We start from the raw sequence: 55,546 nt of genomic DNA on the forward strand, positions 1-55,546 counted from the left end.
TGAAGACGTTGGCACGGACGATGTCCTTGACCGAACGGGACGCGCGGTCGGGGACGTCATTGGTCTGCCCGCGGGCGACTCGTTCGGCGACCTGTTCGGTGGCCAGCCCGTGCTCGAGATATGCGGGGTCGTCGGTGAGCGTGTCACTCGTCTCGACTACCGCGGTGGGCTCTTCTCCTGCCATAACCAATGAGCGTATTCCACCGGGCGGCGCCCCTGTTCCCCCGGAGGCTGCGTCAGCCGAGTGGGATCCACCACGGGTCGCGCGCGACGGGGCGGAGAGCGTCGATCCGCTGGCCGGGCATCGGCACGGCAGTCGCGACGCCCACCTCCTGCGCAGCCGGGAGCAGGCGCGCGATCGGCTCGGACCACGAGTGCAGGGCGAGGTTGAACGTCCCCCAGTGCACGGGGACGAGCAGGCTGTCGCGACGCTCGGTGCCGCCGAGGTCGAGGTGCGTGCGCACGGCTTCTTCGGGGTCCATGTGGACGTCGGGCCAGCGCCGGTCGTACGCGCCGACGGGCAGCAATGTCAGGTCGAACGGCCCGTACTTGTCGCCGAGGTCCGCGAAGCGCCGCGTGTAACCGGTGTCGCCGCCGAAGAACGCGCGGCGGGTCGGACCCGCGATCACCCAGGACGACCACAGAGTGATGTCGCGCTGCAGACCGCGGCCGGAGAAGTGCCGGGCCTCGGTGCACGTGATGCGCAGACCGTCGATCTCGACGTGCTGATCCCAGTCGAGTTCGACGATCCGGTTCTCGGCGACCTTCCACCGTCGCAGGTGGGCACCGATCCCCAGGGGCACGACGAACCGGGCCTCGGGCTGCAGGGCGGCGAGGGCTTCGACCGTGACCCGATCGAGGTGGTCGTAGTGGTCGTGCGAGATGACGATCGCGTCGGCGGCGGGCAGCGCCTGCAGTTCGACGGGCACGGGATGCATCCGCTTCGGGCCGACGGTCGGCGACGGGGAGACCCGGTCGCTCCACACCGGATCGCAGAGCACCCGGTAGCCGTCGATCTCGAGGAGGGCACTGGAATGCCCGAACCAGGTGACGGCGAGTTCGGCGGCGTCAACCGGCGCGAGCGACGGTGCGAGGGGCACGTCGCTGCGCGGGGTTCCACGGGAACCGCGGGTGAGCATGTCCTTCAGGAGTCCGCCGCTGTCGTCGGGATCGAGCACGGACGCGGGATCGGTGTTGTGGAACCGCCCGTTGCGATAGTGCGGCGATCCTGCGGCGTAAGGCCGGATGTCGGAGACGGAAGCCCCGATCGAACTCGGCAGGCCCCGTGCAGCACGAGCGAACCAGAGCGCACCTGCGCCGGCGAGCGCGGACGACGCGGCCTGCCGGGCCCTCATCGGCCGCGGAAGATCGGGTCGCGGCCGCCCGCGCGGGCCAGCCTGGCTTCCTGGGCGTCCTCGCTGAGCCACGCAGCAGCCAGTGCTGCCGTCTGCTCGGGTGTGCTGTCGTCGCGGGTGCCGTCGTCGTTGAGGAACAGCTTCTGTGCTTGCAGCGACAGCGGCGCGAGCTTCGCGATCTCCTGCGCCCATGCCTGCGCGGCGGCGAGGTCGCCGATCCTGTTGGCGAGGCCGCGAGCCAGCGCTTCCTCGGCGTCGATGGGTTCGGCGGCGAGCAGGACGGTCCGGGCCGGACCACCGCCGACGAGTGACGCCAGCCGACGCACCGTCCATCGGTCCACCGAGATCCCGAGACGCGCTGCGGGCACCGCGAACCTCGCGCCCGGGGCCACCACTCGCAGGTCCGAGGCCAGCGCGAGCTGGGTGCCCGCTCCGATGGCGGGTCCGTTGATCGCCGCGATCACGGGAACCGGTGCGCTTTCGATCGTCTGCAGCATGTCGCCGAGGTTGTCGAGGAACCCGGCGGCATAGACGTCGCCGGACAGGTCGGCGCCGGCGCAGAAGCTCGTTCCGCGGCCCGTGATCACGACTACCCGGGCATCGTCGCCGACTGCCTGTTCGACCGCATCGCGGATCTCGATGCACAACTGCGAATTGAGCGCGTTCCGGCGTTCTTCGCGCTGCAATTCCAGCGTGACGACGTCACCGTCGCGGTTGATCCCGATCATGTATCTGGCACCCTTCCGTCACTGCCCAACGATCATTCCATTGTGTCGCCCGTACCGCGCGACTCCTGAGCGCGGGGTCGTCCGGGACCACGCATCCTGCCCGCGTCGCGCGGTGCCCGCCCGGCCTCGGCCAGCGCGCGGCGCAGGAGGAATTCGATCTGGGCGTTGGTGCTGCGCAACTCGTCGGCGGCCCAGCGCGCGAGCGCGTCGTGGACCGCCGGGTCGAGCCGCAACAAGACCTTCTTGCGTTCGGGCATGCCGAATTCCCTACTGGTACAGCGATCCCGTGTTGAGAACGGGCTGGGCACTCTGATCGCCACACAGTACGACGAGCAGGTTGGAGACCATCGCGGCCTTGCGGTCCTCGTCGAGCATGACGGTGTGCTCGGCCTCGAGGCGCTCGAGGGCGGTACCGACCATGGAGACGGCGCCGTGCACGATCTGTTCCCGGGCGGCGATCACGGCGCCGGCCTGCTGACGGCGCAGCATCGCCTGTGCGATCTCCGGGGCGTAGGCGAGTTGGTTGATGCGGGTCTCGATCACGCGCACGCCGGCCGACCGGACGCGAGCATGCACCTCGGACGACAGCTTCGTGGTGATCTCGTCGGCGTTCTGCCGCAGCGACATCGCCTCGGGCGCACCGTCATACGGGTAACTCCCGGCGATGTGACGCACCGCGGCCTCGGTCTGGACGGCGACGAACTCCTCGAAGTCGTCCACGTCGAAGACCGCCCGCGCGGTGTCCTCGACCTGCCACACGATCACCGCCGAGATGTCGATGGGGTTGCCGTCCGCATCGTTGACCTTCGCCCTTGCCGTCTCGTGGTTTCGGATGCGCGTGGAGATCTTGCGACGGGAGTTGAGCGGATTCATCCACCGCAGGCCCGGTTCGCGGAGAGTGCCTGCGTACGAGCCCCCGAGCAATTGGAGCACGCGGGCTTCGTTGGGCTCGACGAGAATCAGGCCGGCGAGCGCGACGAGAGCGATGACCGCGATGACGGATCCCACCACGATCAGCGGAACGTTGATCTCGACCGCGGCCCACACGATCAGTGCGGACGCCAGTGCGGCGGCGACGAGTGCGGCGGCAAGTACGGGCCAGCCGTTGGACGAGCGTCCCGGGCGTTCCGACGAGGTGGTGGACTCTGCTGTTTCCATGGGGATCCTTCCGGGCACGAATGCGATGTCAAAGTGATATCACATTTTTGGATCATCGCCGGTGCCGGGTTCACAGGGCACGCCTCCCGATGTCACGGCATGATGGAGGGCAACCATCTGCGGAGAGGCCGGTGATGACGTCCGAAGGCAACACGGAGAACACGACGCCCGTCGACGTCGTCGTGATCGGTGCCGGGCAGGCAGGCCTGTCGGCCGCGTATTACCTGCGGCGGTTCGGGCTCGAACCCGAAACGGGGTTCGTGGTGTTCGACCGGTCGTTCGGCCCCGGCGGCGCGTGGCAGCACCGGTGGCCTTCCCTCACGTTGAACACCGTCAACGGCCTGCACGACCTGCCCGGGTCCGCGTTCTCCGACGCGGTCGACACCGGCTCCGGTGAAGTGCCCGCGTCGTCGGCGGTGCCCGCGTACTACGGCGCCTACGAGAAGGAGTTCGACCTTCCCGTACACCGCCCCGTTCAGGTCACGGTGGTGTGCAACCGGGGCGAACGCCTGCGGGTGGAGACCGATACCGGCGTGTACTCGGCGCGGGGACTCATCAACGCGACCGGCACCTGGGAACACCCGTTCGTCCCGTGGTATCCGGGTGCGGCGCGGTTCCGGGGGCAGCAACTCCACACGAAGGACTACCGCGACGCCGAGCAGTTCCGCGGACGGCACGTGCTCGTCGTGGGCGGGGGAATCTCCGCGGTGCAGTTGCTCGACGAGATCTCGTTCGTCACCACCACCACGTGGGTGACTCGACGCGAACCCGTCTGGCGCGACGAGGAATTCACGCCCGAATTCGGACGGACGGTAATCGCGGCCGTGGAGGACCGGGTGCGCCACGGATTACCTCCCGGTTCGGTCGTCTCCGTGACCGGGCTTCCCGTCACACCCATGATCCGGGCGGCACGCGAACGCGGAGTGCTCGACCGGTTGCCGATGTTCGCCGAAATTACCGAGACCGGTGTCCGCTGGCCCGACGGAACAACCCTCGATGTCGACGTAATCCTGTGGTGCACCGGTTTTCGAAGCTCACTCGACCATCTGGCGCCGCTCGGCCTGCGCAATCCCGGCGGGGGAATCACGATGACGGGACGGCTCGCGACGCAGGTCGCCGCCGACCCCCGAATCCACCTCGTCGGCTACGGCCCGTCCGCGTCCACCATCGGCGCCAACCGCGCCGGGCGGGCTGCGGCACGTGAACTCGTCGACCATCTGACCACCGGAGCTGCGGCGTTGTGAGACGGCGCGGGGGGTCGGTCCTGGTGGTCGCGTTCGCAGCCGCGACCAGCCTTCTCGCCTCCGCGCCCGAAGCCGTCGAGATCGCGCTCCCTCCCCCGCCGCCACCGATCCCGGCGCCGCCGCCCACGCCACTGGCGCCCGACGAACTCGCCGCCCGTACCGTGCCGGTCGTCGTGACCATCGACGCGAGCCGCGGATGGACGGGAACGTCCGGAACGGGAATCGTTCTCACACCCGACGGCACGGTGCTGACCAATCATCACGTGGTCAGCGGAGCGACCGACATCACCGCGGTGAGCGCGGCGACGGGACTGATCTACGACGTCGACGTCATCGGGTACGACAGTGCACGCGACATCGCCGTACTCCAGCTCGGCACCGCGAACGGTCTCCCCGCGGCACCGGTCGCCGACGCTCTGCCACCCGCGGGGACTCCCGTGACCGCATTCGGGAACGCGGACGGCGGCGGCGTCGTGATCGCAGCGCCGGGCACCGTCATCGCGGCCGACCGCAGCGTGATGGTCCGCGACTCCACCGAGGGCTCCCGCAAGCGACTCACCGGAATGCTGCAGACCGACACCCCGATCCGCCCCGGAGACTCGGGCGGTCCGCTCGTCGACCATTACGGCGCGGTGGTCGGAGTCAACACCGCCGGCGCGATCGAACGTGAGCAGCAAGAACCGTCCGAGTCCGCACCGGAGGCGTATGCCGTCCCGATAGCGGAGGCTCTCGCCGTCGTCGAGCAGGTCCGGACCGGGGTCGGCACCGACACCGTGCACGTCGGCCCCACACCACGACTCGGTCTCGGCGTCACCACCGCCCGAGCGGACGGCGCCGACCGCGGGGCCGAAGTGCTGTGGGTGTCGTTCGATACCCCCGCGTATCGCGCCGGCCTCGAAGCCGGCGACGTGGTCGTCTCTTTCGGAGGCGCCACGGTGTCGTCGACGACCGACCTCGAGCAACGGCTACGAACCCGGAAACCGGGCGACACCGTCCGGATCGAATGGCTCGACGGGGACGGCCGTTCTCGTACGGCCGACGTGGTTCTCGAAGACGGCCCCGCCCGCTGATCCGCAGAACGCCGTAGCGTGGGGCGACACCGCACCGGAACCCGGAGGGCACATGCCTCGACTTCTGCACCTCGATTCGTCCGCCGACCTCGATGCCTCGGTCTCGCGCGAACTGACACGGTTGTTCGTCGATACCTGGCGCGCAACCGGTTCCGACCACACGGTGATCGAGCGGGATCTGCACCGATCGCCGCTCCCCCACCTTCCGGACGCCGCGCTGCACTACGCGGCGCGGCTGCGCACCGGTACGGAGTGGCCCGACCCGGCGGCCGAGGGTCTGCAAGCCGAATTGATCGCTGAGCTGACGGGCGCGGACGCGGTGGTGATCGGTGCGCCGATGTACAACTGGTCGATGCCGTCCTCGCTCAAAGCCTGGATCGACTACATCCACGTACTCGGCACCACAGTGCCGTTCGATACTTCGGACGCACCCCTGGCGGGCAAGCCGGCGGTGATCGTGTCGAGCCGAGGAAACACGTACGCTCCCGGAACTCCGGGCGATGGAACCGATTTCGTCATACCTCCCCTCATGCAGGTCCTCGGCACCTCGCTCGGCATGTCGGTATCGGTGGTGACGGCGGAACTCACGCTCGCAGATCGCCTGACACCGCTTGCCCCGTTCGCCGACCTCGCGGCGGAGAGCCTTGCCGCCGCCCGGGACGCAGTGCGCACTCTCGCGACGAGCCTGGCCCGGTGAGGACGAGCAGGACGCCTGGCCCGCACCGGTGAAGTTCCTGGTGGGATGCTCCTACCTCGGCGTGCTCTGCGCACTGTCGATCGGGGTGTGGGTGATTCCTCGACTGGTAGCGACGGGATACCCGCCTGGCACACGTCGAGGGGCATGAGCAGATTCGACGCGCGGTCACGGTGTCGGGGGACACGTCGGCTTCGCCGGATCGCAGATCGACGACGAAGTGTGCGCTCGGCCGTGACCACATCCGGGCCTGTACAGACCCGTGGCGGAAGACGGAATCGTCGCAGCGGGATACTCGACACGTGAGCGCAACACTACGTATCAGCGGCCTGTCCACCTCGAGAGGCGAACGCACGCTGTTCGAAGGCCTCGACCTCACCGTCGCACCGGGTGACGTGATCGGGCTGGTGGGCGCGAACGGCGCCGGCAAATCGACGCTGCTCACGACACTGGCCGGGCTGGGGAACGCGGACGTCACCGGATCGATCGTGCTCAGTCCGCCCGACGCGACCGTCGGATACCTCGCCCAGGAACCCGAGCGCGTCCCCGGTGAGACGATCCTGGATTTCCTCGGCCGTCGCACGGGCGTGACGGACGCCGAGAACATCATGAACGCGGCTGCCGAGGCGCTCGGCGAGTCGGATGTCGACGATTACACCCCGGCACTCGAGCGGTGGCTCGCGCTCGGCGGTGCCGATCTCGCAGAGCGCGCCGAGAAGGTCGTGTCGGATCTGGGGCTCGGGGTCGGGCTCGACGCGCCGATGACCGGACTGTCCGGCGGGCAGGCGGCGCGCGTCGGACTCGCGGCGCTGCTTCTGTCGCGCTACGACGTGCTGCTTCTCGACGAACCCACCAACGATCTCGACCTCGCGGGGCTGGAGCAACTCGAGCGTTTCGTCGCGGAGACACGCACCGCTCTCGTGGTGGTGAGCCACGACCGCGAATTCCTCGCGCGGACCGTGACGGGCATCGTCGAACTCGATCCCGTCCAGCAGCAGATCTCGGTGTACGACGGCGGTTACGAGGCGTACCTCGTCGAGCGCGAGGTGGCACGGCGGCACGCCCGCGAAGAGTACGAGGAATTCGCCGACACCAAGTCGCAACTCGAGGACCGCGCGCAGATGCAGCGCAACTGGCTCGAACACGGAACACGGAATGCTCGGCGGAAGTCGAAGGACAACGACAAGATCGGGAAGAAATTCCGCGCGGAGGCCACCGAGAAGCAGGCCGCAAAAGCGCGTCAGACGCAGCGGCGCATCGAACGCCTCGACGTCGTCGAGGAACCCCGCAAGGAATGGGAACTGCGGATGGAGATCGCGGCGGCACCGCGCAGCGGCACGGTCGTCGCAACGCTCGACGACGCGACGGTGCGACGCGGTGATTTCACCTTCGGTCCGGTGACCACCCAGGTGCAGTGGGGGGACCGGATCATCGTCACGGGCCCGAACGGGGCGGGGAAAACCACACTGCTGCGATTGCTGCTCGGCACCCTCACCCCGGATTCCGGGCGCGCGAGCCTCGGTTCCGGAGTCCAGGTCGGCGAGATCGATCAGGCGCGCGGCCTGTTCGAAGGCGACGAGCCTCTGGTCGAAGCTTTCGGCCGGCAGGTCCCGGAGTGGCCGGACGCCGACGTACGTACCCTGCTCGCCAAGTTCGGGCTCAAGGGGCACCATGTCCTGCGACCTGCGGCGTCGTTGTCGCCGGGCGAGCGGACACGGGCGGGGCTGGCGCTGCTGCAGGCGCGCGGTGTGAACCTGCTCGTGCTCGACGAGCCGACCAACCACCTCGATCTCCCGGCGATCGAGCAACTCGAGCAGGCGGTCGAGAGCTTCGACGGCACTCTCCTGCTGGTGACGCACGATCGCAGAATGCTGGACACGACGCGCAGCACGCGGCGGTGGCGGCTCGAGGACGGACGGCTGAGCGAGGAGTTGCTGTAGATGAGCGGAAGCGTTCGGGTGGACAGCTGGACGTGGTCGGTGCGGCTGTTCAAGACGCGGTCGGCGGCGGCATCGGCGTGCCGCGCCGGGCACGTGAAGGTCGACGGCGTGACAGCGAAGCCGTCGACACCGGTGACGATCGGCACCGAGGTCCGCGTGCGGGCGCACGGGGTCGAAAAGATCGTCGAGGTCACGCAACTCGTCAACAAGCGGGTGGGTGCGCCGATCGCCGCCACCGCCTACATCGATCACAGCCCACCACCGCCGCCGAAGGAGATCCTCGCGGCAATCCCGATCCGTGATCGCGGCGCGGGCCGGCCCACGAAGAAGGATCGCCGCGAACTCGACCGGATCCGCGGTTTCCAGGACGACTGACGGGATCGCCTCGAATGGGGCCGTGGGCTCCGTGCCGGTCATCGGACGGTACTCGACTCCCCCGAAAACCCGGTCCCGTCGTACTCGGGTCGCTACGATCACGGGCAATTCGGCTGCCGGGGGCCGGCGAATCTCGGGTGGCCTCCCCGACAGCCCACGGGGGGGAGGCGGTTTCATCATGGCGTGTCGAATCAGCGAGTTGGTGCTCGACTGCAGGGAACCCGAGGTGCTGGCGCGGTTCTGGTGCGAGGTCCTGGACTTCGTCGTGCTCGATCGTGACGAAGACGGACTGGAGATCGGACCACGCGAAGGATTCGGCGGCGCACAACCGACCATCATCCTGAGTCGGACGGATAAACCCGAGCCCGCAAAACCGCGCCTGCACATCGATGTCAACGCCACCGACCGTGATCAGGACGCAGAACTCGAACGACTGCTCAGCCTCGGTGCACGCCCGGCCGACATCGGACAGACGGGCGACGAGTCGTGGCACGTGCTCGCCGATCCCGAGGGCAACGAGTTCTGCCTTCTGAAGACTCGCCTCGAGCCCCTCTGATGCACGTGCTGACGCCACGACCGCCGGGGCCGTGGCGGGAGGGCGAGTTCCCGGTATTGACAAATCGTTGGGTTTTTACAACACTTTGTTCCATGAGTCCGGTACGCCGTGGGGAAACGCTCCCCATCTTCAACCGCATCCGCGTTCTCCGTGCGGAACGCGGCATGAGCCGAGCCCAACTTGCCGAGCTCATCGACGTGAACCCCCAAACGGTGGGCGCGCTCGAGCGCGGAGACCACTATCCGAGCCTGGATCTCGCTTTCCGGATCTGCGACGTCTTCGGCCTCCCGGTCGAAGCGGTCTTCTCGCGCACCGAGTTCACCCCCTTGTCGACCGAGCTCTACAGAGCCCACACCAAGGAGGCCTGACATGTCCACCGCGTCGCTCATCGACCGGTACGAGGACTACCGCACCCGCCGGTTCCTCACGCACGAGGCCACATTCGCGAAATGGCTGCCGGCATGGCGCACCCGGCACCGTCGCCGCATCCTCGCCGGTGCCGTCGTCGCCCTGATCTCGGCGATGTTCGTCATCTCCGTGGCAACCTACTTCTTCCCTGTCGTCGCCATCGTGTGGCTGGCCGTCGTGTTGGTATTCCTGCCCACGTGGACGTGCCTGCAGATCGTCTCGGGGCGGCAATCCGACGCACCACGGCATGCCCTCGACGAGCGTGAGATCGCCGAACGCAACAGCGCTCGCTCGATCGGCCTCTCGGTGGCGCAGAGCCTGCTCCTGATACCGATCTTCGCGCTCCTGTGGAGCCCGCCGTTCGACTTCATCGATCACAAAGCACTGTGCTACTCGGCGGGTGGATTCGCTCTCGCCGCAATACTTTTCAGTGGATGCCTCCCGGCAGTGCTGCTGGCGTGGACCCGACCCGACGACGACCCGGAGGACCAACTATGACCCTCACCATCGACAATCTCTCGAAACGTTACGGCTCCACGGTCGCCCTCGACGGGGTGAGCTTCGAGGTGCAGCCCGGTGAACTGTTCGGGTTCGTCGGCAGCAACGGTGCCGGCAAGACCACCACCATGCGCATCGCGCTGGGAGTGCTCGCCGCAGACGGCGGAGAAGTCCGGCTTTCGGGCAAGCCCGTCGATCTCGACGTCCGCCGCACAATCGGGTACATGCCCGAGGAACGCGGGCTCTATCCGAAGATGAAGGTCGGTAACCAACTGATCTATCTTGCTCGATTGCACGGGCTTTCGAAGCGCGATGCCACGGCGGCGATGCAGCGCTGGACCGAAAGGCTGGGCATCGCCGAGCGGATCGGTGACACGGTCGATTCACTGTCTCTCGGCAATCAGCAGCGCGTTCAGCTCGCCGCAGCGCTCATACACGATCCCGCCGTCCTCGTTCTCGACGAACCGTTCTCGGGTCTCGATCCGGTCGCCGTCGATGTCATGAGCGAGGTTCTCGTCGAGAAGGCGAACACCGGTGTCCCGGTGATCTTCTCGAGCCACCAGCTCGATCTGGTACAGCGACTGTGCGAGCGCGTCGGCATCATCGTCCATGGACGCATGCGCGTCGTCGGTGCCGTCGACGACTTGCGCGCCGAGGGTGCTTCCCGTCTGGTCGTGCACGCTCCCGACGCCCCCGCCGGCTGGGCCGACGGCCTGCCGGGTGTCTCCGGCTCGGAATACACAGAGGGTCGCACCGTGCTCACCATCGAGCCGGGCACCGACGACCAGCAGATCCTCAAAACTGCGCTGTCCACCGGACCGGTACACGAGTTCTCCTTGCAGCAACCGTCCCTGACCGACCTGTTCCGAGAGGTGGTAGCCGCATGAGCGCCCCACTGAGCAACTCGCACGCGATCGGCCTGGTGGCGCGCCGCGAATTCGTCACCCAGGTACAGAAGAAGAGCTTCGTCATCAGCAACGCGATCGTGCTCGCTGCGATCGTCGTCGGCATCGTCGCGATGTCGATCTTTTCCGGCGGCGAGGACGACCGCCCCACCGTGGGTGTCGTCTCCGGCTACACCCTCGGCACGACGCTCGGTTCCATCGGCGACGCCGTGGGCACGCCGATCGAAGTCTCTACCGTGCCCGACGCCGACGCCGCTCGCGAGCAGGTAGGTGCGGGCAGCCTCGACGTCGCCCTCGTTCCCGGCGGTGACGGTACCGTCACCGCGATCACCGAGTCCGATATCGACGCCGATCTCAAAGCACTCATCGATACCGCGGTCGTGCAGGAAGCCCAATCCGCGGCGCTGTCCACCCGCGGAGTCGACCCCGCGGAGATCGCTGCGGCCGCTGCTCGCGCAACAGTAGTCGTCGAGGCCATCGAACCTCCCGACCCCGAACAGGGCCAGCGGATCATCCTGGCGACCGTTTCGGTGCTCCTGCTGTACTTGCAGATCCTGCTGTTCGGAACGTATGTCGCGATGGGCGTGGTCGAGGAGAAGTCCTCGCGTGTCGTCGAACTCCTGCTCTCCACCCTCCGGCCGCTGCAGCTGCTGTGGGGCAAGATTCTCGGTATCGGTGCCGTCGGCCTGCTCCAGCTCACCGCGTACGGCGTCGTGGGTGTCGGCGCGTCTGTCGCCACCGGGACGCTCACCATCACCGGCACCGCGATCGGTGTGCTGGCCGGCACGCTCGGCTGGTTCATCCTCGGCTTCGCGTTCTTCGCCGTGCTCTACGCCGCAGCGGGGTCGATGGTCTCGCGGCAGGAAGACGTGAACTCCACGTCCGGCCCGTTGATGATCGTCATCATCGCGATGTTTTTCGCGGCGTTCTCTTCGATCGACGATCCGGAAGCCTCGTGGAGCACGACCCTGAGCTGGATCCCGCCGTTCTCGGCAATCCTCATGCCGCTCCGCATCGCGGCAGGTGTCGCGACTCCGGTACAAATCGTCGGCACCGTACTGCTCATGGTCGCCGCAACGGCACTGCTCAGCCTCGTAGCGGCGAAGATCTACCAACGTTCGATCCTGCGTATCGGCCGCACGGTGACGTGGAAGGAAGCACTCGGCCGCTGAGCGCACGGCGGTACACCGAAGCTGGACGAGCGCCCGCCTCGTATAGGTTTGTTCCACAGCATGATCGACAGGTGGAGGCGACGTGGCGGGCACCAAGATCTCGGCGCAGGATTTCATCGACAACGTGGTCGACCCGGGAAGTTTCACCTCGTGGGATACCACCCCGGTAAAGGTCCACGCCGACGAGAAATATCAGGCGGACCTCCGTCGCGCCGCCGAGAAGTCCGGTACCGACGAATCGGTTCTCACCGGAACGGGCACAGTGCACGGTCGCCGCGTGGCGCTGATCGCATGCGAGTTCTCCTTCCTCGCAGGGTCGATCGGCGTCGCGGCGGCCGAGCGGATCGTGACCGCGATCGAACGCGCCACCGCCGAGCGTCTCCCCCTGCTCGCCTCCCCCACCTCGGGAGGCACCCGAATGCAGGAGGGGACGCTCGCGTTCGTACAGATGGTGAAGATTGCCGCTGCCGTCGCAGAGCACAAGGCATCGCACCTGGGTTACCTTGTCTATCTGCGTAATCCGACCACCGGAGGAGTCTTCGCGTCGTGGGGGTCGCTCGGGCACGTCACCGTGGCCGAACCCGGGGCGCTCGTCGGTTTTCTCGGACCCCGCGTCTACCAGGCGCTCTACAACGAACCTTTCCCGGAGGGCGTGCAGACCGCGGAAAATCTCTACCGCAAGGGCGTGATCGACGGAGTCGTTCCGCTCCGCGGCGTCCGGCAACTGGTGCACCGGCTTCTGCGCGTGCTCGTCGAACCGGATCGGCCCGACACCAGCACTTCTCGCGCCGTCACCACCGTCGACGACGTGCCCGGCATCCCGGCCTGGCAGTCGGTCATGCTCAGCCGCAGGCCCGAACGCCCGGGGATCCGTGAATTGCTCCGGCACGCCGCGTCGGCTCAGGTACGACTGTCCGGTACCGGGGAAGGCGAGTCCGATAAGACGGTGTTGTTGTCGCTGGCGCGTTTTCGCGGGGTGTCGTGTGTGATGTTCGGGCAGGACCGCACCGGCCAGTCCGCGTCGAGCACGATGGGACCCGGCGCGCTGCGGGAAGCACGTCGCGCAATGCGGCTCGCCGAAGAACTCCGACTCCCCCTCGTTCTCGTCATCGACACCCTCGGCGCGTCGTTGTCGAAGGAGGCCGAGGAACGCGGACTCGCGCCCGAAATCGCCCGCTGCATATCCGATCTCGTGACCTTGTCGACGCCGACCGTGTCGGTGCTGCTCGGCCAGGGCACAGGCGGGGGTGCGCTCGCGTTGCTGCCCGCCGACCGTGTGCTGTGCGCGCAACACGGGTGGCTCGCTCCGCTGCCACCCGAGGGAGCCAGCGCCATCGTGCACCGCGACACCACCCATGCCCCGCGCATGGCAGAAGCACAGGGAATCCGCGCGCGGGACCTGCTGCGTGACGGGATCGTGGACGGGGTGATTCCCGAACGACCCGACGCGAGCGAGGAACCGGTGGAATTCGTGAAGCGAGTCGGTGCCGCCGTCGCACGCGAGCTCACCGAACTGGCCGGGGAGCCCGCCGACCGGCGGTACAGCCGCCGAATCGGCCGGTATCGCCGGTTGGGTCTTCCGGCGGAGTGAGCCTCGCCGGGCGGATCAGGGACGCACACCCACCCCCGTCGCGACCTCCTCCACACGGCCACGCAGGCTGTCGGCCACCAAAGGCGGGGTCGGCGCTCCGGCACCTTCCCGCAGCCCGGAGACGAACTCCGCGAGCACATCCAGCGGCTCGGCGGACGGCGACCAGCCGAGTTCGGTCCGAGCGCGCGTGCAATCCATCAGTGGTAGCCGAAGGACGGTATCGAGAAGCCCCGGATCGGCCGGCGCGAGATGGGTATGCCAGGCCGCGGCGACGGCAGAGCGAATGATCCCGCGCTTGACCGGCACCACCCGCGCGCCCAGCACTTCCGCGAACGAGTGGGCGTCGACCGGCGGATCCGCCGCGATGTTGAACGCACCCCGGACGGGCCGCAGGACGGCACGCACGTAGGCATCCGCCGCGTCGTCGGAATGCAGGATCTGCATCCGCAGCCCCGGCATGTCCGGAACGACCGGAATCGCAGGCAGCAGCGAGCCCGGTACGAACGGCCCCGCAAAGATCCGTCGCTGCGCTGTGGCAGAGCGTCGCTGGAAGATGAACCCGGGCCGCATCCGGACGAGACGGATCTCCGGATGCTCGAGTTCGAAGGCGTCGTACCACCGCTCGAGATAGGCCTTCTCCCTCGGATACGCCGCGCCCGGCCATCCGTGGGTGGGCCACGTTTCGTCGACGCGCGGTTCCTCGACTCCGGGCTCCGAAGTGGGGCCTGGCGAATAGGCCCCGACAGACGACGCCACCACGATCACGGGCACCTGCGCCTCCGCTGCGGCGGTGAGTGTCCGGATCGTGCCCAGCACGTTGTTCTCCCACGTCGTCTCCGGTTTGTGCGTGGGTTGGAACAGCCAGGCCAGGTGGACGAGCGCGTCGGCGCCGCGCAGCGTCTCCGCGAGATCGTCCGACGCGACATCGACAGGCGCGAAGGTCGATTTGGGGACCGCCCAGTCGGTCGGGCGACGGGCAATGCCCAGGACCGATTCCACGGCGGGTTCCGCCCCGAGGGCGCGAACCACTGCGGTGCCGACGTTGCCGGTCGCGCCGGTGACCACCACGTGCATGCCGGAAGAGCTAGCTTTCGAGTGTTCGGTCATGCTTCCGAGTACCCGGCGGGTGCGACGTAAACCTGCGGCTACCACGCACCGGTGTCACGATTCCGGCGAATGCTCGGACGCATCGCGGATCGGTTCAGCGGTGGCTGCGCCGTAGTTCTTTCAGTCGGCCCCGGACCGGCGTACTGGCCATCCCTCGGAGATTGAGCGGCGGATCGATGGTTGCCAGGACCTCGCCCTCCAGTTGTCCGAGGGTGTCCGGATCTTCCGAGATGATCGCCACGACCCTCAAATGGCGCGTCATCCATTCGGTCAACGCGTGTTCGTCGATGACATCCCTTCCCTGCGCGTGGGCGAGGATCGAGCCGAGGGTGCGCCGGAACGTTGAGAATTCGTGGTTTCCACCGAGGTGCATGCCGACGATGCGCAGCCACAGGGTGTTGGTGGACCGCCTACCGCTCGGCCATCGCGTCGCACCCGCCAGCCCTGCATAGATCAACCCCGGCGCGAGGGGCATGCCGAGGCCGGCGGTGAGGTCTTCGGCCCCTGACCCGTCGACCCACCAGCTGTACAAGCCGGGATTCCTCCATCGCTTCGGATCCTCGGCCAGAAAATCGGCCGGTTTCATGGCCCGAGAGGAATCGAGCAACCCGGTGACAAACGCGGCGGTTTCCGCATGACCATGATCGGGATCCGCGGCCGTCGGGACACCCTCGGCCGTATCGATCTCATCCGAGCGGCGGGCGTACCAACTCAGTCGCCGGCCCATACTCAGTCCCTCCAGCGGGGTGCGCACGGTGACGCCTTTGGCAAGCAGATGCGGTGAAAGTGCTTCGACGTAGGCCGCTCCGGCGTGGATTTCGATGACCCGATTCTGCAGCGGGCCAGCCAGGAGCTCGAGCCGTTCTGTCACCCACCTGCCCCACGCGGAGCGATAGGTCGAAGGCGTGTCAGGGAGGTAGCGCTCGTACGGCGACAGCCATTCGTCAGGTGCGACCAGTCCGTGCTCGGCCGAAAGTATGAACCACGGTAGGCCCGTCCCTTCCGCATACGACCGCTGGCGAGAGAACAACGGCGAGACGTACAGATCCTTCGCTGCGGACGGCGCGTTCTCTTTGGATTTCACACAGGTGACGAGCACCAGGTCCGCCTCGACGGCATTCCGCGGGCGGCCCATCGTCTCGAGGTGGGGAGACAGGCGTGCGTCGGTGGCCCGCACGAAGGTGAGCGCTTCGCCGAGCCGTAGGTCTTCCAGCGTGAAACCAGCCGTCTTCCAGGCATTTACGTGTGAACGGTCGCCCGACCACCACGTCCGGTGTTTCGATGCCGAGGCCGGCAGCTCGCCGACCAGCGAGACGAGTTCGTCCCAACTCAACCGGATCGGCGAGTCGGCGACAGACAACTTCTCGATCAATACATCCCAGTGCGCCACGCCAGATATCTATCACCACACTGTGGCCGGGCCCGTCACGGGGAGGAAAGCGGAATCCGCGGCACAAACACGCCGACCCCTTCATGGCACCCGACGCACCTGGGAGAACTCCGCCACATACCCGACTGCCGGTCTTCTGTGTCATTGTCTGTGCCATGCCGAACGGACGTAACGCCGCCCCCGCTGTTGTAGCCGAGAAGATGTCGCGTACGCGGGATCCTCATGTCGCGGCGTTGAACGGTCTGGCCGACCGTATCGCCGATTCGGTCGGCTTGCCACACGGTCATGTCCCCTATGTCGATCCGGACCAGGGCGGTATCGAGGCGCGGGTGCTGGTGCTGCTCGACAACCCGTCCACCAAAGCCGAGGCGGGCACCGGATCGGGGTTGCTGAGCTTGGACAACAACGACCGGACCGCGCGCAACTGCCGTGAGGCATACGCACGTCACGGGGTGCCGTGGTCGCAAGTCGTCCACTGGAACGTGGTGCCTTTTCCCGTCGAAGGGGAAAAGAACGGCGGTTCGACGGCCGCGGAGCGCGCCCGCGCGGTCCGGTGGACCCGGGAATTCGTGAGTCTGTGTCCGAACCTCGAGCAGGTGTTGCTACTCGGCGCGGCGGCTCGCGATGGTTGGGCGCGGGCGGGCATCGACCGCGATCTCTACGTAGTTCCCGGCAAAGTTCCGCACTGCTCGGCTCGAGGCTTGAACTCGCCCGGAGGCCGCGAGCGGTTCGAGGCAGCGATCGCACAGATCGCCCGTTCCTTGACCTACTGAGTCTGCAACATGCCACCCGGGCACCATCATCGACACAATCCGTGGACACCCGCATCGCCCTCAGATGAGGGCGGCGCGCACGTCGACCGTCGCGCGGAACCATCGCGCGAGGTATTTGTCTCCCAGAAGCTCCGGACAAGACCTGAGATGTTCGACAAACCAACCGGACAAGCCGTCCCACTCGGTGTGGTCGCCGGGTGCGCGAAGTGTCCAGCCGAGTTCGTCGAGGGTCCAGTGCGCTTTCGCGGAGTTGCGCAGCATCGAGGTACTCACCCAGTTCGGTTCGGCGTCGACCCCGCCGCGCGCGACAGGTACAAGGTGGTCGATTGTCGGGAACAGTTCCCAAAATGCGAAGTGCGACTGCGACATCAGCCAATTCTGGTGCGCGGGAAACTCGTCGGGAAATACTCGCGACAACGTGCGGAGAGCACCAGGGTGCACGAGCTTGGTGCCGCTGTAGCGGTCGACGAAACCGTCCCGGTAGAACACCTGCAAGCATTGACGTTCGGTGTAGCGGCGCGGGTTCTTCGCCAGTGCGCTGAAGGGATACTCTCGGCGCAAAATCTGGCGGCCCTGTTCGAGATCACCGGCGTCGATCGCAGCCACGGTGCGAGCGAGTATGTCTGCTTTGTCGCCGGCGCTCTGGGTGTCGCTCGGTACAGGGACAGCGTGTGGGGGCGGAGTCGACACACTTGCGATCCTAGAGCGGTTCACCCGAGAGCCTGCTCGACTCGAACCCGTCCCGCCATCGCAGGTCGGGTCAGTAGGCAGCGTTGGCTCCGTATTCAGCCTGAGCCCTGGTGTACCCCTCGTATTCCAGTTGCTCAACCAGCCCCGACAGGGAAAACGACGTCATGTCGAGGTACTGCTCGGCGCTTCGTTTAGCCTGCCGGTCCCAATCCACGTCCAGGCGGTCCACTGCGTACGTCGCGTCCGCGGTGGAGAAGCCCTCGTATTCGAGTTGGTTGATCAACCCGCTGCGTGAGAAGGGCATCATCTCGATGTACTCCTCGGCGGACCGGACAGCATTGCGCTGGCTGGAGCTGATCTGCGGTGTGACCGGGGCAGGAGCAAGTGCGGGTGCGACTTCAGCCGTAGTGGGTGTCGGTGTCGACGTCCGGTATGTGCTGGAGGGCGGGACGCCCGCAGTACTGCGCGGTGTGGTGGCCGCAGGCGCTGTAGTCGTGCTCGACGCCACGGTCGTGGTCGACGCCGTGGAGGCCTCGGCTGACACGGTCACCGTTTCGGTGATCACGGGCGACGAACCGGTGTCGTCGGCAGAGCAACCCACGACGAGGAAGAAAAGGGCGGGGACGGCCGTAAGGGCGCGGACTCTCATGCCGGGATAACCCGGTTTGCCCTACTTTTCGTTACCGAGAACAAAGACTCGACCCGGGATCGGCAGACCTGGTCCTTTGCTTGGGCGCGGCGAGCGCGGCGACTTTGCGTGCGGTGTCCGGCATGCGGTGTGACCGGAGCGTGCGTGGTAGTTCTCGTTCGTAGGTGCGTTGGATCGAGGCGACCACCCACACAGCGACCAGCCGTCACGGCCGCGGATCGGTGCGGGTCCACCGGCGCCGATCACTGAGCGTGGCCCCGCTACAGCGACGGCACGGGAAGACTCCGTGTTCCCCGAGTTCGGCCAGATAGAGAGCGTCGGTCCACGGCACGTGCGGGAAGCGGGCGAGGCGGGCACGGGAGAGCGGGACTCCGCACAGGGTCTGGTTGGTGCCGGGCGTCCACGCGTGCGTATCGCCACGCGGGTATCTGATCCCGTCGGTGTCGGTCCACCGACTCGACGCCGCGACTGCGGGTGTGGTTCGTTGAGCCATGGGATCCGGATTCCCCGAACGGGCGAGATCACGCCCACCTCCTCCACTGCCCTTCCGTCCACTGCCCTTCCGTCGGCACCCCGCTCGGCGCCCAACCACTGCCGCCCGTCGCACATCGCGTTCGGGGCCGAGGCCGGTCGCATAGGGTGACGCGGTCACCACTGTCAGTGCGAGGGAAGGACACCAGGCGATGAGCTCGTACGAGGAGGCGTTCCACCAGAGCGTCGAGGACCCCGAGGCCTTCTGGCTCGAGGCCGCGAAGGCCGTCGACTGGGACACCGCGCCCACCCGCGCACTGGACGACACGCACGCACCCTCGTACCGGTGGTTCCCGGACGGCACTCTCAACACCAGTGTCAACGCGCTCGACCGGCATGTCGCAGCAGGTGCAGGTGACCGGACCGCGCTGATCTGGGATTCGGCGATGGTTCCGGCGAAGAAGACCTACACGTACGCAGAACTGCTCGACGAGGTCGCCACATTCGCGGGAGTGCTGCGCGACCAGGGCGTCGTGGCCGGCGACCGCGTCATCATCTACATGCCGATGATTCCGGAGGCCGCGATCGCGATGCTCGCGTGCGCCCGCATCGGTGCCGTGCACTCGGTGGTCTTCGGCGGGTTCGCGGCGAAGGAACTCGCGACCCGCATCGACGATGCCCGTCCGGTCGTGCTCGTCACCGCGTCGGGTGGGCTCGAGCCCGGCCGAACCGTCGAGTATCTCCCCATGGTCGAGACGGCTCTCGGGCTGTCGAAGACTCCCCCGCACACTGTGATCGTGAAGGATCGGGAACAGATTCCCGGTTCCGCTGCCGATTACAAGACGTCGTCCGCCGCGTGGTTCGACTGGGACGAACTCGTCGCCGACTCGTCGCCGGCCGAACCGGTCTCGGTCGCCGCCACCGACCCGCTCTACATCCTCTACACCTCCGGAACCACCGGAAAGCCCAAGGGCGTCGTCCGCGACAACGGCGGACACGCGGTCGCGCTGACGTGGTCGATGCGCAACATCTACGACATCGGTGCAGGCGACGTGTGGTGGACCGCGTCCGACGTCGGGTGGGTGGTCGGGCACTCGTACATCGTCTACGGCCCACTGCTCGCCGGCGCCACCACGGTGCTGTACGAGGGCAAGCCGGTAGGCACCCCCGACGCGGGCGCGTTCTGGCGCATCATCGCGGAGAACAACGTCAAAGCGCTGTTCACGGCACCGACCGCGATCCGCGCGGTCCGCAAGGCGGATCCCGACGCCGAGGAACTCGCGAAGTATTCGATCGACTCGCTGGAAACGCTGTTCGCCGCCGGGGAACGCCTCGACCCCGACACCTACGCCTGGGCGACCCGCGTACTCGAGCGACCGGTCGTCGACCACTGGTGGCAGACCGAGACGGGCTGGGCGATCGCCGCGAATCTGCGCGGTCTCGATCCGATGCCGCTCAAGGCGGGTTCTCCGACGGTGCCGGTGCCGGGGTACCGCGTCGAAATCGTCGATGCCCATGGCGAACTCGTGAAGGCGAACACCGAAGGCAACATCGTCGTCCGGCTTCCGCTTCCGCCGGGCACCTTGACCGGTCTGTGGCAGGACGAGGACCGGTACCGCAGGTCGTATCTCGACACGTTCCCCGGCTACTACCTCACCGGCGACTCGGGTTATGTGGACGAGGACGGCTACGTGTTCGTGCTCGGGCGCTCCGACGACGTGATCAACGTTGCCGGGCATCGTCTTTCGACGGGAACGATGGAAGCGGTCGTGGCGTCGCATCCGGCCGTCGCCGAATGCGCGGTGGTGGGCATCCACGACGAGATCAAGGGGCAGCGTCCGTCGGGATACGTCGTCCTCAAGGCCGGTGTGGAAATCGACCCCGAGACCTTGCGACAGGAACTCGTCGCAATGGTGCGCGACCAGATCGGTGCGGTGGCGACGTTCCGGGACGTGACCGTCGTGCAGGCACTGCCGAAAACCCGATCCGGCAAGATCCTCCGAAAGACCATGCGCCAGATCGCCGACCACGAGCAGTACACCGTGCCGTCCACGATCGAAGACCCGGCAGTGCTCGAGGCGCTTCGGGCGCAACTGGGTGGCTGACCCCGCGAGGGTCTAGCGGCGGCGACGCCAGACGACGACCAGCACGACGGCGACGAGAACTGCCCCGGCTGCGGCAATCAGGTCGGGGCGGTTCCGTACCGCTTCGACGCGCTCGTCGGCCGCGTGCTTGACGCGGGTGGGCACGTCCAGCCGGTCGGTCAGTTCGCCTACCGTCGCAGCGAGTTCGGCGCGCTGCTGTTCGATATCGGGCTCGGGTCCGCCCGACCCGTTGGGGGTCGACTCGGTGGGCCCGGTGTTGGAAGAGTCGGGTCGGCTCATTGCATTGCTCCCTTCGCGGCGGCCACGTCGGCCCGAACGCTGTCGACCGCGTGTGCCGGCATCGGCGGCGCGGCATTCTTGGCCTTCGAGGCGCCGACGGCCGCGAGGATGCCCCCGATCACGAGAACCACAACGGCGACGATCAGTGCCGCCAGCCAGGGGTCCACGGCGGTCGCGAGCCCCAGCACACCCGCCGCTATGAGGGTGGCGAGCCCGAGGTAGAGCAGAAGCGCACCGGCCCCGGAGATTCCGGCACCGATACCGATCCTGGTGCCCTTGGACTTCACTTCGTCGAGGGCATGGGTGACTTCGGTGCGCACGAGGGTGGAGACCTGCGCGGTCAGCCGTTCGGTGAGTTCGACAGTGGACAGTTCGGAGGGCTGGGCCGCCACGTGACGCGCACCCCCTCCGGTCGGTTCCGTCATGTTCGTTCCCCTTCCTGGTTGTCGCCGACTTCTCCACGCAGGCGACGCCCGCGTTCGATCAGTTCTTGATGCTTCGCCTGGTTCTTCTCACTCGCACGGGTGTCGCGCGGGGGCAGTTGGAGGGTCTTCTCCGCTTCGATTCCACCTTGCAACTGCCGACCACGTTCGAGTTCCGCATCGAATTCGGCCCCGAACAGCAGTGCCAGGTTGGTGATCCACAACCACAACAGGAAGATCACCGCACCGGCGAGCGAACCGTAGGTCTTGTTGTAACTCCCGAAATTGCTGACGTACACCGCGAACAGCACCGACGCGACGATCCAGACCACGATCGCGATCACAGAACCGACGCTCACCCACCGGAACTTGGGCTGCTTGACGTTGGGTGTGGCGTAGTAGAGCACCGCCACAAGGACGATGACGAGTATCAGCATCACGGGCCACTTCGCGATGTTCCAGACCGTCACCGCTGTCTCGCCCAGGCCGACGACGTCACCGATGGTGCGGGCGATCGGTCCGCTCACCACGAGCATCAGGCCCGTTGCACCGGCGAAGACCAGGACGAGCGCCGTCACCAGCAGCATCTGGGGGCGCAGCTTCCAGATCGGGCGTCCCTCTTCGATCTCGTAGATGCGATTCATGGCGCGGCCGAAGGCCCCCACGTAGCCGGAAGCCGACCAGAGGGCACCGAGAACACCGATGACGAGGGCGAGGCCGGCGGTGGGTGCCTGCACCAACTGTTCGATGGGTCCGCGCAGGGTGTCGACCGCGGAGGACGGTCCCAGATCCTCGACCATCTGGAGCACCGCATCCACGGTGGCCTGGCCCTGCCCGAAGACGCCGAGCAACGAGACCACGACCAGCAACGCAGGAAACAGCGACAGGATGGCGTAGTAGGTCAGCGACGCCGCCAGATCGGTGCACTGATCTCGGCTGAACTCCCGCACGGTCCTCTTGACCACGTATTTCCACGACGGCTTCTCGATGTCCGTCGGAGAGTCGGGCTTGCGCGCATCGTTCGGTGCCACGGTTGCGCCGGCCGCACCGTCCCCGCCGTGTTGGTCCGTCATGGCACTCGGGTACCGCGTCGTCGCCCGCACCAAACCGTATCGGCACTACGTAAAACGTACGATCGGAGCATGTCCGACACCGATGCAGTCCGCGGCTCCTCCGAGGGGTTCGCCGACATCATGTCCCAGCTCGACTACCCGATGTACATTGTCACGACGCGCGGCGGAGAAGAACGCAGCGGGTGCCTCGTCGGGTTCACGACTCAGACGGGCATCGATCCGGCACGCTTCCTCGTCGCCATCTCGAACAAGAACCACACCTTCCGTGTCGCCCAGGAGGCCGAGTACCTCGCCGTGCATGTCCTCTCCCCCGAGAACCGCGCGATATCGGAGCTTTTCGGGGAGCAGACAGGCGACGAGATCGACAAGTTCTCGCAGTGCGCGTGGAGCGAGGGTCCGCACGGCCTGCCGATCCTCGACGGCGCAGCCGGCTGGTTCGTCGGGCGCGTGCTGGGCAGATTCGATCTCGGCGACCACATGGGGTTCCTGCTCGATCCCGAGGAGGGCGAACTCCGCGAGAAGCTGGACAAGCTGCTGACCTTCCGCGACGTGAGCGACATGGACGCCGGCCACGGCGCGTGACATAGCGGGGAACGAACCGGCGTGATCTGATCGGGTGCATGCACCAACTCGACGACCCCGCCTCCCCCACCGCCGTCGGCGACGATCGGCTCCGGCAGTTGTACGCGTATCCGGAAGGGCTCGAGCGCCCGTGGATGCGCGTCAACTTCGTGTCCTCCCTCGACGGTGCGGTCGCGGTGGAAGGCCGGTCCGGGGCGCTCGGCACCCCGTCGGACAAGAAGGTCTTCGGGCTGCTCAGGGAACTCGCGGACGTGATCCTCGTCGGCGCGGGCACCGTGCGCACCGAAAACTACGGGGGCGCGCGCACCAGCGAGACGCTTCGTGCGCGTCGTGAAGCGGACGGGCTCGACGCCGTGCCTCCCATCGCGGTCGTGACGACGTCCTGCTACTTCCCGTCGGATCTGAGGCTGTTCACCGATACCACGGTGCCTCCGATCGTGTTCACCAGTGCGAGCGCCCCTGTCGCCAACCGCCGCAGGGCGGAGGACGCCGGTGCCGACGTCCGGGTGATCGCCGACGACACCATCGACGGTGCAGCCCTGCTCGCCGCCGTCACGAAGGCCGGATGGACGCGCGTACTGTGCGAAGGAGGTCCGCAATTGTTCGGCAGCATGATCGAAGCCGACATCGTCGACGACCTGTGCCTGACGTTCGCCCCCGTTCTCGCGGCGGGCGCTGCGGGGCGCATCGCCTCGACGCCGACTCCCGTCGTCACCCCCATGCGACGGACCCACCTGGTCGCCGACGACGACGGCACCCTGCTCACCCGATGGATTCGAGACGACAGAGAAGGAGCTTCCCGTGGCCGATGACGACATTGTCGAAGGAACCGATCGTTCCGACGACTTGATCGAACGACTCGCCGACCTCGCGTCCGAGCGCAGTCTGACGGTGGGGTGCGCGGAGTCCCTCACCGCGGGAACGCTGGCGGCGCGCCTCGGCGCCGCGAAAGGCAGTTCGGAGTGGTTTCGCGGCGGCATCGTCGCGTACTCACGCGAAGTGAAACACGGTCTGCTCCGCGTTCCCGAGGGACCGGTCGTGAGCGAGCAAGCTGTCCGGGCCATGGCCGAGTCCACCTCGCGCCTGCTCGAAGCGGAGATCGTGGTTGCCGTGAGCGGGGCGGGCGGACCCGACTCGCAGGACGGGCGCCCGCCGGGCACAGTCTGGTTCGCTACGACCGGGCCGGAGGGAACCCGGTGCGAGGAAAAGCAATTCGAGGGTGACCCCCAAAAAGTGCTCGCCCGGACGGTGCGTCATGCCCTAACGTTGCTCGTCGATCGGGCACAGGCCTGACTGCCGAGACGGGAGCATTCTTGCGCACACTGACCTACTACGTGGCCACCACGCTCGACGGGTTCATCGCCGACCCGTCGGGCGGGTTCGATTTCTTTCCGGTACCCGACGAACTGGTGTCGGTACTCGTCGAGGAGTTCCCGGAAACGATCCCCACCCAGGCGCGTGCGCATCTCGGGATCGACCCGCCGAACAAGAACTTCGACGCGGTGGTCATGGGCAGACGCACGTGGGAGCCGTCCCTCGATGACGGGGTCACGAGTTCGTATCAGCATCTGAAGCAGTACGTCTTCTCCACCACGATGAGCGAAGCACCGGACGACACCGTCACACTCGTCGCCAGCGATCCGCTCGCGTACGTGCGAGAACTGAAGCAGCAGGACGGCGGAGGAATCTGGTTGTGCGGGGGCGGCTCTCTCGCGGGCGCGCTGTTACCCGAGATCGACGAACTCGTCCTGAAGGTCAGTCCGATCGTGGCGGGCAACGGAATACCGTTGTTCCGCGCGGACTTCGCACCGCATCACTTCGATCCCGTCGAGAGTCGCTCGGTCGCGGGCGTCACGATCACTCGTCTCGCTGCCCGTCGCTGACCGTGCCGCCGCCGTGACAGCGACGGCTGTCACGGCGGCACCGGATCAGAGGACGGAGGGGTCGACGTCCAGGGTGGTGCGGTCGAGGCTCGCGAGCAGATCGAACTGCGGCCCCGTCTTCGGAAGTTCGAATCGGAAGAAGTACCGGGCCGCCGCGCGCTTGCCGTCGTAGAACGCGCCGTCCCGCTCGCCCACGGCGAGGAGTTGTTCGAGCCAGATCCACGCGACCACCACATGCCCGACCGCTTCGAGGTAGACGGTCGAGTTTGCGAGCGCGACAGCCGGATCGCCGGTCGACCACAGGGCGGTGGTCGTCTCCCCCACCCGCACGACGGCACGCTGCAACTGCTGCGCGTACTCCGCGGCGTCGCCACCGGCGTCCAGCGCCTTCGTCACGGTCTCGCCGATGGTCTCTCCCAGCACCGCGAGCGCGGCGCCACCTTGCATGATCACCTTGCGGCCGAGGAGGTCCATCCCTTGAATGCCGTGGGTGCCTTCGTGAATCGGGTTGAGGCGATTGTCGCGGTAGTACTGTTCGACATCGAATTCCCGGGTGTACCCGTAACCGCCGAGCACCTGGATCGCAAGACTGTTGGCTTCGAGGCACCACTGCGACGGCCACGACTTGGCAATCGGGGTGAGCAGGTCCAGCAGAAGCCCCGCACGCGACCGGGCTGCCTCGTCAGGTGCGGTCCGCTGTTCGTCGACGAGGGTGGAACAGTACAGGCCGAGCGCCAGCGCACCTTCCACGTAGGACTTCTGCGCCAACAGCATCCGGCGTACGTCGGGGTGTTCGACGAGGGCCACCTGAGGGGAAGCCGGGTCTTTCGCGCCGAGTGGGCGGCCCTGTGTCCGGGTGCGTGCGTAGTCGAGCGACTGGAGGTATCCGGCGTAGCCGAGCGAGGTCGCGAGGAATCCGACCCCGATCCGTGCCTCGTTCATCATGTGGAACATGTAGGACAGGCCCTTGTTCGGCTCCCCGAGAAGATAGCCGACCGCTCCCGCCTCTCCGCCCGGTGTGTACGTGCCTTCGCCGAGGTTCAGCAGTGTGTTCGTGGTGCCGCGATTGCCCATCTTGTGGTTGAGGCCCACCAGGGCGACGTCGTTCCGGTCGCCCAGCGTGCCGTCCGGCTCGACGAGGAACTTGGGAACGATGAACAGCGAGATGCCCTTGACGCCGGCGGGGCCTCCCGGAATCTTGGCGAGCACCAGATGCACGATGTTCTCGGTCAATTCGTGGTCGCCGCCGGAGATCCACATCTTCGTTCCGGTCAGGCGGTAGGTGCCGTCGCCCACTGGCACGGCCTTGGTGGTGATGTCGGCGAGCGACGAGCCTGCCTGCGGCTCGGACAGACACATGGTGCCGAAGAACCGGCCTTCGAGCATGTGCGGCACGAAGGTGGCGATCTGCTCGTCGCTGCCGTGCGCGACGAGCAGGCTTGCATTGGCCGCGGTGAGGAACGGGTACGCGGAGGTGCCTGCATTCGCCGCCTGGAACCACGCCATCGACGCGCGCAGAACCGCGATGGGCAACTGCATGCCGCCGTGCGCTTCGTCGAACCCGCCGGCGATCAGCCCCGCCTTGGAGAAGAGGTCGAGTGCGGCCTTGACCTCCGGGATGATCTCGACGCGGCCGTCCTCGTCCATCCGGGGTTCCTGAGCATCGGCCTTCTTGTTGTGCGTCGCGAAATGCTTCGTAGCGATGTCCGCACTCAGGTCCAGCACCGCGTCGAACGTTTCACGGGAATGCTCCGCGAACCGCGAACGGGTGGTCAGGGACTCGATGTCGAGCCAGTCGTACAGCAAGAAGTCCAGGTCGCGGCGGGACAGCACGGGAGCAGGCATGGAGGGGTCCTTTCGGCGGAGTACCGATCGAGCGCGCACCCAGTAGAGCAATCCGGGCGGGCCGGACGACCGGCGGGGTGGCAGCCGTGGGTGCACGGTACCGCGCGATGCTTGGCGCCGACGCCACGAATACGGGAATACTGCCCTTCATGAGCGGATCCCCTTCTGTGCTGGTCGTCGACGACGACGCGGACGTCCTCGCCTCCCTGCACCGCGGTCTCCGCCTCTCCGGATTCTCGGTGTTGACCGCCGCCGGGGGTGCCGAAGCCCTCGAAGTCGTAGAAGCCGAGCGGCCCGACGTGATGGTGCTCGACATGAACATGCCCGGTCTCGACGGGACAGCCGTCATCACCACCCTGCGCGGTGCGGGGGACGACATCCCGATCTGCGTGCTCAGTGCCCGCGACACCGTCGACGACCGCATCGCCGGGCTCGAATCCGGCGCCGACGACTACCTGACCAAACCGTTCGTCCTCGCCGAACTCGTCGCGCGTATCAAAGCAATGCTGCGCCGCCGCGCACCGGCCGACGATCAGGCGGTGCGGGTCGGCGCCCTGCGCATAGAACCGGCGGGCCGGCGGGTGTTCGTCGACGGCGATCCCGTGGACATGACCAAACGCGAATTCGAGCTGCTCGAGGTCCTGGCCCGCAATGCGGGCATCGTGCTCTCCCGCGAGCGCCTGTTGTCGCTCGTGTGGGGCTACGACTTCACCTCAGACACCAACGTCGTGGACGTGTTCGTCGGCTATCTCCGCCGCAAGCTCGAATCAGGTGGCCGCGCCCGGCTCGTCCACACCGTGCGCGGCGTCGGCTTCGTTCTCCGGGAGCCCTGAGGTGCCCCGCTCGTTCTCGTTGCGCGCACGAGTGGCCACCGCGACCGCGCTGGGCACGACCATCGTCGTGGGGATTCTGGGTGTCATTGTGGCGCTGGCAATTTCGCGCAACAATCTGGCACAACTCGACCGGCGCCTCGACCTCGCCGCCGATGTGCTGGCAGCCAACGCCGCGGCCGCCGAATTGTTCCTGCCGGTATTCGGCGACGGCGGTGCGTTCGCCATGACGATCCGCGCGGAACCCGACGGCGCACTGCGGGCGAGCACGCCCACGGAACTGCCCGTCCTCGAACCCGGCGCGCAGACCGTCACCCTCGACGGGATCGACTACCGCGCGTACACCACCCCCATCGAATCGAATCGCGGTCTGATGTCGGTGGCCGTCCTGCTGGCCGAGGCGCAGGATGTGACCACGGATCAGCACCGGCAGGTATTGATCGCCGGCGCCGTCGCAGTGGCCGCCGCGACCGGTCTCGGCTGGCTGCTCGGCGGTGGCGCGGTGCGTCCGCTCGTCGACCTGACCCGCCGGATCGTCGCCCGCGACCGGGATCTCTCGCCACGCCCGTCCGGAGTCACGGAAGCCGACGAACTCGCGTCGGCGGTGGGCGCGATGCTCGACGACGTGGCACGCGCGCGTGCCGCCACCGACGCCGCGCTGGCCACGGCGCGTGACTTCGCGGCGGCAGCGGCACACGAAATGCGGACGCCCCTTACGGCGATGCGGACGGACATCGAAGTACTCACGACCCTCGACCTCGAGGCGGACGACCGGTCCGAGATACTCACCGACCTCGCGCGCACTCAGGCACGGCTGGAAGCGACCCTCAACGACCTCGAACGCCTCGCCAGAGGCGACCTGTCCACCGACCGCGATTTCGTCGACGTCGATCCCGTCGAGATCTGCGACACCGCTGCCGCGGACGCGATGCGCCGATATCCGGGCCTGACCGTGGACGTCCGCGGGGATGCCGGCCGGACGCTGCGCGGCCTGCCCGCAGGCCTGCGACTCGTGGTGGACAACGCGATCACCAATGCCGTCCGGCACGGCGGCGCATCGCTCGTTCGGATCACCGTCTCGAGGGACGATGCCGCCACCAGCCTGATCGTCGACGACGACGGAGTGGGTGTCCCCGCCGACGAACGCTCGGCAGTGTTCGAACGGTTCCGGCGCGGATCGAATTCCCGCCGGACCGGGTCCGGGCTCGGACTGGCACTGGTCGCGCAGCAGGCAACCCTGCACGGCGGCGACGCACACCTGGACGAGAGTCCGCTCGGGGGAGCACGCCTCGTCGTCCGGTTGCCCCGCACGCGCCCCCGCGATCGATGATCGGTACCGGCGACGTTCCCGGCACCGGCTCGATCGCGAGGGTGCATTGTGTCCGAATTACTCAGTGCGGGAAGGGCTCTCCGGTGTACTCCCGCTCCTCCACGAGCACCAGCCAATTGCCGGAGTTGTCCCGCATCACCGCTTCGATGCCGTACGGCCGTTCGGCCGGTTGCTGAACGAACTCCACCCCCTTGGCAGCGAGCTCACGATACGTCGCGTGACAGTCGTTGGTGGCAAGACCGAATCCGCCCATGGTTCCGGCGTCCAGTGCCCGCCGGATCGCGTCTGCCGTGTCGTCGGCGAGGGGCGGGCCGGGCTTGGCGAGGGTGACCTGCAGTTCGGGATGGTCGGGGTGCAGGATCGATACCCAGCGGAACCCGTCGCCCAGCGTGACGTCGGTGCCTTCGACGAATCCCATCGTGTCGGTGTAGAACTTCTTGGCTGCGTCCTGGTCGGTGACCCAGAGGGTGACCAGAGAAATGTTGGTAATCATGTATTCCAACCTAGGGTCGGCGCCGGTGCCTGCGCTTCTCCGAAATTGCGGCGTTCACGACCGGTCGCTCAGGCCGTGCATGAAGACGTAGCAGCCGGGGATTCGCGGCGCACCGGACTCGGCGAACTTCGCCTGATACACCGACGGTGACGTACCGACCAGTTGCCGGAACTTGGCGCTGAACGAACCGAGGCTGGTGTACCCGACGACGTGGCATATCTCGGTGACCGTCAGGTTGGTCGCCCGCAGCAGGTCCTGGGCTCGCTCGATGCGCCGCTCGGCGAGGTAGGCCCCCGGAGTCCTGCCGTACACCGCGGCGAAACACCGGAGGAAGTGAAACTTGGATACGCCGGCGTTGGCGGCGAGTCCGACGAGGTCGAGCGGCTCCGCATAGTCACGGTCGGCGACGTCGCGGGCGCGGCGCAGGTGCGGAAGGAGTTCCGCCGGCACCCGCACTCGTACTGCCATTACCCCAGTCTGGCAGCGAGAACCGGCGCGTGCTCGTGAATGCGCCCGGATGCATGAGGGCCCGGGTCCGGCATACACCGGACTCGGGCCTTCATGAACGATTTTCTACGGCAGGTCGACCAGGTCGATCACGAACACCAGCGTCTTGCCGCCGAGCGGGTGACCGGAACCGGCCGGACCGTATGCGAGTTCCGGTGGCACGGTCAGCTTGCGGCGACCACCGACCCGCATACCCGGGATGCCCTGCTGCCAGCCTGGGATCAGCCGGCCGAGCGGGAACGCGACGGACTGACCGCGGCTCCACGACGAGTCGAACTCTTCGTTGGTCTCGTACTCGACGCCCTTGTAGTGCACGTCGACGGTTGCGTCGGGCTGCGCCTCGGGACCTTCACCGATGGTGATGTCCTCGACCACGAGTTCGGTGGGCGCGGGGCCTTCCGACTTCTCGATGACCGGCGGTTCGGGCTGGACCTGCACGTCGAGCAGATCGATCACGAACACGAGCGTCTTGCCCGACAACTGGTGGCCCGATCCGGCGGGACCGTAGGCGAGTTCCGGCGGGATCGTCAGCTGACGACGCCCACCGACACGCATGCCGGGGATGCCCTCCTGCCAGCCGGCGATGAGACCGGCGAGCGGGAAGCGGATGGATTCGCCACGGCTCCACGACGAGTCGAACTCCTCGCCCGTGTCGAACTCCACACCGACGTAGTGCACGTCGACGACCGCACCCGGCGTGGCTTCGGGACCGTCACCGATCGTGATGTCCTTGATGACCAGTTCGGTGGGCGCGGGGCCCTCCTGGAACTCGATCTCCGGTTTACTCACAGGTCCTTCTCCCTTGTCGAGTGGCAGTCGTCGCACACGCTCGGACAGATCGGTCAGCGAAGATCGATCCCCTTGTAGTCACGCTCGGTGTGGCCGACGTAGATCTGGCGCGGGCGCCCGATCTTGAGGGTCGGGTCGGAGTGCATCTCGCGCCAGTGCGCGATCCAGCCCGGCAGGCGGCCCAACGCGAACAGCACGGTGAACATGCGGTCCGGGAAGCCCATGGCGCGGTAGATCAAACCGGTGTAGAAGTCGACGTTCGGGTACAGCTTGCGCTCGATGAAGTAGTCGTCGGTGAGCGCGGCCTCTTCGAGCTTCATGGCGATCTCGAGCAGTTCGTCGCCCGCACCGAGCTTCTTGAGGATCGAATCGGCGGTCTTCTTGACGATCGCGGCGCGCGGGTCGTAGTTGCGGTAGACGCGGTGCCCGAAGCCCATGAGCTTCACGCCGTCTTCCTTGTTCTTGACCTTGCGCACGAACTCGTTGACGTCGCCGCCCGAGTTCTTGATCTGCTCGAGCATCTCCAGCACAGCCTGGTTCGCACCGCCGTGCAGCGGGCCCCACAGCGCGTTGATGCCGCCCGAGATGGACGTGAACAGGTTGGCGTCCGACGAGCCGACCAGACGCACCGTCGACGTCGAGCAGTTCTGCTCGTGGTCGGCGTGCAGGATCAGCAGCATGTCGAGAGCCTGCGCGATCTCGGGATCGATCTCGTACGGCTCGGCCGGGAAACCGAACGTCATCCGCAGGAAGTTCTCGACCAGCGACAGCGAGTTGTCGGGGTAGAGGAACGGCTGGCCCACGGACTTCTTGTAGGCGTAGGCGGCGATCGTCGGGAGCTTGGCGAGCAAGCGGATCGTCGACAGCTCGACCTGCTCCGAGTCGTCCGGGTCGAGCGAGTCCGGGTAGTACGCCGAGAGCGCGTTGACGGCGCTCGACACGACGGGCATGGGATGCGCGTTACGCGGGAAGCCGTCGAAGAAGCGCTTGAGGTCCTCGTGCAGCAGCGTGTGCCGGCGGATCTTGTCGGTGAACGTCTCGAGCTGGTCCGACGTGGGCAGCTCGCCGTAGATCAGCAGGTAGCTGACCTCGATGAAGCTGGCCTTCTCGGCCAGCTGCTCGATGGGGTACCCGCGGTAACGCAGGATGCCCTTCTCACCGTCGATGTACGTAATCGCCGACTTGGTGGAGGCAGTGTTGACGAAACCGGGGTCGAGGGTGGTGTACCCGGTCTCCGCAAGGAGCTTGCCCAGCTCGATACCGTCATTGCCTTCCGTTGCTTTGGCGATCGACATCGCGTGCTCGCCACCGGGGTAGCTGAGGGCGGTTGTGGGTTCATTCTCAGCGGGCACGAAGGATCCCTCTCAAGCTCAGACCTACGAGAAACTTCCGAACATTCAGGTAGAACCTAGCCGTAGCGCAGCGCGTGCGCCCAGCCAGGGTCGGTCGAAAGTCCCCGCACAGTGTTTCGTTGATATCGACGTCGGACGTCGGCCCGCACCCTCGGAAACTCCGCCGCAAGGTCGGCGCACGCCGCTTACCTGGGGTAATCGTACGCGATCCGTGTGGTAGCACCATTGCCACCCCGCCTCCTGCCGTACACGGCGCCCGTGCGTCACCCGGAGAAACCCACCGCACCCAGGCCCCAACTGGCGTCCCAGCCCTCCCCCGGCTGCAGGACCACTTCGTCGATACCCAGATTGAACGCATCAGGAGGGCACGTCGCGGGAATCAGTGCGAGCGAACGCTCAGCAGCACCCCCGGACCCGGCCGTCTCGGTGGTTGCGTACAACCACCCGAACTCCGGCACCGTTCGCAGTTCCACACCGCGCCCGTCGGGACCGCAGAGACGGTGACGCACCACACCGTCGGCGTCCTCGTCGAGCGCGCTGAACGGTGTCGCGAGCCGTACACCGGAGAGGGAGCGTGGTGCGGTGAAGTCGTACTCGGTACCGGCGACGGGTTGTGAGTACGCGGTGGGGAGACCGCGTTCGCGGTCGATCGGAACGCGGGTACCCGCCGCCAGGTGCAGACTGCACTCGTCGAGCGGGGTGTCACCGGCCCGCAGATACGGGTGCACTCCGAGTCCGAACGGTGCGTGGAAATCGCCGATGTTGGTCGCGGTGTGGGTGACGACGAGCCCGTACTCACCGAGTTCGTGGGTCGCGGTGAGCAGCAGCCGGTAGGGCCATCCCGTCTGCAATCCGACCTCGAGCACCTGTTCGACACGGGTAGCCGTGTGCGACACGAGGTCCCACTTCTTGTTCCAGGCGAAGCCGTGCACGGCGGTCTTCCGGCGCGGGTCGGTGACCGCCAGTTGGTGTTCGATTCCGTCGAAGAAGAAGTGGCCGTCGCGCACCCCACCCGGCCACGGCGCCAGCACGGCGCCCGCGTACAGCCACGGTTCCTCGGCCGGCCCGCTCTCGACGAGCCGGTAGGGGCCGGACGGATCGTCGTACACCAGTTCACGCACCGCCGCGCCCACCTCGGACACCTCGGCCCGGTAGCCGCCGCCGCGGATCACGTAATGCGCGGGACCGTCTCCCGGCCGGGAATCGGTCGGGTGATCGCGTTGCGAGTGGTGGATCGAGTCGGACATGTACCCAGTCTTGCGGGCGGCGGGCGATCGCACTACCCATTCGGGCGGCTGACCTGTCCGTACCGCCAACCTGCCCCGCAGTCCCGGATCACATACCGGTCGTCATGGCCTCGATCACGGCCGCGGTGGCGGCCACCGTCGGGACGTCGTCGATCGGCACGTCGGGGTCACCGGTGGTGGAATCCGAGAGCACCACCAGCACGAGCGGATCCCCCTGAGGCGACCACACGACCCCGGCGTCGTTGACCGTCCCGTGGTCGCCTCCTCCCGTCTTGTCGGCCGCGGTCCAGCCCGGCGGCAGTGCCGCACGGATGCGCTTGTCGGACGTGAGGCTCCCCCGCATCCACCCCGCGAGGGTGCGTTGTTGCTGCGGCGGCAGCCCCGCACCGAGAAGCAGTTCGTGGCACCCCGCTCCGAGCCCGGCGGCGGTCGTGGTGTCGCGCTCGTCGCCGCGCCCCGCTTCGTTCAGTTCGGGTTCCCACCGGTCGAGGCGAGTCGCCTTGTCGTTGACAGCCCGCGCGAGGGCTGTCACCGTGTCCGGTCCGCCGAGGCGTCGCAACAGGAGGTTCGCGGCGGTGTTGTCGCTTCGGGTCAGCGCGGCCTCGCACAGGTGACCCACGGTCATGACGCGGCCCTGATGTTCGGTCGTCACAGGCGAGTTGACGACGATGTCGGCGGGCTCGACCGCAATGGTCTCGTCGAGGGTGAGCCGGCCGAGGGATTCGAGACGCAGAATTCCGGCCGCTGCGTAGATCTTGAAGGTCGAGCACATCGCGAATCGCTCGTCGCCGCGGTATGAACAGCTCCGACCGTCGATCGGCGAGTGCGCGAACACCCCGAGCCGGACCTTGTGGTCGTTCTCGATCCGGGCGAGACGTGCGTCGAGCGCGGGCAGTTGCAACCGTGTCTCCGGTACGCCCCTCGCGGCCGGGGTCGCATCCGGTGGCATCGTGCTGCCCGATGCGCCGCATGCGGCCAGGATCGGAGCGGCCGACAGGACGACGGCACCGGAGAGAAAGCCTCTGCGGGACAGTGCTGTTCGGTCGACTGCGGGTGGTGTTGCCATGCAGCTACAACAGCATCCGGCCTCTCGCCGATGCCAATACTTTACGGAGGCCGGGGCAAGTCGGAAAAAGTATCACCCCTGGTGACAGCCCTGTACGAGGCCGACACTGGCCGCACTTCCGGTAAAAGCGGGGACGGTGTCGAGGACGCTGGTTGAATGTCGGCCATGGATCTGATCCGTCATCTCCGGTTCTTCGTCGCGGTCGCCGACACAGGACACTTCGGGCGCGCCGCAGCCGAACTGGAGATGACGCAACCTCCACTGTCCCAAGGACTTCGGCGCCTCGAGGAGTACATCGGGACCCCGCTCGTCCACCGCACGCAGCAGGGTGCCGTTCTCACTTCCGCCGGTGCGCACCTGCTTCCCCACGCCCGCTCGCTCCTCGACGACTCCGACCGTTTTCTCACGGAAGCGGTCCGCGTGGCCGGCGCCCGCGCAGTGGTCCGCTGGGGCGCCTGCGTCGCGCTCCCGGACCGGTTGCTCACCGCGTGCGTCGCGGCCTTGTGCGCCGAGACCGATGCGGCGGTGACGACCGAATCGGGGACCACCGTCGACCTGATCGAGGCGGTGCGGTCGGGCAGATGCCATTTCGCCGTCGTCGAACTTCCCACGCTCGTGGACGGCGTGGAGGCCGGGCCCGTCACCAAGATTCCGCGGTGGGTCGTCGTGCCGAAGGACCATCGCAGCGCCCACGCCGAACGGCCTCGGTTCCCGATGCTCTCCGATCTGGCGTTCGCAGCCCCTGCACGAACAGGAAACCCCGGGGCCTTCGACGCCGTGCGTGATCTACTGCGCGAACGCGGTCTCGAGGTCGAGACGACGACTGCGCCGGACGACCGCGCCGTCCTCGCCGCAGTGGCTGCGGGCACCCATTTCGGGATGTCGACCACGAGGCCCGGTTCGGCGCCGGGGGTCGCGTGGCTGCAGTTGGCTCCCGCCGCGACCGCGCTGCAGGTGCGTCTCGTGTGGCGAACCGGCGCCGACATCGACCGGTATGTCGCGGCGCTCGATCGGGTGGTCTTCAGGGAACGGGTGCGCTGAGCCGTACATCCCGGCGGCTCGGACAGCGGTCACCGCGCTTCGGTGGCCGCTGCCTCCCCCCGCGCTGGGCCGCTGTCGTCCTTCATTCGCACCGCGATCGCGAAAATGAGCACACCTGCCGCCGCGAGGATCACTCCGGCAGCGGCCGGTGCGGTGTACCCGAATCCGGCGGCGATCACCGCACCGCCGATCGCGGCGCCGATCGCGTTGGCGAGGTTGAACGCGGCGTGGTGGAGCGACGCCGCGAGCGTCTGGGCATCGTCCGCGACGTCCATCAGCCGGACCTGCAGCCCCGGACCGACCGCCGCGCATCCGCCGCCGAGCAGGAACACCATCACCAGAGCCGTGTACGGGTTGTGCACCGCGACGACGAACACGGCGAGCAGCACGCCGAGCGCACCCACGGTGATGAAGATGCCCGGCACCAGAGCGCGGTCGGCGAGGCGACCTCCCACCGCGTTGCCCACGACCATGCCGAGCCCGAACAGCATCAGGGCGACCGGGACCACCGATTTCGGTACGCCCGCGACGTCGGTCAGGGTGGTGCTGATGTAGGTGTAGACCGCGAACACACCACCGAAGCCGATCGTCGCGACGCCCAACGTCATCCACACCTGCTTGCGGCGCAGAGCACCCAGCTCGGTCCGCACGCTCGTCGTACGGATGGACAGGTCCGGCACCCACGCGACGACCGCGGCGACGGTGGCCACCCCGATCACCGCGACCAGGCCGAACGCGATGCGCCAGCCCAGTGCCATACCCAGCCACGACGCCGCGGGCACCCCGATCACGTTCGCGACCGACAGTCCCATCATCACGAGTGCGACGGCCCGCGCCCGCTGTCCCCGACCGGCGAGATGCGCCGCGACGATTGCGGCGACGCCGAAGTACGCGCCGTGCGGCAAGCCGGCAACGAACCGGGAGGCCACGAGCGCGCCGTAGCCCGGTGCCAGCACCGTCGCCGCGTTACCGATCGTGAACGCGACCATCAAGGCGATCAGCAGCGTCTTGCGCGGTACCCGGGCGGTCAGGGTCGCGAGGAGCGGTGCACCGACCACGACGCCGGCGGCATACGCGGACACGACGTGTCCGGCGGTCGGCTCGGAGACACCGAGCCCGGTCGCGATGTCGGGAAGCAGGCCCATCGCCATGAATTCGGTGGTCCCGATCCCGAACCCGCCGAGCGCGAGTGCCCACATCGCGCGGGTGCGCCCTGCCCGCGGACCGTCGTCGATCCGGACGTCGTCGGGTGGGCAGGCGGGAGCCGTGGTCATGAGAGAGCCTTCGGAGAGTGCACGAGGTACGCGAAAGGAAAGTCCGGACGGCTGTGTCCGGCCCGTTCCATCTTCCGCTTCGGACCCGCCCACCTCGAATTCGTCAGGGGTGAGTTCCGCCACCGCCGCGTGGAGCGCGCCCTACGACAGGGTTCTCTCGACCCGGTACCGGACGAAGGCGGGGAACGCGAAGACACACACCGCGACGCCGACGATCACCAGGACACCGCCACCCGCTGCCGCAACCGCGGTCCCGGCCGCCGCGGCGGCGGCACCGTGCAGCACGTCGCCGATCCGGGGACCGCCGGCAACCACGACGATGAACACTCCTTGTAACCGGCCACGCATCTCGTCGGTCGCGACGGTCTGCAGCATCGTCGACCGGAACGCCGCCGACACCATGTCCACCGACCCGCCGAACGCGAGGAACGCCACCGCGAGCCACACCAGCAGCGCGCTCCCGCCCGAATCGGCGAACCACACCACGATCCCGAATCCGGCCATCGCGACGCCCCACAAGGCGATACACACGATCACCGCGAGCCCCTGTCGCCGCACTCTCGGCAGCCACCCCGAGAACACGCCGCCGACAACGGCTCCCACCGACATCGCCGCGAACAGCACGCCGAGGACGAATCCGCCCTGCACCGGATCCCCGAAGGTTTCGTGAGCGATCTGAGGAAACAATGCGCGCGGCATTCCGAAAACCATCGCGACGATGTCGACGACGAAGGAGGCCAGCAGGATCTTCTGCCCGGACAGGTAACGGAACCCGTCGAGCACCGCGCGCAGTCCCGCCCGCGTCACCTCTCCCAGCGGCGGGATCGGGGGCAGCCGGACGACCGCCCAGAGCGTCGCCAGGAGGAAGACGGCATCGAGCAGGTACAGCGTCGACAACCCCACCATCGGGATGAGCACCCCGGCAAGCAGCGGACCGGCGATCGCACCGAACTGCACCACGGTCATGTTGAGCGAGGTCGCCGCAGCGATCTGGCCCGTGGGAAGCACACGCGGGATCACGGCCGCGCGGGTGGGCTGATTCACCGCGAAGAACGCCTGCTGCACCGAGAACACGCCGAGCAGCAGCCACACGTTGCCCGAACCCGCTGCGGCCTGTGCCCACAGGAGCAGCGAGGTGACGCAGAGGCCGACCGAGGTGATGGTCAGCAAGGTGCGCCGGTCCATCGCGTCCGCGAGCGCGCCGCCCCACAGCCCGAACACGACGAGCGGCACGAGACCGAACACACCGGTGAGCCCCACATAGGCCGAGTTCCGGGTGATCTCGTAGATCTGTTGCGGCACCGCGACGATCGCCATCTGGGCGCCGACCACGGTCACGACACCGGCCCACCACAGCCGCGCGAAGTCCTTGTTCTGCAGCGGTGTGGTGTCGGCGAGGATGCGTCTCACGGCTGGAGACGCCGGACGGACCACGCTCCGTCCACGAGCCGCATACGGATCCGGTCGTGCAGACGGTCGGGTCTCCCCTGCCAGAATTCGACGGTGTCCGGACTGATCCGGAAGCCGCCCCAGAACGGCGGAACGGGAATGTCCTCGTCGGATCCGAGGCCGTACTCTCTGCCCGCCTCGACGAGTGCGTGTTCGAGGTCGGTGCGGGACGCGACCGGCCGCGACTGCTGCGACGCCCAGGCACCGAGCCGCGACCCGCGCGGCCGGGTCCGCCAGTACGCCGCGGTCTCCTCGGGCGCGACGCGATCCACTTTGCCCCGCACCGTGACCTGGCGGTGCAGCGGCAGCCACAGAAAGGTCACGGACGCGTACGGGTGCGCGGCCAGGTGGCGTCCCTTGTCCGATTCGTAGTTCGTGAAAAAGGTGATGCCCTCGGGTCCGACGGCCTTGCACAGCACCGTCCGGGTCGCGGGATCGCCGTTCTCGTCGACGGTCGCGAGCACCATCGCGTTGGGCTCGGGCACGGCGGCCTCGACGGCGGTGGCCAGCCATTGCCGGAACAGCGGCAGCCAGCCGTCGGAGGCGAGCGCGGGTCCGAGATCGGCGGACAGCGTTTCGGCCGGGTCCGACGGGTTGTAGTCGGCACGCATCGACGCGAGATCGTCTGCCGGCACGTGTCGGCGCGGTGGTTCGGGCTGCACGGACGAAGACGGTACTCCGGGACGGCCGACGCCCGAAGACACGAGGTCGAGGACTAGAGTTCACCTGACGACTCGAGTGGGGTGCCGATCACAGTCACCGGTGTCCTCATTCCACCGGCAGTGCGGCTCGGATCGGGCGGCACACGAAAGAGGAGAGCCCATTCGCATGGCACCGCGCGCGTCTGTACCCGAGGATTTCGTCGCAGGTCTCGAAGGCGTCGTCGCCTTCACCAGTGATATCGCCGAGCCCGACAAGGACGGTGGCGCACTGCGTTACCGCGGTGTCGACATCGAAGAACTCGTCGATCGGGGCGTGACCTTCGGTGACGTGTGGGCACTTCTCGTCGACGGCGAGTTCGGCCGGGGTCTGCACCCCGCCGAGCCTTTCCCGCTCCCGATCCACACCGGCAACGTGCGCGTCGATGTGCAGGCGGGCCTCGCGATGCTCGCGCCCATCTGGGGCTTCCAGCCGTTGCTCGACATCGACGACGCCACCGCCCGCGACAACCTCGCGCGCTCCGCGGTGATGGCACTGTCGTACGTCGCTCAGTCGGCGCGCGGCATCTACCAGCCGGCGGTACCCCAGGAGCAGGTCGACCAGGCGAAGACCGTGACCGAACGGTTCATGGTGCGCTGGAAGGGCGATCCCGACCCGAAGCACGTCGAGGCCATCGACGCCTACTGGGTGTCGGCTGCCGAGCACGGCATGAACGCCTCCACCTTCACCGCCCGGGTGATCGCGTCCACCGGTGCCGATGCGCCTGCCGCGCTGTCCGGCGCCGTGGGTGCGATGTCGGGTCCGTTGCACGGCGGTGCCCCGGCGCGCGTCCTGCCGATGATCGAGGAGACCGAGCGCAGCGGCGATCCGCGCGCTGTGGTCCAGGGCATCCTGGACCGCAAAGAAAAGCTCATGGGCTTCGGGCACCGTGTGTATCGCGCCGAAGATCCCCGTGCCCGCGTGCTGCGCAGCACCGCCGAGCGACTCGGCGCTCCCCGCTTCGAGGCCGCTGCGGCACTAGAGCAGGCAGCGCTGACCGAATTGCGGGAACGCCGTCCCGACCGCGCCATCGAGACCAACGTCGAGTTCTGGGCCGCCGTGATCCTCGATTTCGCCGAGGTTCCGGCCGCGATGATGCCGGCGATGTTCACGTGCGGACGGACCGCGGGCTGGTGTGCGCACATCCTCGAGCAGAAGCGTCTCGGCAGGCTGGTACGTCCCGCGGCGATCTACACCGGACCGGATCCTCGGTCCGTCGAGGCCGTCACCGGCTGGGAGTCGATCTCCCACCGCTGACGCACCCCGTCGGACGCTCACGCAAGCGGTCTAGACTACATCTGCACCATGTCACTCGACGCTTAGGACACGCATTCCGATGGCAGACGCTTCACCGATCATTCCCGCCGACCTCAAGCCCGCAGACGGCCGTTTCGGCTGTGGCCCGTCGAAGGTTCGCCCCGAGCAGCTCCAGTCGCTCGTCGACGTCGGCGCTTCGGTATTCGGCACCAGCCACCGGCAGAAGCCGGTCAAGGACGTCGTGGCCCGGGTGCGCTCCGGCCTGCGCGAGCTGTTCGCCCTGCCCGACGGGTACGAGGTCGTCCTCGGCAACGGCGGCACCACGGCATTCTGGGATGCAGCCGCGTTCGGCCTGATCCGCGAACGGTCGCAGCACTTCACCTACGGCGAGTTCTCGTCGAAGTTCGCCTCCGTCGCCAAGAAGAATCCGTTCATCGGCGATCCGATCGTGATGGGCTCCGAGCCCGGATCGGCTCCCGAGATCGTGGCCGACGCGTCCGCCGATCTGATCGGCTGGGCGCACAACGAGACGTCGACGGGTGTGGCTGTGCCCGTGCAGCGTCCGGCCGGGTCGTCGAACGCGCTCATCGCGATCGACGCGACCTCGGGTGCGGGCGGGTTGCCGGTGAACATCGCCGACAGCGACGTGTACTACTTCGCGCCGCAGAAGTGCTTCGCGGCGGACGGCGGATTGTGGATCGCGCTCATGAGCCCGGCCGCACTCGAGCGGGTTGCCGAGATCCAGGCGTCCGGCCGGTACACCCCGGACTTCCTGTCGCTGCCGATCGCAGTGGAGAACAGCAGCAAGGACCAGACGTACAACACCCCGGCGCTGGCCACCCTGCTGCTGTTCGCGAACCAGATCGAGTGGCTCAACGCCAACGGTGGCCTCGACTGGGCTGTCAGCCGTACGAAGGATTCGTCGTCGCGCCTGTACGAGTGGGCCGAGGCTTCCGAGTACGCGACGCCGTTCGTCACCGATCCGGCGCTGCGTTCGCAGGTGGTCGGAACGATCGACTTCGCCGACTCGGTCGACGCGGCGAAGGTCGCAAAGATCCTGCGCGCCAACGGCATCGTCGACACCGAGCCGTACCGGAAGCTGGGGCGCAACCAGTTGCGCGTCGGTATGTTCCCGGCGATCGATCCCGAGGACGTCACGCAGTTGACGAAATGCGTGGATTGGGTGGTTTCGCAGCTCTGAGCAACGGGTAGTCAGCGACGGTCGCGAGGGGCCGGGTCCTCAGCGGGGCTCGGCCCCTCTCCCGTACCCAACCCTCAACCTAAGATCGAGACATTTCGGTGAACCTAGGACCATAACGCGTCCTGGGGGAAATCGTGTGACGTCGCCCGGCGTGGCGCGGCGTGTCCGCGCCACGAAATGTGACGACTCGATTACAGTCGGGCGGGTCAATCGCGATCGGCGCGCGAGGAGGTCAAAGGTGCGAGAGCTTCGAGTGGTCGGTCTCGAGCCCGATGCAAAATATGTCGTGCTCGCCGATCCCAACACGGGTGACAAGTTCCGTATTCCGGTGGACGACACCCTGCGTGCGGCATCACGCGGCGATCTCGCCCGCCTGGGCCAGATCCAGATCGAAACCACGAGCCAGCTCCGTCCCCGCGAGATCCAGGCGCGGATCCGTGGCGGCGCGTCGGTCGAACAGGTCTCCCAGGAGGCCGGCATCCCGATCGCCAAGGTCGAGCGTTTCGCCTACCCGGTGCTGCTCGAACGGTCCCGGGCGGTCGACATGGCGAAGAAGGGTCACCCCGTCCGCCCCGACGGACCCACGGTCGAAACCCTCCTCGAGATCGTGACGCAGGCGTTCCGCGCCCGCGGCCACAACCTCGACGAGGCCACGTGGGATGCCTGGCGCGACGACGACGGGCACTGGGTCGCAGAACTGCAGTGGCAGGCGGGCCGGTCCACCAACACCGCGCACTGGCGCTACCAGCCGGATGCGCACGGCGGCACCATCACCGCGCTCGACGACATCGCGGCAGACCTCGTGGACCCGGATTGCGGCCGTCCGCTGCGATACCTGACCCCGGTCTACTCCGCACGCGACGTCGACGACTCGACCGAAGCGGAGATCGCCGAGCGCCGGGCAGCCGTGGCGAGCCCGATTCCGCTCGACCAGCCCGCGGTCGCCGAGCCCAGTGCGGAACCCGCCATTCTCGAAGCCCCCGGAACCGAGACGGTCGCGGTGACCGCATCCGACGAGCACGAGGATCCCGCCGCGACGCACACCCCGCACTCGCCGAACAGGGACAAGCGCGGTAAGCCCGCACTCCCGTCCTGGGACGACGTGCTGCTCGGCGTGCGCAGCAACGGACGCATCTGAGGGATCGCCGATGGCGTCGATCGTCTCGGCGCTGTGGCACGTCGACGCTCCCGATCCGGCCGCGGTCCTTCGGGACTCCCGGCCGGATCCCGAGGCGGCCCGCGCGCTGCTCGGGCGCCTCTTTCCGGACCGGCATCCCGCTGCGATCGGCCGGGTTCCGCTCTCACTCGCGGTGCACGGCGGCGATCCCGGGGGCAAGCAGGTCTTCGTCGGCAGCTACCCCGGCGTCACCGTCGTCTGCAGTAGTGAACTGTCGCTCCGCACCCCCTCGCAGCTGCCGTTGCGGTGGCGGCAGACCCTCGCGGCCGAACACACGTTTCTCACCGTGTCCGACGCACCCGGGGCATGGGGCGCCTTTGCCGCATGGGAGCGCGGCACGCTCCGACGGGCGTTCGGGGCGAGCACCGTGGAGTTCTTCGAGGACGAGGGCGTCCCGTTCGCGTGGGAACGTCCGTTCTGGGCCGGCGAGCATCCGATCCGCTGGCCGGCCGAGGTCGCTCCCCCGCCGCACTCGCTCCCCTTCCACCCTCGCCGACTCGTCGAGCACGCCAACGCCGCGTGGCTCGGCTTCCGGTATGTGGGGCGGCTCGCCGCCGAACCCGATCCCGCCGACATCGAGGTGTGCGGGTTCGAATTGCGGGACCGGGAAGAAGCCGCACCGGCGCCCCGGCGTCGCCGTCCCTCGTGGTGGCGGCGCACTGCCCGCCTGTAGCCACAGGTCAGCCTGTAGCCACCGGTCAGCCTGTAGCCCGGTCAGCGCGGAATCCGGACCCGTTCGTAGAACGCCATCGCGGCGGCCGTGGCGACATTGAGCGAGTCGGTGCCCGGGGCCATCGGGATCCGCGCGCGCACGTCGGTTGCACGCATCGCGTGTTCGGTCAGTCCGGGGCCCTCGGCGCCGAGGAGCAACGCGACTTTCTCGCCGGTCATCGCTGCGGAAAGGGGGACGGCGTGCGGATCGGGAGTGAGCGAGATCAGCTGGAAACCCTTGTTCCGCAAGATATCCAGATCGTGCGGCCACCGGTCCACAGAGGCGAACGGCACCCGCAGGACGTGCCCCATCGACACCCGCACCGCCCGCCGGTACAGCGGGTCGGCGCAGCCTTTCGCGAACAGCACCCCGTCGACTCCGAGCCCGGCCGCATTGCGGAACATCGAACCGATGTTCTCGTGATCGTTGACGCCTTCGAGCACCGCGACGGTCGTGGCCTTCTCGAGCACGTCGCCGAGTTCGAGCGGCTCGGGACGGTTCGCAACCGCGAGGACACCGCGATTGAGATGGAACCCCACCACCTCGGCCATGACGTCGGCGTCGGCCCGGAAGAACGGGACGTCGACGTCGCGCAGGTCGTCGGCAAGTTCCCCGAGGCGCCGGTCGACGCCGAGCAGGCTTGTCGGCGCGAACCGCGAATCGAGCATCCGCTGCACCACCAGAACGCCCTCGGCGATCACGAGTCCTTTGCCGCCGGGAAGGTCGGGCCGGCGATCCGAAGAGTTGAGATCGCGGAAGTCGTCCAGCCTCGGGTCGGCCGGGTCGTCGATGTCGATAACGTGAACCACATGCTCATTGTCCCAGCAGGCCGAAGCACGAACCCGCCGGGTCCGGACCGGTCGCGCAGGCGCGGGGCGGCGGTACCTCGGCCCGTCCGGGACCACGAGCGAGCCCGATCACCCTTCCGGGTGCGGGCCTGAACGGCGCGTGGCGTCAGCGGTGGTCGGAGGAACCGTCGGTAACGAGGCGGTACAGCACGTAGATCGAGAACCAGACGATCGCCACGGACGCCAGCACGAGCAAGATCTCGTAGAAGAGAACCACACCCCGATGCTACGGCCGGGCCGGGGCACCCGACCGGCCATCGGTGAATTCTGGCGGTCACCGCGTGCGACGGCGGTTCGAGCTCAGCTGCCGGCGAGCCGTTCCCAGTGCTCTGCGACGCGCTGGAGCGTCCTGATGAACTGCACCTGTTCGTCCTCCGGCAGGGGCGACAGCAACGGCCCCTTCAGTGCGGTCACCCGCGCCGTCACCTTGTCGAGCACCGTCTCACCCTCCGGCGAGAGGTACAGCAACTTTCGCCGGCCGTCGGAGGTGTCCGGGATCCGGGCGAGCAGGCCGCGCACTTCGAGGCGGCGCGAGAGGTCGGCCATCGTGGAGTTGTCGAGGGCGACCGCGACGGCCATGCTTCCCTGATCGGAGCCCGGGAACAGGCGCACCGCGGTCATCACGGAGAACTGCGGTCCGGTCAGAACAGGATCGACGTACTTGCCCCAGTACGCCGTGTACGCCTGGTAGAGCCGGCGCGCGAGGTATCCCGGCATGCCGAGCAGGTCGGGTGGAGTCGGTAAGACCTCGTCGCTCTCGCGTGTCACCTGTTCAGCCCCCCGTCGCGGATCAGTTCTCGTCGTTCACCAGTGCCGAGAGGATATCTATGGCGCTGCGGAGCGTCGTAAGGCTGGCCGGATCGAGCTTCTCGAGACGCTCCGTCAGCCATGCTTCACGGGCCTGCGCCTCGTCGGCGAGCATCTCTTTCCCGGAATCGGACAGCGTCACGATGATCTGGCGGCCGTCGGTCGGGTGCGGCGTGCGCCCGACGAAGCCCAGGTCGTGCAGTGACGCGATGACCCGTGTCATCGACGGCGGCTGAACGCGCTCACGGGCTGCCAGCGCCCCCGGTGTCATTGCCCCCTCCGAACCCAGCGTCGCCAGAGCCGACAGCTGAGTCAAGGTGACCCGGGAATCTGTGCGTCTCCCCCGTAAATGACGCGTCAGACGCACAACGGCGATCGCGAGGTCGCCTGCTAGTGCGCGTGTATCCGAGATCATGGCGAGCACAATACGTCACCTGGGCCCGGACGCGGCCCGACGCGACTAGGTGAGAATTTCGGTGAGCGGATCGATCGCGAAATACACCGCGAAGAGCGCCGCGACGATCCAGAGAATCGGGTGGATCGTGCGGATCCGCCCTCCGGCCGCATGCAGGACCACCCAGGTGATGAATCCGACGCCGATGCCGTTGGCGATCGAGTAGGTGAACGGCATCACCATGATCGTCAGGAAGGCGGGCAGCGCCACGGCGAAATCGGAGAAGTCGATGTCGCGGACCTGACCGATCATGAGCGCACCCACGACGACCAGTGCGGGCGCGGCCGCCTCGATCGGAACCACTTCGTAGAGCGGGGTGAGGAACATGGCCAGCAGGAACAGCACGCCGGTCACGACGTTCGCCAGACCGGTGCGCGCACCCTCGGCGATACCCGAGGCCGACTCGACGAACACCGTGTTCGACGACGCCGACGCGCCACCACCGACGATCGCGCCGGCACCCTCGACGACCAGGGCCTTCCCGACGTTGGGCAGGTTGCCGTCCTTGTCGGTGAGTCCGGCTTCCTTGCCGAGACCGGTCATGGTGCCCATGGCATCGAAGAAGTTCGCGAGGACCAGGGTGAACACCAGCAGCGTCGCGGCGATCACGCCGATGCGGGTGAACGCTCCGAGCAGGTCGAACTGGCCGACCAGGCTCAGATCCGGAATGCCCAGGAACGACCCGGGAGCCTCCGGCGTGCTCAGGTTCCAGCCCTTGGGGTTCGTTCCGAGCGACGGGCCGACGTCGGCAACCGCTTCGACGATCATCGCGATGATCGTGGTGACGACGATGCCGATCAGCAGACCGCCGCGGACCTTCCTCGCCACCAGCACGCCCATGATCAGCACGCCCATGACGAACACAAAGGTGGGCCACGAGGCAATGGACCCGTCGATGCCCAGTCCGACCGGCACAGTCGTCCCGGCGGCATCGGGGATGCGGCGGACGAAACCTGCGTCTACCAGGCCGATCATCGCGATGAACGCGCCGATACCGGCGGCGATCGCAGCCTTGAGAGCCGGCGGGATCGCGTTGAACACGGCGGTACGGAAGCCGGTGAGGGCCAGCACCACGATGATGATGCCGTCGATGACGACCAGGCCCATCGCTTCGGGCCACGTCACCTGCGGCGCGATGCTCACGGCGAGCAGGCTGTTGATGCCCAGTCCGGCTGCGATCGCGAACGGATAGTTCGCGACGACACCGAAGACGATGCTCATCAGACCCGCGACCAGTGCGGTGACCGCCGCGACCTGATTGATCGGGAGGATGTTGCCGAGAACGTCGATCTTGGCGGTCGCGTCGTCGGCGGAGAAACTGCCGAGAATCAGCGGGTTGAGGACAACGATGTAGGACATCGCGAAGAAGGTGACGATGCCGCCACGCACCTCGCGGGACAGCGTCGAGCCGCGTTCGGAGATCTTGAAGTACGTATCCAGAAAGGATGATCGCTTGGGTTCGGTGCCCACTGCCATGTCCATGAATTCCGCTCGTCGAGTACGGTGCGTCGCAACGGGAGAAGATTATTGCAGCCGAAACGAACTAATCTGCAAATCGTGAATCCAGCCCACACCGCCGCAGCGCGGACCCGGCGTCTCGCCGATCCGCGCCCCGTCCTCGCAATCGGAACCGCATTGTGGGTGGTCGCGACCGTCGTCGTCCTGCTCGGCGGGGACCGCTGGAGCGACATCCTGCCGGTCTGTATCGCGGGAATTCTGGTGGGGCTGTTGGGTTCTGCTCTGTTTCTCGCTCAGCGGCGCGCGGCACGACGGGGGCATCGGGGCGCGCAGGTCGGCTTGGACTGAGCCTCGTCGCGAGCCGCCGGTACGCCGGAACGGACCCGGCGGCGCTCATCGGGCCGGGCGCACCCGAGTGAGAAACCACACCCAGAGCAATGCCCACGCGACCCCGCAGATCCAGCCCGCGACCACGTCGGTCGTCCAGTGCGCGGCGAGGTAGATCCGGGACAACCCCACGACCAGGGAGTAGGTGGCCAGGACGGTGAACGCGGCGATCCGCCGCCGGTCCCCGCGCGGCCAGGTCCGCACCACGACGACGGCGAGCACCGTCGCGAGGATGGCGGTCATCATCGCGTGACCCGACGGGAACGATTCGGTCTGGATCACGATCAACCGCTCCGGTTCGGGTGGGCGGGTCCGCCCGAACAGGTTTTTCAGCAGGGACATCACCGGCCACCCGGTCAGCACGGCTCCGCCGACCAGAGTTGCGTCGCCCGTCCTGCCGGCCCGCATGAGCAGCACCGCAGCGATCAAGGCGAGCACGATGGTGGCCCCGACACCGCCGGTGTGCGTGATGCCGGTCATCAGCGACGTCAGCCACGGCTCGCGGACGGCGACCGCCCACTCGAGCACATCGGCGTCGGGGCTCACGATCCTGTGCCGCCCGGCCCCGCGACAGCGTGCGCGTTGCTTACCGCGGCGACAGCGGGCACCAGCCCCTCGACGGTGCTGTGGGTCGTTCCCGAGGCGTCGACCCACCACGACACGTCGTGGTCGCCGGTCAAGGCACCGGAGCAGCGAACGGTGAGCCGGTCGTGCAGGACGAGCCGGCCCTTCGGGAGGGGTGCGCCCGTCATCACCGTGGCGGCGACCGCAGCGGGTTCGCGGTCCCACGTCGTGGTTCGGCCCTGCCGGGTGGGCTCGGCCGTGACCACAGCCGAGGCGACCGGCAGGTCGAGAAGATCGGCGAGTGCCGACGCGGTTCCCGCCGCACCCGTGACGAGCCGATCGGGCGGAATCACCCCGGCCCACCACGGCCGGTCCGGGATCAGCGCGTCGGCGGCGTCGACCACCGCCCCGGATACGGCCCGAACACCGTCGGGCAGTGTCACGGCGTCGGCCTCGACGGTGCCGGACGCGAACGCGCGGGCGAGAGTCGTGTGGGCGGCGACGATCACCGCAGGTGTGGGGTGACGTGCCGCGTCGGCGAGCCGGTCGAGGAGAGTCTGAGCGAGATCGAGGTCTTCGAGTCCGTCACCGGCGAGACAGCTGCGGAACGCGTCCGCATCGGGATGTGTGCACGGGTCGAGCAGGCCTTCGAAGGTGGTGTCGTCGGCCCATCGGTACCGGCCCAGCCGTTGCCCGTCGAGGATCGCTTCGTTGCGCAGCCACCACGCCGTGTACCCGGTGCGGTCGGCGAGTGCCGCGGCGGTCGCCGGGTCGGACGCCAGCAGCGCGAGTGCCTGCGCCCAGCGGTCCTCGTCGACCAGGTCGAGGTCACGCACCGCCACAAGCGTGTCCGGATCGGTGTCGACCGTCTCCCACCACAGGTCCTCGTCGGGCAGGTTGTGGTCCGGTCCGGTGGGCAACTCGGCTCGCAGGACGGTGAATCCCCACCCGACCCCGACTGCGCGGAGTGCATCGGCACCGTACTTCTCGACGACGTCCGGCGCGACGGTGCCGAACGGCGCGTCGTCGACGAGGACCTCCGCGAGCGGTGCGCCGGGCAGGAGCAACTCGTCCGCCGGCATGAGTTCGCCGTGCGCGTCGGGTAGCGGCAGGGCGCCCAGTTCGCGGGGAACGGCGCTCGCAGGCACATGCGTGACCAGTCGCAGGACGACATCTGCGAGCGTCGCGGGAGTGTCGTCGGTGGGGTCGTCGAGGTCGGCGTCCTCGACCGCCGCGACGAGCGCCGGATCGGACAGGAGATCGGCGGCGCTCACGGTGCCCGCGCCCAACCGCACGAGCAGCGGATGGGCCGCGTCGGGATGCACGAGCCGTACCCACGGCAACGCCAGGTCCCGGACCTCGGGCAAGTCGGAGGCCAGCACCGTGGTGCGGGGACCGGTCACCGTGCGCCCGTCCGACAACGGGACCGGCAGGGAGGCGAGTTCCTCCGCGACCACCCCGTCGACGACGAGCGGCATCAGCGCCTCGTACAGCGAGTTCCACCAGCGCGGCTCACGGTGGTGGCCGGAGAGCAGTTCGGCGAGTCGCGCGGGGCCGATGAGATGGACGTCCACCGCGGCAAGGGCCGGAGCACAGCGCGGCGTACACAGCGCGGGCGAGATCAGTCCGGGAACGATGTCGGCGAGCACCTCTGCCAGCTCGTCGGTGAGACCCGGAAAAGCGACCGCGCGCGACGGCAACAGGTCTGCACTGCCGTCGGCGGCGGGCAACCACGGCCGGCTTCGAAGATCGTCGAGCACCGCTTCACGCAGTCGGTGGTCGGCGTCGCTGCGCGCGAAGCCCGGCGTGGGCACGAGGTCGAGTCGCTGGTCGGCCGGCAGTGCCGCGACGAACGACGCATAACCCTCGCCCGCCGTCTCGAGGTGTCCGCCCGGCAGCATCCGGCGACGGTCCGGCTGCATCGCCACATCGGCGACGACCAGCGCCGGCAGGGACAGTTCCTCGTCGGAGCGAGTGGGTGCTCGAAGCACGTCGGCGGTGACGGGCCGAACCCGGTCGCGCACGACCGGCACGAGCCACCGCGCAGACGAGCCGCGGTACTCCCACCAGCGCAGTTCCCCGATCCGCACGTCGTGCAGCCCGGACGGGAGCGGTGCCTCCGTGCGTGTCAGTTCGTGCCCGTCGACGACCACGGTGCGTAGGGCCGGCAGTTCGAGCAGTACGTCGGCCGCCTCGTCGCGGAAGCGGTCGAGCAGACCTTGCGCGTCGATGTCCGGCCTGAGGTGCAGCACGACCTCCGTGTCGGTGCCGTCAGTGGGTGCGGTGTCGGTGGGCCACGCCAGTCGCAGGGCCGGGATCCCCGATGTGGGCACCGGAAGATCGTGTTCGGCGAGGACGTCGCGTGTGCGGGATTCCGAGAAGCGAACGGACCCGGTGCGGGAGCGCACCTCGATCTCGCCGGCGACCGAGAGGACGGCTGTGAAACCCACGCCGAACTGCCCGACGCCCTGCTTCTTGCTGGACGCGCGCAGCGCCGTCAGTGCCTGCAATCCGGCTTCGTCGAGTGGTTCTCCGACGTTCGCGACGTGGAGCGCGTCGCCGTCGCACCAGACCCGCATCTCACCGGCGATGCCGGCGCGAGTGGCGGCGTCGGCAGCGTTCTGGGCGAGTTCGGTGAGAACCCGGTCGCGGTAACCCGCGCGAACATAGTCGGCTTCGGTGGCGGCGTCCTCACGCAACCGAGTGGGCGACGACCGCCATGCCGCGACGATGCCGTCCCGGAGCGCCGCGGTACCGAACGGATCCGCGGAGTCGGGGGCCGGCACGTCAGTCGGTCTGCCCGGTCGCGTCGTTCTTCTCGGTCGCGTCGTTCACCTCGGTGGAGACGTCTTTCCCGTCCGAGGCGTCTTCCTCATCCGAGGTGGCCTTCTCGGCCGGGTCGCTCGTCTCGGTCGAGTCGCTCTCGGTGCGGGCGCGCGGAATCTCGACGATCTCCACGGCCGCATCGTCGTACGCGGAGTACTGCGGCGAGCCTGCGCCGGTGGGAAGGGTCGTGTCCGAGTGCGCACCACATCCGTACTCGGCGTGCACGACGTGCCCGTCGGCAGCGAACTCGTTTCCGCACACGCCGAACGCGGCGCGCAGCGATCCGGCGAGCGGGAGGTAGAAGCCGCACAGCCCGCACGTGGAAGGAGCCGCCTTGGCCATTTCCGAGTTCGGGCCGTAGTCGCCCTCGTACCAGCGCTGAGCATCCTCGAGACGTCCTTCGAGGCTCATCACCTGCTTGCGGCCCAGCCCGATCTCGAGGGCGGTCTCGTCGACCTCCGGATCGCCGGACTGCACATAGCCGGGCACGAGACGGGGATCATCGGGAACCGGCGCGAGCAGATCACCCGGTCCGAGGTCACCGGGCCGGATCCGCTCGTTCCACGGAACCCACGCGGGGGCGATCAGCGAATCAGGCCCGGGCAGCAACGCGAGTTCGCTCAGCGTCACATGGTCCGAACCCGGAACCGCCGCGACCACGACGGCCCATTGCCACCCGCGGTACCCGGGAAGTTCCGCCGCGAAGCGGTGCGTGGCCGCGTACTCGTTCTCGAAGGTCACGCCCAGATATGCACCGATTCCGCCCTCTCCGAGTTCGACGAGCGCGGTTCGGGCGACGTCGACGGCCCCGGCGAGCAGAGATCGCACCGCGGGGTCGACCGCAGGATCCGTACCGGGGGCAGTGGCAGAAGGCACAACACTCACGAAGCCCATTCTGCCGCACCACCCCGGCGGCGCGCCCCCGGGTAGCGGGAACCTGATGCCATGATGAGCGCGTGCGCCGCCTTTTCCTCTCCGCCACGCTCGTCCTGACGGCATGGGCGGCCGTCGCGGGATGTGCGGACAGACAGGTCGCGGAGCCGGGTGAACCGCCCGAGCAACTCCGGGTGGAAGTCGTCGCGACCCATCCGCACCACCCGGGCGCGTTCACCCAGGGACTCGAGGTGGACGGCGGCGAACTCCTGGAGGGAACCGGACTCGAGGGGCGGTCGTGGCTCTCGGCGCGTCCGCTCGACACCTCGACGGTGCCCGCGGTGATCGCGCCGGACGACCGAACCCGCGTAGATCTGGACGACGACCTCTTCGGCGAGGGCATCACGGTGGCGGGCGACACGGTCTGGCAGCTGACATGGAAGGACGGCGTGGCACTGGCCCGCGACCGGGACACCCTCGGCGAGCGTCGCCGTGTCGACATCGACGGAGAGGGCTGGGGGCTGTGCGCCCGATCCGACGACGTGGTCATGAGCGACGGATCGTCGGAACTGACCTTCCGCGATCCGGTCACCTTCGCCGAACGAGGGCAGGTCACCGTGCACCGTGACGGTCGCGCGGTCTCGCAACTGAACGAACTCGAGTGCGCCGAGGACGGCACGGTCTACGCGAACGTGTGGAAGACCGACGAGATCCTTCGCATCGACCCGGCCACCGGGCGGGTGGAGGCACAGATCGACGCTTCTGCACTGCGCGGCGAGTTGCCTGCCGAGGACGCGGGTGCTGTCGACGTACTGAACGGAATCGCGCAGATACCCGGCACGGATCGCTTTCTGGTGACCGGCAAGTACTGGCCCGCCCTGTTCGAAGTGCGTTTCGTGCCGTGATCGCCTTCGCAGCGCGCGGGCGGTGCTCGCCCGTGGTGGGCGACTCCACGGCATGCCCGCCTGCACGCAGGGCGCGTCGTGGGGAAGAATCGATCACGTGACCGAGCCGCACGAGCAAGCTAGCCCCGACAGGGCGGACGGCCGTGCCCCGGGCTCGCGGCATCCGGGCTACAGCAACTACCCGCCGCCTCGACGCGTGTCGGGACGCCGCACGCCCCTGCCTCCGCTCCATCCCCTCGACGAGACCGCGCGACCGCCAGGAACGAAAGCCGCGGGCGGCCGCGACGGCGATCGCTCGTCGTCCGAGGCGCCGCCGCGGGCTCCGCGGATACCTCGCAAGCTGACGGTGACCCGGGTTGCCGCGCTGCGCAGCCGCGAACTCACCCACAAAGGCATCGCGACCTTCCGGAGAGCAGCGACGGCGGACGGCGCCGACAAGTCGGGACTCACGGCGCTGACCTACGCGACGATGGCGAATTTCGCCTCCGACGCGGCCATCGCGGTGGCACTGGCGAACACCCTGTTCTTCTCCGCCGCGACCGGGGAGGACAAGACCAAGGTCGCGCTGTATCTCCTCATCACCATCGCGCCGTTCGCGGTCATCGCTCCCCTGATCGGGCCGCTGCTCGACCGCCTGCAGCACGGGCGGCGTCTGGCGCTCGCGACGTCGTTCGCACTGCGGACGGTGCTGGCGGTGGTCCTGGTGTTCAACTTCGACAGTTGGGCGCTGTATCCCGCGGCGCTGGCGATGATGGTGCTCAGCAAATCGTTCGCCGTGCTCAAATCCGCGGTGACGCCCCGAGTGCTGCCACCCGAGATAGACCTGGTGCGCGTCAACTCGCGACTGACCGTGTTCGGTCTGGTCGGCGGCACGATCGGCGCCGGTGCGGTCGCCGCGGCCGCCGCCTGGGCGTTCGGCTCGTCGGGTGCGCTGTGGCTGTGCGCCGCCATCGCGGCGTTCGGCGCCTACCTCAGCATGCGGATCCCCGCGTGGGTGGAGGTCACCGAAGGTGAAGTTCCCGCGACGCTGTCGTACCGCGGGTCCGAGGCACCGACCGAAGTGCTCGACACGAAAACCGAAGTCATCCACACGGGCAACGGCAAACGGAAACAACCTCTCGGCAGGACGGTTGTCACCGGTCTCTGGGGCAACGGCACGATCCGCGTTCTCACCGGGTTCCTGACGTTGTTCATCGCGTTCGTCGCGAAGGCCACGACGGACCACGATCCGATCATGCAGGCCGCGACCCTCGGCCTGGTCGGCGCCGCTGCCGCGATCGGCAACTTCGCCGGCAACGCGACGGGTGCGCGGCTGACGCTGGGACGCCCCGCGGTGATCGTGGTGCGGTGCGCCGCCGCGGTGGTGATCGTCGCCGCGATCGTCGCCGCGACCGATCATGTGCTCGCCGCCGCGCTCGCCGCGCTCGTCGCCGCATGCGCGAGCGCGCTGGCGAAGGTGTCTCTCGACGCGTCGCTCCAGCAGGACCTTCCCGAAGAGTCGATCGCGTCCGGTTTCGGCCGGTCCGAGACCGTACTTCAGCTGAGCTGGGTCTTCGGCGGCGCGATGGGCGTACTGCTCCCCACCGAGTTGTGGCTCGGCTTTTCCGTGGTGACGGTCATCTTGATCCTCGGTTTCGCACAGACTCTGCTCACCTACCGTGGGAGCACACTCCTGCCGGGACTCGGCGGGCGCAGGCCAGAACACGTCTCCACAGAGACAGGCACCGGGCGGACCGTTCGCCCCGGTGGACACGCAACCGGAAATGGGAATCGATGAACCTGCAAGCTCGGACGAAGAAGACGATCGGAGTGATCGTGGTGGCCCTCGTGGTCGTCGCGGCGGCTTTCACCGTGGTGGTGTGGAAGCTCGTCGACTCCGCCGAGCCCACGCCGCCCCAGATCACCGCCTACGCCGCCGGTACCGCGGTGACCGCGGACCCCACCCAGTACTGCAACCTCTATCTGGAGGACTGCACCGAGAACGCGATCACGACGCTGTCCGTGCCGGCGGGCTACCCGCTCCAGCTGTCGCTTCCCGCGGAGATCTCCGACGCTCCGTGGCGCCTCATCGCGGTGTACGGCGACGTCGAGACCGGCGAGACGTTCCTGGACGGCGTCATGTTCGAGTCCGGCGCGCAGCGGGCCGTGACCGTGCCCAGCGACCCGTCGATGCAGTTGCTGGGCGTGGAAGTCCAGCTCCCGTCGGCCGTCGTCGACGAGGCGGGCGAACCGATCGCGCACGCTGTCTGGGCTATTCAGACGTTCTGACCCCAGACCGTCGGATCGGCGCCGGCGCGCAGTAGTCCGAAAAAGCGAATGGCGCATCGGGTCCGTTTCCGGATCCGATGCGCCACAGGCGTAAGGCCGACGAACAGCCGCGTCGGAAATCAGTGATCGAGTTCCCGGGCAATCGCGCGCATGACCTCGGAGATCGTCTGCCCCGCCTTGCGGTCCGGGTAGCGTCCCCGCTGCAGGTTGGGTTGAACCGTCGCCTCGAGCAGCTTGATCATGTCCTCGACCATGCCGTGCAATTCGTCGGGCGAACGCCGCTTCTGCTGGGGTGCTGCCTCGCGCCGGCCGGCGGTCTGGCGGAGCGTCGGCTGCTCGAGCAACTCGACCTTGAGCGCCTGCGGACCCCGTCGGCCCACTGCCATGCCGAACTCGACACGCTGCCCGGGCTTGAGGGCCTCGACGCCGTCCGGCAGCGCGGAGGCGCGGACGTAGACGTCCTCACCGTCGTCCTGGGACAGGAACCCGAATCCCTTTTCGACGTCGTACCACTTCACCTTGCCGGTTGGCACCGCGCTCACCCGCTCCTCGACAGCCGCGCCCCGTGGGCACGCGTGGATTGCACAACAACTGGACATGCACAACGCGCCCCGACTCGGTTGGAGCGGGACGCGTAGACGATTCCCAGTGTACCCCGAGCCATTTGCCCGGTTCCGTCCGCAGAGGACTACCGTGGACGCGTGGGCACTTCTTCCTCCGCTTCCCCCAAACCTCCCCGCAACGGCCTCCTGAAGGCCGCGGTGGCGTG

61 protein-coding genes and 1 pseudogene (2 of these 62 only partly in view) are annotated in these 55,546 nt (G+C 67.9%); 30 read left to right on the forward strand and 32 right to left on the reverse strand.

Annotation, left to right across the window (positions count from 1 at the left end; genetic code table 11):
- The 5 genes in view from HF886_RS06630 to HF886_RS06650 are tightly spaced (at most 52 nt apart) and all read right to left on the reverse strand, a layout consistent with a single transcriptional unit that may run on beyond the window.
- On the reverse strand, positions 1-184 hold the beginning of the coding sequence (locus tag HF886_RS06630) for an HAD-IC family P-type ATPase (protein ID WP_169621140.1). It extends 2,300 nt beyond the left edge of the window; only the first 184 of its 2,484 coding nucleotides appear in the window; the start codon lies at positions 182-184; the stop codon falls past the left edge of the window.
- A 52-nt stretch (positions 185-236) separates the two neighbouring features.
- Positions 237-1,355 (reverse strand): MBL fold metallo-hydrolase, encoded by a 1,119-nt coding sequence (locus HF886_RS06635; RefSeq protein ID WP_169621141.1) that lies wholly within the window; start codon positions 1,353-1,355, stop codon positions 237-239.
- Positions 1,352-2,083 carry an enoyl-CoA hydratase gene (locus HF886_RS06640; protein WP_169621142.1) on the reverse strand — a complete coding sequence of 244 codons (732 nt, stop codon included), beginning with the start codon at positions 2,081-2,083 and terminating at the stop codon, positions 1,352-1,354. The genes HF886_RS06635 and HF886_RS06640 overlap by 4 nt, the downstream gene beginning before the upstream one ends.
- A gap of 32 nt (positions 2,084-2,115) precedes the next feature.
- Positions 2,116-2,340 (reverse strand): hypothetical protein, encoded by a 225-nt coding sequence (locus HF886_RS06645; protein WP_169621143.1) that lies wholly within the window; start codon positions 2,338-2,340, stop codon positions 2,116-2,118.
- A 10-nt stretch (positions 2,341-2,350) separates the two neighbouring features.
- Positions 2,351-3,241 carry an SPFH domain-containing protein gene (locus HF886_RS06650; protein ID WP_169651875.1) on the reverse strand — a complete coding sequence of 297 codons (891 nt, stop codon included), beginning with the start codon at positions 3,239-3,241 and terminating at the stop codon, positions 2,351-2,353.
- Between the two features lie 134 nt (positions 3,242-3,375).
- Between HF886_RS06650 and HF886_RS06655 the strand changes: the two genes are divergently transcribed.
- The 11 genes from HF886_RS06655 (at position 3,376) to HF886_RS06705 (ending at position 13,694) form a co-directional block, all read left to right on the forward strand.
- Positions 3,376-4,485, forward strand: coding sequence for an NAD(P)-binding domain-containing protein (locus HF886_RS06655; protein ID WP_169652031.1), 1,110 nt, complete (start codon positions 3,376-3,378; stop codon positions 4,483-4,485).
- Complete coding sequence (locus HF886_RS06660) at positions 4,482-5,555, forward strand: S1C family serine protease (RefSeq protein WP_169651876.1); 1,074 nt, start codon at positions 4,482-4,484, stop codon at positions 5,553-5,555. Before HF886_RS06655 ends, HF886_RS06660 begins: the two co-directional genes overlap by 4 nt.
- A 52-nt stretch (positions 5,556-5,607) precedes the next feature.
- Positions 5,608-6,252, forward strand: coding sequence for an NAD(P)H-dependent oxidoreductase (locus tag HF886_RS06665; RefSeq protein WP_169651877.1), 645 nt, complete (start codon positions 5,608-5,610; stop codon positions 6,250-6,252).
- Positions 6,253-6,551: 299 nt separating this feature from the next.
- On the forward strand, positions 6,552-8,189 hold the full coding sequence (locus HF886_RS06670; RefSeq protein ID WP_169651878.1) for an ABC-F family ATP-binding cassette domain-containing protein: 1,638 nt from the start codon (positions 6,552-6,554) through the stop codon (positions 8,187-8,189).
- Positions 8,190-8,564: a S4 domain-containing protein gene (locus tag HF886_RS06675; protein ID WP_169621148.1), complete on the forward strand. Its 375-nt coding sequence runs from the start codon at positions 8,190-8,192 to the stop codon at positions 8,562-8,564. It begins immediately after the preceding gene.
- Positions 8,565-8,742: 178 nt separating this feature from the next.
- Positions 8,743-9,120 carry a VOC family protein gene (locus HF886_RS06680; protein ID WP_169651879.1) on the forward strand — a complete coding sequence of 126 codons (378 nt, stop codon included), beginning with the start codon at positions 8,743-8,745 and terminating at the stop codon, positions 9,118-9,120.
- Between the two features lie 92 nt (positions 9,121-9,212).
- Positions 9,213-9,488, forward strand: a complete 276-nt coding sequence (locus tag HF886_RS06685; protein WP_169651880.1) for a helix-turn-helix transcriptional regulator — start codon at positions 9,213-9,215, stop codon at positions 9,486-9,488.
- A 1-nt stretch (position 9,489) separates the two neighbouring features.
- The gene (locus HF886_RS06690; protein WP_169621151.1) at positions 9,490-10,026 is read left to right on the forward strand and encodes a hypothetical protein; all 537 of its coding nucleotides are present in this window, start codon (positions 9,490-9,492) and stop codon (positions 10,024-10,026) included.
- The gene (locus HF886_RS06695; RefSeq protein WP_169621152.1) at positions 10,023-10,913 is read left to right on the forward strand and encodes an ATP-binding cassette domain-containing protein; all 891 of its coding nucleotides are present in this window, start codon (positions 10,023-10,025) and stop codon (positions 10,911-10,913) included. The genes HF886_RS06690 and HF886_RS06695 overlap by 4 nt, the downstream gene beginning before the upstream one ends.
- On the forward strand, positions 10,910-12,103 hold the full coding sequence (locus tag HF886_RS06700) for an ABC transporter permease (RefSeq protein WP_169651881.1): 1,194 nt from the start codon (positions 10,910-10,912) through the stop codon (positions 12,101-12,103). The genes HF886_RS06695 and HF886_RS06700 overlap by 4 nt, the downstream gene beginning before the upstream one ends.
- A gap of 82 nt (positions 12,104-12,185) precedes the next feature.
- Positions 12,186-13,694, forward strand: a complete 1,509-nt coding sequence (locus HF886_RS06705) for an acetyl-CoA carboxylase carboxyltransferase subunit alpha/beta (protein WP_169651882.1) — start codon at positions 12,186-12,188, stop codon at positions 13,692-13,694.
- 15 nt (positions 13,695-13,709) lie between these two features.
- Here HF886_RS06705 and HF886_RS06710 read toward each other — a convergent pair whose 3' ends face one another.
- Entirely contained in the window at positions 13,710-14,801 is a 1,092-nt protein-coding gene (locus HF886_RS06710; RefSeq protein ID WP_169651883.1) for an NAD-dependent epimerase/dehydratase family protein, read from the reverse strand.
- Positions 14,802-14,895: 94 nt separating this feature from the next.
- Entirely contained in the window at positions 14,896-16,191 is a 1,296-nt protein-coding gene (locus HF886_RS06715; RefSeq protein WP_346765307.1) for a DUF6884 domain-containing protein, read from the reverse strand.
- Between the two features lie 155 nt (positions 16,192-16,346).
- On the opposite strand from HF886_RS06715, the gene HF886_RS06720 reads away from it, so the two are divergent.
- Positions 16,347-16,964, forward strand: a complete 618-nt coding sequence (locus HF886_RS06720; protein WP_169651884.1) for a uracil-DNA glycosylase — start codon at positions 16,347-16,349, stop codon at positions 16,962-16,964.
- A gap of 60 nt (positions 16,965-17,024) precedes the next feature.
- Here HF886_RS06720 and HF886_RS06725 read toward each other — a convergent pair whose 3' ends face one another.
- Together HF886_RS06725 and HF886_RS21025 are read right to left on the reverse strand one after the other, a co-directional pair.
- Entirely contained in the window at positions 17,025-17,570 is a 546-nt protein-coding gene (locus HF886_RS06725; RefSeq protein ID WP_346765308.1) for an HNH endonuclease, read from the reverse strand.
- 154 nt (positions 17,571-17,724) lie between these two features.
- Positions 17,725-17,961, reverse strand: coding sequence for an Ltp family lipoprotein (locus HF886_RS21025; protein WP_240954918.1), 237 nt, complete (start codon positions 17,959-17,961; stop codon positions 17,725-17,727).
- Between the two features lie 4 nt (positions 17,962-17,965).
- On the opposite strand from HF886_RS21025, the gene HF886_RS21030 reads away from it, so the two are divergent.
- Positions 17,966-18,313: a hypothetical protein gene (locus tag HF886_RS21030; protein ID WP_240954919.1), complete on the forward strand. Its 348-nt coding sequence runs from the start codon at positions 17,966-17,968 to the stop codon at positions 18,311-18,313.
- A gap of 195 nt (positions 18,314-18,508) precedes the next feature.
- Here HF886_RS21030 and HF886_RS06735 read toward each other — a convergent pair whose 3' ends face one another.
- On the reverse strand, positions 18,509-18,796 hold the full coding sequence (locus HF886_RS06735) for a hypothetical protein (protein WP_169621158.1): 288 nt from the start codon (positions 18,794-18,796) through the stop codon (positions 18,509-18,511).
- Positions 18,797-18,986: 190 nt separating this feature from the next.
- Between HF886_RS06735 and HF886_RS06740 the strand changes: the two genes are divergently transcribed.
- Positions 18,987-20,879: a propionyl-CoA synthetase gene (locus HF886_RS06740; protein WP_169621159.1), complete on the forward strand. Its 1,893-nt coding sequence runs from the start codon at positions 18,987-18,989 to the stop codon at positions 20,877-20,879.
- Between the two features lie 12 nt (positions 20,880-20,891).
- On the opposite strand, the gene HF886_RS06745 is transcribed toward HF886_RS06740, so the two are convergent.
- From HF886_RS06745 to HF886_RS06755, 3 genes are read right to left on the reverse strand one after another with little or no spacing between them, the layout of a single operon-like run.
- Positions 20,892-21,158 (reverse strand): DUF3618 domain-containing protein, encoded by a 267-nt coding sequence (locus HF886_RS06745; RefSeq protein WP_169651887.1) that lies wholly within the window; start codon positions 21,156-21,158, stop codon positions 20,892-20,894.
- Positions 21,155-21,583, reverse strand: a complete 429-nt coding sequence (locus HF886_RS06750) for a phage holin family protein (RefSeq protein ID WP_169651888.1) — start codon at positions 21,581-21,583, stop codon at positions 21,155-21,157. Before HF886_RS06750 ends, HF886_RS06745 begins: the two co-directional genes overlap by 4 nt.
- Positions 21,580-22,653: a YihY/virulence factor BrkB family protein gene (locus tag HF886_RS06755; RefSeq protein WP_169651889.1), complete on the reverse strand. Its 1,074-nt coding sequence runs from the start codon at positions 22,651-22,653 to the stop codon at positions 21,580-21,582. Before HF886_RS06755 ends, HF886_RS06750 begins: the two co-directional genes overlap by 4 nt.
- A 69-nt stretch (positions 22,654-22,722) precedes the next feature.
- Between HF886_RS06755 and HF886_RS06760 the strand changes: the two genes are divergently transcribed.
- From HF886_RS06760 to HF886_RS06775, 4 genes are read left to right on the forward strand one after another with little or no spacing between them, the layout of a single operon-like run.
- Positions 22,723-23,235 carry a flavin reductase family protein gene (locus HF886_RS06760; protein ID WP_169651890.1) on the forward strand — a complete coding sequence of 171 codons (513 nt, stop codon included), beginning with the start codon at positions 22,723-22,725 and terminating at the stop codon, positions 23,233-23,235.
- Positions 23,236-23,273: 38 nt separating this feature from the next.
- A complete protein-coding gene (locus HF886_RS06765; RefSeq protein WP_169651891.1) occupies positions 23,274-24,047 on the forward strand; it encodes a pyrimidine reductase family protein in 774 nt (257 codons plus the stop codon).
- Positions 24,037-24,528 (forward strand): CinA family protein, encoded by a 492-nt coding sequence (locus tag HF886_RS06770; protein ID WP_169621165.1) that lies wholly within the window; start codon positions 24,037-24,039, stop codon positions 24,526-24,528. Before HF886_RS06765 ends, HF886_RS06770 begins: the two co-directional genes overlap by 11 nt.
- A 20-nt stretch (positions 24,529-24,548) precedes the next feature.
- The gene (locus tag HF886_RS06775) at positions 24,549-25,118 is read left to right on the forward strand and encodes a dihydrofolate reductase family protein (RefSeq protein ID WP_169651892.1); all 570 of its coding nucleotides are present in this window, start codon (positions 24,549-24,551) and stop codon (positions 25,116-25,118) included.
- A gap of 45 nt (positions 25,119-25,163) precedes the next feature.
- On the opposite strand, the gene HF886_RS06780 is transcribed toward HF886_RS06775, so the two are convergent.
- Positions 25,164-26,963: an acyl-CoA dehydrogenase gene (locus tag HF886_RS06780; RefSeq protein ID WP_169621167.1), complete on the reverse strand. Its 1,800-nt coding sequence runs from the start codon at positions 26,961-26,963 to the stop codon at positions 25,164-25,166.
- Between the two features lie 149 nt (positions 26,964-27,112).
- On the opposite strand from HF886_RS06780, the gene HF886_RS06785 reads away from it, so the two are divergent.
- Together HF886_RS06785 and HF886_RS06790 are read left to right on the forward strand one after the other, a co-directional pair.
- Positions 27,113-27,796 (forward strand): response regulator transcription factor, encoded by a 684-nt coding sequence (locus HF886_RS06785; protein WP_169621168.1) that lies wholly within the window; start codon positions 27,113-27,115, stop codon positions 27,794-27,796.
- Between the two features lies 1 nt (position 27,797).
- Complete coding sequence (locus HF886_RS06790; RefSeq protein WP_169621169.1) at positions 27,798-29,123, forward strand: HAMP domain-containing sensor histidine kinase; 1,326 nt, start codon at positions 27,798-27,800, stop codon at positions 29,121-29,123.
- Between the two features lie 61 nt (positions 29,124-29,184).
- Here HF886_RS06790 and HF886_RS06795 read toward each other — a convergent pair whose 3' ends face one another.
- The 7 genes and pseudogenes from HF886_RS06795 to bla all read right to left on the reverse strand — a co-directional run bounded on the left by HF886_RS06795 (position 29,185) and on the right by bla (position 34,577).
- Complete coding sequence (locus HF886_RS06795) at positions 29,185-29,616, reverse strand: VOC family protein (RefSeq protein ID WP_169651893.1); 432 nt, start codon at positions 29,614-29,616, stop codon at positions 29,185-29,187.
- Positions 29,617-29,670: 54 nt separating this feature from the next.
- Positions 29,671-30,084, reverse strand: a complete 414-nt coding sequence (locus HF886_RS06800; RefSeq protein WP_169651894.1) for an AraC family transcriptional regulator — start codon at positions 30,082-30,084, stop codon at positions 29,671-29,673.
- Between the two features lie 105 nt (positions 30,085-30,189).
- Positions 30,190-30,561 (reverse strand): FKBP-type peptidyl-prolyl cis-trans isomerase, encoded by a 372-nt coding sequence (locus HF886_RS21035; protein ID WP_346765322.1) that lies wholly within the window; start codon positions 30,559-30,561, stop codon positions 30,190-30,192.
- A gap of 3 nt (positions 30,562-30,564) precedes the next feature.
- Positions 30,565-30,912 (reverse strand): annotated as a pseudogene (locus HF886_RS21040) (FKBP-type peptidyl-prolyl cis-trans isomerase); the annotation flags it as partial.
- Between the two features lie 53 nt (positions 30,913-30,965).
- Positions 30,966-32,264 (reverse strand): citrate synthase, encoded by a 1,299-nt coding sequence (locus tag HF886_RS06810; protein ID WP_169621173.1) that lies wholly within the window; start codon positions 32,262-32,264, stop codon positions 30,966-30,968.
- 263 nt (positions 32,265-32,527) lie between these two features.
- Complete coding sequence (locus HF886_RS06815; RefSeq protein ID WP_169651896.1) at positions 32,528-33,511, reverse strand: aldose 1-epimerase family protein; 984 nt, start codon at positions 33,509-33,511, stop codon at positions 32,528-32,530.
- An 88-nt stretch (positions 33,512-33,599) separates the two neighbouring features.
- Positions 33,600-34,577 carry a class A beta-lactamase gene (gene bla, locus HF886_RS06820; RefSeq protein ID WP_240954920.1) on the reverse strand — a complete coding sequence of 326 codons (978 nt, stop codon included), beginning with the start codon at positions 34,575-34,577 and terminating at the stop codon, positions 33,600-33,602.
- Positions 34,578-34,742: 165 nt separating this feature from the next.
- On the opposite strand from bla, the gene HF886_RS06825 reads away from it, so the two are divergent.
- Positions 34,743-35,618 (forward strand): LysR family transcriptional regulator, encoded by an 876-nt coding sequence (locus HF886_RS06825; RefSeq protein ID WP_169621400.1) that lies wholly within the window; start codon positions 34,743-34,745, stop codon positions 35,616-35,618.
- A gap of 29 nt (positions 35,619-35,647) precedes the next feature.
- Here HF886_RS06825 and HF886_RS06830 read toward each other — a convergent pair whose 3' ends face one another.
- From HF886_RS06830 to pdxH, 3 genes are all read right to left on the reverse strand, one after another.
- Complete coding sequence (locus HF886_RS06830) at positions 35,648-36,817, reverse strand: MFS transporter (protein WP_169652034.1); 1,170 nt, start codon at positions 36,815-36,817, stop codon at positions 35,648-35,650.
- A 216-nt stretch (positions 36,818-37,033) separates the two neighbouring features.
- Entirely contained in the window at positions 37,034-38,302 is a 1,269-nt protein-coding gene (locus HF886_RS06835; protein WP_169651897.1) for an MFS transporter, read from the reverse strand.
- Positions 38,299-38,952, reverse strand: a complete 654-nt coding sequence (gene pdxH / locus HF886_RS06840) for a pyridoxamine 5'-phosphate oxidase (protein ID WP_169652035.1) — start codon at positions 38,950-38,952, stop codon at positions 38,299-38,301. The genes HF886_RS06835 and pdxH overlap by 4 nt, the downstream gene beginning before the upstream one ends.
- A gap of 217 nt (positions 38,953-39,169) precedes the next feature.
- Here pdxH and HF886_RS06845 point away from each other — a divergent pair, with 217 nt between their 5' ends.
- The 4 genes from HF886_RS06845 (at position 39,170) to HF886_RS06860 (ending at position 43,348) form a co-directional block, all read left to right on the forward strand.
- Positions 39,170-40,297 carry a citrate synthase 2 gene (locus tag HF886_RS06845; protein WP_169651898.1) on the forward strand — a complete coding sequence of 376 codons (1,128 nt, stop codon included), beginning with the start codon at positions 39,170-39,172 and terminating at the stop codon, positions 40,295-40,297.
- Positions 40,298-40,376: 79 nt separating this feature from the next.
- Positions 40,377-41,498, forward strand: coding sequence for a phosphoserine transaminase (serC, locus tag HF886_RS06850; protein WP_169651899.1), 1,122 nt, complete (start codon positions 40,377-40,379; stop codon positions 41,496-41,498).
- Positions 41,499-41,736: 238 nt separating this feature from the next.
- A complete protein-coding gene (gene sepH / locus HF886_RS06855) occupies positions 41,737-42,636 on the forward strand; it encodes a septation protein SepH (protein WP_346765309.1) in 900 nt (299 codons plus the stop codon).
- 10 nt (positions 42,637-42,646) lie between these two features.
- Entirely contained in the window at positions 42,647-43,348 is a 702-nt protein-coding gene (locus HF886_RS06860; RefSeq protein WP_169651900.1) for a hypothetical protein, read from the forward strand.
- A gap of 41 nt (positions 43,349-43,389) precedes the next feature.
- Here the strand turns inward: HF886_RS06860 and HF886_RS06865 are convergent, their stop codons facing one another.
- From HF886_RS06865 to HF886_RS06880, 4 genes are all read right to left on the reverse strand, one after another.
- Positions 43,390-44,196 (reverse strand): RNA methyltransferase, encoded by an 807-nt coding sequence (locus HF886_RS06865; protein WP_169621179.1) that lies wholly within the window; start codon positions 44,194-44,196, stop codon positions 43,390-43,392.
- A gap of 339 nt (positions 44,197-44,535) precedes the next feature.
- A complete protein-coding gene (locus HF886_RS06870; protein WP_206036957.1) occupies positions 44,536-45,003 on the reverse strand; it encodes a MarR family winged helix-turn-helix transcriptional regulator in 468 nt (155 codons plus the stop codon).
- A 22-nt stretch (positions 45,004-45,025) separates the two neighbouring features.
- Positions 45,026-45,457 (reverse strand): MarR family transcriptional regulator, encoded by a 432-nt coding sequence (locus HF886_RS06875; RefSeq protein WP_169621180.1) that lies wholly within the window; start codon positions 45,455-45,457, stop codon positions 45,026-45,028.
- Positions 45,458-45,502: 45 nt separating this feature from the next.
- Positions 45,503-46,972: an NCS2 family permease gene (locus HF886_RS06880; RefSeq protein WP_169621405.1), complete on the reverse strand. Its 1,470-nt coding sequence runs from the start codon at positions 46,970-46,972 to the stop codon at positions 45,503-45,505.
- An 81-nt stretch (positions 46,973-47,053) separates the two neighbouring features.
- Between HF886_RS06880 and HF886_RS06885 the strand changes: the two genes are divergently transcribed.
- Positions 47,054-47,302 carry a DUF2530 domain-containing protein gene (locus HF886_RS06885; protein WP_169621181.1) on the forward strand — a complete coding sequence of 83 codons (249 nt, stop codon included), beginning with the start codon at positions 47,054-47,056 and terminating at the stop codon, positions 47,300-47,302.
- A 45-nt stretch (positions 47,303-47,347) separates the two neighbouring features.
- On the opposite strand, the gene HF886_RS06890 is transcribed toward HF886_RS06885, so the two are convergent.
- The 3 genes from HF886_RS06890 to HF886_RS06900 are packed head-to-tail and all read right to left on the reverse strand — an operon-like array spanning position 47,348 to position 51,625.
- Positions 47,348-47,887 (reverse strand): phosphatase PAP2 family protein, encoded by a 540-nt coding sequence (locus HF886_RS06890; protein ID WP_169621182.1) that lies wholly within the window; start codon positions 47,885-47,887, stop codon positions 47,348-47,350.
- Positions 47,884-50,691 carry a sensor histidine kinase gene (locus tag HF886_RS06895; RefSeq protein ID WP_169651901.1) on the reverse strand — a complete coding sequence of 936 codons (2,808 nt, stop codon included), beginning with the start codon at positions 50,689-50,691 and terminating at the stop codon, positions 47,884-47,886. Before HF886_RS06895 ends, HF886_RS06890 begins: the two co-directional genes overlap by 4 nt.
- A 1-nt stretch (position 50,692) precedes the next feature.
- The gene (locus HF886_RS06900; RefSeq protein ID WP_169651902.1) at positions 50,693-51,625 is read right to left on the reverse strand and encodes a DUF3027 domain-containing protein; all 933 of its coding nucleotides are present in this window, start codon (positions 51,623-51,625) and stop codon (positions 50,693-50,695) included.
- A 62-nt stretch (positions 51,626-51,687) separates the two neighbouring features.
- Between HF886_RS06900 and HF886_RS06905 the strand changes: the two genes are divergently transcribed.
- The 3 genes from HF886_RS06905 to HF886_RS06915 all read left to right on the forward strand — a co-directional run bounded on the left by HF886_RS06905 (position 51,688) and on the right by HF886_RS06915 (position 54,777).
- The gene (locus HF886_RS06905; protein ID WP_169651903.1) at positions 51,688-52,509 is read left to right on the forward strand and encodes a glutaminyl-peptide cyclotransferase; all 822 of its coding nucleotides are present in this window, start codon (positions 51,688-51,690) and stop codon (positions 52,507-52,509) included.
- 97 nt (positions 52,510-52,606) lie between these two features.
- Positions 52,607-54,286, forward strand: a complete 1,680-nt coding sequence (locus HF886_RS06910; RefSeq protein ID WP_296551072.1) for an MFS transporter — start codon at positions 52,607-52,609, stop codon at positions 54,284-54,286.
- On the forward strand, positions 54,283-54,777 hold the full coding sequence (locus HF886_RS06915) for a DUF2771 domain-containing protein (RefSeq protein WP_240952269.1): 495 nt from the start codon (positions 54,283-54,285) through the stop codon (positions 54,775-54,777). Before HF886_RS06910 ends, HF886_RS06915 begins: the two co-directional genes overlap by 4 nt.
- Before the next feature lie 119 nt (positions 54,778-54,896).
- Here the strand turns inward: HF886_RS06915 and HF886_RS06920 are convergent, their stop codons facing one another.
- Positions 54,897-55,310, reverse strand: coding sequence for a cold-shock protein (locus HF886_RS06920; protein WP_296551088.1), 414 nt, complete (start codon positions 55,308-55,310; stop codon positions 54,897-54,899).
- Between the two features lie 168 nt (positions 55,311-55,478).
- On the opposite strand from HF886_RS06920, the gene HF886_RS06925 reads away from it, so the two are divergent.
- Positions 55,479-55,546, forward strand: partial view of a hypothetical protein gene (locus HF886_RS06925; protein WP_169621188.1) — the 5' end (the start) only. 175 nt of this gene lie beyond the right edge of the window; 68 of the gene's 243 nt are visible here — the first part of the coding sequence; it begins with the start codon at positions 55,479-55,481; its stop codon lies beyond the right edge, outside the window.

The organism is Rhodococcus sp. 105337 (genome assembly GCF_012844225.1).
In the GTDB taxonomy this organism is placed as follows: domain Bacteria; phylum Actinomycetota; class Actinomycetes; order Mycobacteriales; family Mycobacteriaceae; genus Rhodococcus.

Excerpts from the sequence above, each read along its gene's own strand:
- HF886_RS06680 (WP_169651879.1), top strand. The coding sequence starts at position 8,743 with ATGGCGTGTCGAATCAGCGAGTTGGTGCTCGACTGCAGGGAACCCGAG.
- HF886_RS06760 (WP_169651890.1), top strand. The coding sequence starts at position 22,723 with ATGTCCGACACCGATGCAGTCCGCGGCTCCTCCGAGGGGTTCGCCGAC.
- HF886_RS06685 (WP_169651880.1), top strand. The coding sequence starts at position 9,213 with ATGAGTCCGGTACGCCGTGGGGAAACGCTCCCCATCTTCAACCGCATC.
- HF886_RS06880 (WP_169621405.1), bottom strand. The coding sequence starts at position 46,972 with ATGGCAGTGGGCACCGAACCCAAGCGATCATCCTTTCTGGATACGTAC.
- HF886_RS06695 (WP_169621152.1), top strand. The coding sequence starts at position 10,023 with ATGACCCTCACCATCGACAATCTCTCGAAACGTTACGGCTCCACGGTC.
- HF886_RS06780 (WP_169621167.1), bottom strand. The coding sequence starts at position 26,963 with ATGCCTGCTCCCGTGCTGTCCCGCCGCGACCTGGACTTCTTGCTGTAC.
- HF886_RS06675 (WP_169621148.1), top strand. The coding sequence starts at position 8,190 with ATGAGCGGAAGCGTTCGGGTGGACAGCTGGACGTGGTCGGTGCGGCTG.
- HF886_RS06740 (WP_169621159.1), top strand. The coding sequence starts at position 18,987 with ATGAGCTCGTACGAGGAGGCGTTCCACCAGAGCGTCGAGGACCCCGAG.
- HF886_RS06815 (WP_169651896.1), bottom strand. The coding sequence starts at position 33,511 with ATGTCCGACTCGATCCACCACTCGCAACGCGATCACCCGACCGATTCC.
- HF886_RS06915 (WP_240952269.1), top strand. The coding sequence starts at position 54,283 with ATGAACCTGCAAGCTCGGACGAAGAAGACGATCGGAGTGATCGTGGTG.
- HF886_RS06720 (WP_169651884.1), top strand. The coding sequence starts at position 16,347 with ATGCCGAACGGACGTAACGCCGCCCCCGCTGTTGTAGCCGAGAAGATG.
- HF886_RS06845 (WP_169651898.1), top strand. The coding sequence starts at position 39,170 with ATGGCACCGCGCGCGTCTGTACCCGAGGATTTCGTCGCAGGTCTCGAA.
- HF886_RS06645 (WP_169621143.1), bottom strand. The coding sequence starts at position 2,340 with ATGCCCGAACGCAAGAAGGTCTTGTTGCGGCTCGACCCGGCGGTCCAC.
- HF886_RS06745 (WP_169651887.1), bottom strand. The coding sequence starts at position 21,158 with ATGAGCCGACCCGACTCTTCCAACACCGGGCCCACCGAGTCGACCCCC.
- HF886_RS06650 (WP_169651875.1), bottom strand. The coding sequence starts at position 3,241 with ATGGAAACAGCAGAGTCCACCACCTCGTCGGAACGCCCGGGACGCTCG.
- HF886_RS06710 (WP_169651883.1), bottom strand. The coding sequence starts at position 14,801 with ATGACCGAACACTCGAAAGCTAGCTCTTCCGGCATGCACGTGGTGGTC.
- serC (WP_169651899.1), top strand. The coding sequence starts at position 40,377 with ATGGCAGACGCTTCACCGATCATTCCCGCCGACCTCAAGCCCGCAGAC.
- HF886_RS06795 (WP_169651893.1), bottom strand. The coding sequence starts at position 29,616 with ATGATTACCAACATTTCTCTGGTCACCCTCTGGGTCACCGACCAGGAC.
- HF886_RS06785 (WP_169621168.1), top strand. The coding sequence starts at position 27,113 with ATGAGCGGATCCCCTTCTGTGCTGGTCGTCGACGACGACGCGGACGTC.
- HF886_RS21030 (WP_240954919.1), top strand. The coding sequence starts at position 17,966 with ATGTACTCCTCGGCGGACCGGACAGCATTGCGCTGGCTGGAGCTGATC.
- pdxH (WP_169652035.1), bottom strand. The coding sequence starts at position 38,952 with ATGCGTGCCGACTACAACCCGTCGGACCCGGCCGAAACGCTGTCCGCC.
- HF886_RS06800 (WP_169651894.1), bottom strand. The coding sequence starts at position 30,084 with ATGGCAGTACGAGTGCGGGTGCCGGCGGAACTCCTTCCGCACCTGCGC.
- HF886_RS06665 (WP_169651877.1), top strand. The coding sequence starts at position 5,608 with ATGCCTCGACTTCTGCACCTCGATTCGTCCGCCGACCTCGATGCCTCG.
- HF886_RS06875 (WP_169621180.1), bottom strand. The coding sequence starts at position 45,457 with ATGATCTCGGATACACGCGCACTAGCAGGCGACCTCGCGATCGCCGTT.
- HF886_RS06655 (WP_169652031.1), top strand. The coding sequence starts at position 3,376 with ATGACGTCCGAAGGCAACACGGAGAACACGACGCCCGTCGACGTCGTC.
- HF886_RS06735 (WP_169621158.1), bottom strand. The coding sequence starts at position 18,796 with ATGGCTCAACGAACCACACCCGCAGTCGCGGCGTCGAGTCGGTGGACC.
- HF886_RS06825 (WP_169621400.1), top strand. The coding sequence starts at position 34,743 with ATGGATCTGATCCGTCATCTCCGGTTCTTCGTCGCGGTCGCCGACACA.
- HF886_RS06830 (WP_169652034.1), bottom strand. The coding sequence starts at position 36,817 with ATGTGGGCACTCGCGCTCGGCGGGTTCGGGATCGGGACCACCGAATTC.
- HF886_RS06690 (WP_169621151.1), top strand. The coding sequence starts at position 9,490 with ATGTCCACCGCGTCGCTCATCGACCGGTACGAGGACTACCGCACCCGC.
- HF886_RS06635 (WP_169621141.1), bottom strand. The coding sequence starts at position 1,355 with ATGAGGGCCCGGCAGGCCGCGTCGTCCGCGCTCGCCGGCGCAGGTGCG.
- HF886_RS06750 (WP_169651888.1), bottom strand. The coding sequence starts at position 21,583 with ATGACGGAACCGACCGGAGGGGGTGCGCGTCACGTGGCGGCCCAGCCC.
- HF886_RS06900 (WP_169651902.1), bottom strand. The coding sequence starts at position 51,625 with ATGGGCTTCGTGAGTGTTGTGCCTTCTGCCACTGCCCCCGGTACGGAT.
- HF886_RS06755 (WP_169651889.1), bottom strand. The coding sequence starts at position 22,653 with ATGACGGACCAACACGGCGGGGACGGTGCGGCCGGCGCAACCGTGGCA.
- HF886_RS21025 (WP_240954918.1), bottom strand. The coding sequence starts at position 17,961 with ATGATGCCCTTCTCACGCAGCGGGTTGATCAACCAACTCGAATACGAG.
- HF886_RS06640 (WP_169621142.1), bottom strand. The coding sequence starts at position 2,083 with ATGATCGGGATCAACCGCGACGGTGACGTCGTCACGCTGGAATTGCAG.
- HF886_RS06765 (WP_169651891.1), top strand. The coding sequence starts at position 23,274 with ATGCACCAACTCGACGACCCCGCCTCCCCCACCGCCGTCGGCGACGAT.
- HF886_RS06700 (WP_169651881.1), top strand. The coding sequence starts at position 10,910 with ATGAGCGCCCCACTGAGCAACTCGCACGCGATCGGCCTGGTGGCGCGC.
- bla (WP_240954920.1), bottom strand. The coding sequence starts at position 34,577 with ATGGCAACACCACCCGCAGTCGACCGAACAGCACTGTCCCGCAGAGGC.
- HF886_RS06860 (WP_169651900.1), top strand. The coding sequence starts at position 42,647 with ATGGCGTCGATCGTCTCGGCGCTGTGGCACGTCGACGCTCCCGATCCG.